This window comes from Catenulispora pinistramenti (assembly GCF_018274385.1).
GTDB classification, from domain to species: Bacteria; Actinomycetota; Actinomycetes; order Streptomycetales; family Catenulisporaceae; genus Catenulispora; species Catenulispora pinistramenti.
In genome coordinates, this window is the sequence record NZ_JAAFYZ010000026.1 from 1 (window position 1) to 57671 (window position 57671).

Annotated in this window: 41 protein-coding genes, 1 tRNA gene and 1 pseudogene (1 of these 43 running past the window's edge); 17 read left to right on the forward strand and 26 right to left on the reverse strand. The window is 69.1% G+C overall.

The features are described from left to right. The first annotated feature begins 102 nt into the window (after window positions 1-102). Window positions 103-175: transfer RNA gene (locus KGQ19_RS10495), tRNA-Arg, on the forward strand. A gap of 138 nt (window positions 176-313) precedes the next feature. Here KGQ19_RS10495 and KGQ19_RS10500 read toward each other — a convergent pair. Further along, the gene (locus KGQ19_RS10500; protein WP_212008903.1) at window positions 314-520 is read right to left on the reverse strand and encodes a hypothetical protein; all 207 of its coding nucleotides are present in this window, start codon (window positions 518-520) and stop codon (window positions 314-316) included. 420 nt (window positions 521-940) lie between these two features. On the opposite strand from KGQ19_RS10500, the gene KGQ19_RS10505 reads away from it, so the two are divergent. From KGQ19_RS10505 to purU, 5 genes are all read left to right on the forward strand, one after another. Further along, complete coding sequence (locus KGQ19_RS10505) at window positions 941-1636, forward strand: GntR family transcriptional regulator (RefSeq protein WP_212008904.1); 696 nt, start codon at window positions 941-943, stop codon at window positions 1634-1636. Between the two features lie 98 nt (window positions 1637-1734). After that, window positions 1735-2790, forward strand: coding sequence for an AraC family transcriptional regulator (locus tag KGQ19_RS10510; protein WP_212008905.1), 1056 nt, complete (start codon window positions 1735-1737; stop codon window positions 2788-2790). Between the two features lie 137 nt (window positions 2791-2927). Then, window positions 2928-4286: an aminomethyltransferase family protein gene (locus tag KGQ19_RS10515; protein WP_212008906.1), complete on the forward strand. Its 1359-nt coding sequence runs from the start codon at window positions 2928-2930 to the stop codon at window positions 4284-4286. A 52-nt stretch (window positions 4287-4338) separates the two neighbouring features. Then, a complete protein-coding gene (locus KGQ19_RS10520; protein WP_212008907.1) occupies window positions 4339-5208 on the forward strand; it encodes a methylenetetrahydrofolate reductase in 870 nt (289 codons plus the stop codon). A gap of 16 nt (window positions 5209-5224) precedes the next feature. Continuing rightward, a complete protein-coding gene (purU, locus tag KGQ19_RS10525; RefSeq protein ID WP_212008908.1) occupies window positions 5225-6079 on the forward strand; it encodes a formyltetrahydrofolate deformylase in 855 nt (284 codons plus the stop codon). Window positions 6080-6151: 72 nt separating this feature from the next. Here purU and KGQ19_RS10530 read toward each other — a convergent pair whose 3' ends face one another. The 14 genes from KGQ19_RS10530 to KGQ19_RS10595 all read right to left on the reverse strand — a co-directional run bounded on the left by KGQ19_RS10530 (window position 6152) and on the right by KGQ19_RS10595 (window position 20942). Further along, on the reverse strand, window positions 6152-7138 hold the full coding sequence (locus KGQ19_RS10530) for a fumarylacetoacetate hydrolase family protein (RefSeq protein ID WP_230418468.1): 987 nt from the start codon (window positions 7136-7138) through the stop codon (window positions 6152-6154). A 130-nt stretch (window positions 7139-7268) separates the two neighbouring features. Continuing rightward, the gene (locus KGQ19_RS10535) at window positions 7269-8000 is read right to left on the reverse strand and encodes an SDR family oxidoreductase (protein ID WP_212008910.1); all 732 of its coding nucleotides are present in this window, start codon (window positions 7998-8000) and stop codon (window positions 7269-7271) included. 15 nt (window positions 8001-8015) lie between these two features. After that, window positions 8016-9521, reverse strand: coding sequence for a bifunctional 3-(3-hydroxy-phenyl)propionate/3-hydroxycinnamic acid hydroxylase (locus KGQ19_RS10540; protein ID WP_212008911.1), 1506 nt, complete (start codon window positions 9519-9521; stop codon window positions 8016-8018). A 10-nt stretch (window positions 9522-9531) separates the two neighbouring features. Beyond that, window positions 9532-9954 (reverse strand): YciI family protein, encoded by a 423-nt coding sequence (locus KGQ19_RS10545; RefSeq protein WP_212008912.1) that lies wholly within the window; start codon window positions 9952-9954, stop codon window positions 9532-9534. A gap of 12 nt (window positions 9955-9966) precedes the next feature. Further along, the gene (locus tag KGQ19_RS10550) at window positions 9967-10779 is read right to left on the reverse strand and encodes an SMP-30/gluconolactonase/LRE family protein (protein ID WP_212008913.1); all 813 of its coding nucleotides are present in this window, start codon (window positions 10777-10779) and stop codon (window positions 9967-9969) included. Between the two features lie 25 nt (window positions 10780-10804). After that, window positions 10805-11734, reverse strand: a complete 930-nt coding sequence (locus tag KGQ19_RS10555; protein WP_212008914.1) for a VOC family protein — start codon at window positions 11732-11734, stop codon at window positions 10805-10807. Window positions 11735-11749: 15 nt separating this feature from the next. Continuing rightward, entirely contained in the window at window positions 11750-12634 is an 885-nt protein-coding gene (locus KGQ19_RS10560; protein ID WP_212008915.1) for a fumarylacetoacetate hydrolase family protein, read from the reverse strand. 39 nt (window positions 12635-12673) lie between these two features. Continuing rightward, a complete protein-coding gene (locus KGQ19_RS10565) occupies window positions 12674-13603 on the reverse strand; it encodes a glycine/sarcosine/betaine reductase selenoprotein B family protein (RefSeq protein ID WP_212008916.1) in 930 nt (309 codons plus the stop codon). 635 nt (window positions 13604-14238) lie between these two features. Further along, complete coding sequence (locus tag KGQ19_RS10570) at window positions 14239-14790, reverse strand: RICIN domain-containing protein (protein ID WP_212008917.1); 552 nt, start codon at window positions 14788-14790, stop codon at window positions 14239-14241. Between the two features lie 192 nt (window positions 14791-14982). After that, on the reverse strand, window positions 14983-15864 hold the full coding sequence (locus KGQ19_RS10575) for an integrase core domain-containing protein (RefSeq protein ID WP_212008918.1): 882 nt from the start codon (window positions 15862-15864) through the stop codon (window positions 14983-14985). A gap of 160 nt (window positions 15865-16024) precedes the next feature. Further along, window positions 16025-17044 carry a hypothetical protein gene (locus KGQ19_RS10580; RefSeq protein WP_212008919.1) on the reverse strand — a complete coding sequence of 340 codons (1020 nt, stop codon included), beginning with the start codon at window positions 17042-17044 and terminating at the stop codon, window positions 16025-16027. After that, entirely contained in the window at window positions 17041-17577 is a 537-nt protein-coding gene (locus KGQ19_RS10585) for a SigE family RNA polymerase sigma factor (protein ID WP_212008920.1), read from the reverse strand. Before KGQ19_RS10585 ends, KGQ19_RS10580 begins: the two co-directional genes overlap by 4 nt. Before the next feature lie 917 nt (window positions 17578-18494). After that, window positions 18495-20264: a WD40 repeat domain-containing serine/threonine protein kinase gene (locus KGQ19_RS10590; protein WP_212008921.1), complete on the reverse strand. Its 1770-nt coding sequence runs from the start codon at window positions 20262-20264 to the stop codon at window positions 18495-18497. A gap of 195 nt (window positions 20265-20459) precedes the next feature. Further along, window positions 20460-20942: a hypothetical protein gene (locus KGQ19_RS10595; protein ID WP_212008922.1), complete on the reverse strand. Its 483-nt coding sequence runs from the start codon at window positions 20940-20942 to the stop codon at window positions 20460-20462. A gap of 140 nt (window positions 20943-21082) precedes the next feature. Between KGQ19_RS10595 and KGQ19_RS10600 the strand changes: the two genes are divergently transcribed. The 3 genes from KGQ19_RS10600 (at window position 21083) to otsB (ending at window position 25951) form a co-directional block, all read left to right on the forward strand. Continuing rightward, window positions 21083-21682 (forward strand): hypothetical protein, encoded by a 600-nt coding sequence (locus tag KGQ19_RS10600; protein WP_212008923.1) that lies wholly within the window; start codon window positions 21083-21085, stop codon window positions 21680-21682. A gap of 330 nt (window positions 21683-22012) precedes the next feature. Next, a complete protein-coding gene (locus KGQ19_RS10605; protein ID WP_212008924.1) occupies window positions 22013-22804 on the forward strand; it encodes a sirohydrochlorin chelatase in 792 nt (263 codons plus the stop codon). Window positions 22805-23407: 603 nt separating this feature from the next. Then, window positions 23408-25951: a trehalose-phosphatase gene (gene otsB, locus KGQ19_RS10610; RefSeq protein WP_212008925.1), complete on the forward strand. Its 2544-nt coding sequence runs from the start codon at window positions 23408-23410 to the stop codon at window positions 25949-25951. A gap of 184 nt (window positions 25952-26135) precedes the next feature. On the opposite strand, the gene KGQ19_RS10615 is transcribed toward otsB, so the two are convergent. Together KGQ19_RS10615 and recD2 are read right to left on the reverse strand one after the other, a co-directional pair. After that, window positions 26136-28199, reverse strand: coding sequence for a S53 family peptidase (locus KGQ19_RS10615; RefSeq protein ID WP_212008926.1), 2064 nt, complete (start codon window positions 28197-28199; stop codon window positions 26136-26138). A 161-nt stretch (window positions 28200-28360) separates the two neighbouring features. Further along, complete coding sequence (recD2, locus tag KGQ19_RS10620) at window positions 28361-30676, reverse strand: SF1B family DNA helicase RecD2 (RefSeq protein WP_212008927.1); 2316 nt, start codon at window positions 30674-30676, stop codon at window positions 28361-28363. A 163-nt stretch (window positions 30677-30839) separates the two neighbouring features. On the opposite strand from recD2, the gene KGQ19_RS10625 reads away from it, so the two are divergent. From KGQ19_RS10625 to KGQ19_RS10640, 4 genes and pseudogenes are all read left to right on the forward strand, one after another. Next, the gene (locus tag KGQ19_RS10625) at window positions 30840-33746 is read left to right on the forward strand and encodes an SCO1167/SCO6262 family helicase (protein WP_212008928.1); all 2907 of its coding nucleotides are present in this window, start codon (window positions 30840-30842) and stop codon (window positions 33744-33746) included. A 119-nt stretch (window positions 33747-33865) separates the two neighbouring features. Continuing rightward, window positions 33866-35173: an SWIM zinc finger family protein gene (locus tag KGQ19_RS10630; RefSeq protein WP_212008929.1), complete on the forward strand. Its 1308-nt coding sequence runs from the start codon at window positions 33866-33868 to the stop codon at window positions 35171-35173. 216 nt (window positions 35174-35389) lie between these two features. Further along, window positions 35390-37705, forward strand: a pseudogene (locus KGQ19_RS10635) (family 78 glycoside hydrolase catalytic domain); the annotation flags it as partial. Window positions 37706-37884: 179 nt separating this feature from the next. Beyond that, window positions 37885-38199 (forward strand): hypothetical protein, encoded by a 315-nt coding sequence (locus KGQ19_RS10640; RefSeq protein ID WP_212008931.1) that lies wholly within the window; start codon window positions 37885-37887, stop codon window positions 38197-38199. Between the two features lie 75 nt (window positions 38200-38274). Here KGQ19_RS10640 and KGQ19_RS10645 read toward each other — a convergent pair whose 3' ends face one another. Further along, window positions 38275-40743: a glycoside hydrolase family 172 protein gene (locus tag KGQ19_RS10645; RefSeq protein WP_212008932.1), complete on the reverse strand. Its 2469-nt coding sequence runs from the start codon at window positions 40741-40743 to the stop codon at window positions 38275-38277. A gap of 328 nt (window positions 40744-41071) precedes the next feature. Here KGQ19_RS10645 and KGQ19_RS10650 point away from each other — a divergent pair, with 328 nt between their 5' ends. Together KGQ19_RS10650 and KGQ19_RS10655 are read left to right on the forward strand one after the other, a co-directional pair. Then, complete coding sequence (locus tag KGQ19_RS10650) at window positions 41072-41620, forward strand: SigE family RNA polymerase sigma factor (RefSeq protein ID WP_212008933.1); 549 nt, start codon at window positions 41072-41074, stop codon at window positions 41618-41620. After that, entirely contained in the window at window positions 41617-43161 is a 1545-nt protein-coding gene (locus KGQ19_RS10655) for a hypothetical protein (protein ID WP_212008934.1), read from the forward strand. Before KGQ19_RS10650 ends, KGQ19_RS10655 begins: the two co-directional genes overlap by 4 nt. A 92-nt stretch (window positions 43162-43253) precedes the next feature. Here the strand turns inward: KGQ19_RS10655 and KGQ19_RS10660 are convergent, their stop codons facing one another. Further along, on the reverse strand, window positions 43254-45275 hold the full coding sequence (locus KGQ19_RS10660; protein ID WP_212008935.1) for a cell wall-binding repeat-containing protein: 2022 nt from the start codon (window positions 45273-45275) through the stop codon (window positions 43254-43256). A gap of 616 nt (window positions 45276-45891) precedes the next feature. Between KGQ19_RS10660 and KGQ19_RS10665 the strand changes: the two genes are divergently transcribed. Continuing rightward, entirely contained in the window at window positions 45892-46176 is a 285-nt protein-coding gene (locus KGQ19_RS10665) for a hypothetical protein (protein WP_212008936.1), read from the forward strand. A 106-nt stretch (window positions 46177-46282) separates the two neighbouring features. Here the strand turns inward: KGQ19_RS10665 and KGQ19_RS10670 are convergent, their stop codons facing one another. The 4 genes from KGQ19_RS10670 to KGQ19_RS10685 form a co-directional block, all read right to left on the reverse strand. Further along, entirely contained in the window at window positions 46283-47716 is a 1434-nt protein-coding gene (locus KGQ19_RS10670) for a S8/S53 family peptidase (RefSeq protein WP_212008937.1), read from the reverse strand. Between the two features lie 235 nt (window positions 47717-47951). Further along, the gene (locus KGQ19_RS10675) at window positions 47952-49124 is read right to left on the reverse strand and encodes a glycosyltransferase family 9 protein (protein WP_212008938.1); all 1173 of its coding nucleotides are present in this window, start codon (window positions 49122-49124) and stop codon (window positions 47952-47954) included. Window positions 49125-49324: 200 nt separating this feature from the next. Beyond that, on the reverse strand, window positions 49325-51700 hold the full coding sequence (locus KGQ19_RS10680; protein ID WP_212008939.1) for a tetratricopeptide repeat protein: 2376 nt from the start codon (window positions 51698-51700) through the stop codon (window positions 49325-49327). A 46-nt stretch (window positions 51701-51746) separates the two neighbouring features. Then, on the reverse strand, window positions 51747-52751 hold the full coding sequence (locus KGQ19_RS10685; protein ID WP_212008940.1) for a hypothetical protein: 1005 nt from the start codon (window positions 52749-52751) through the stop codon (window positions 51747-51749). A gap of 521 nt (window positions 52752-53272) precedes the next feature. Here KGQ19_RS10685 and KGQ19_RS10690 point away from each other — a divergent pair. Continuing rightward, window positions 53273-54358, forward strand: a complete 1086-nt coding sequence (locus tag KGQ19_RS10690; RefSeq protein WP_212008941.1) for a sugar ABC transporter substrate-binding protein — start codon at window positions 53273-53275, stop codon at window positions 54356-54358. A gap of 77 nt (window positions 54359-54435) precedes the next feature. Here KGQ19_RS10690 and KGQ19_RS10695 read toward each other — a convergent pair whose 3' ends face one another. The 3 genes from KGQ19_RS10695 to KGQ19_RS10705 form a co-directional block, all read right to left on the reverse strand. Further along, window positions 54436-54660, reverse strand: a complete 225-nt coding sequence (locus tag KGQ19_RS10695; protein WP_212008942.1) for a hypothetical protein — start codon at window positions 54658-54660, stop codon at window positions 54436-54438. Window positions 54661-54692: 32 nt separating this feature from the next. Next, window positions 54693-56945 (reverse strand): hypothetical protein, encoded by a 2253-nt coding sequence (locus tag KGQ19_RS10700; RefSeq protein WP_212008943.1) that lies wholly within the window; start codon window positions 56943-56945, stop codon window positions 54693-54695. A gap of 206 nt (window positions 56946-57151) precedes the next feature. Next, window positions 57152-57671, reverse strand: partial view of a ricin-type beta-trefoil lectin domain protein gene (locus KGQ19_RS10705; RefSeq protein WP_212008944.1) — the 3' portion only. 1235 nt of this gene lie beyond the right edge of the window; only the last 520 of its 1755 coding nucleotides appear in the window; its start codon lies off the right edge, out of view; the stop codon is at window positions 57152-57154.

Here is a 57671-nt window from a genome sequence, read left to right on the forward strand (position 1 = left end):
CCTCACCCCAGTCACCTCACCCCACCCACCAGCCAAAACACCCCCCACCGATATCGATTTTCGACACACGCCATCGGGCGTGTACTATCGACAACGTCGCAAGCGCGCGTAGCTCAACGGATAGAGCATCTGACTACGGATCAGAAGGTTAGGGGTTCGAATCCCTTCGTGCGCACTCATGTTAGGCACATGAACCGCAGGTCAAAGCCCCTCCACCATCGCAAGTGGAGGGGCTTTTGCGTGCCCTCTCCCGATTCGCCGGGAGAAAAATGGGAGAAACGGATTGGATCCTGGTCCGCGTGGGTGGTGCCGACTATTTCATCCACGCAGGTCCGGCGGCACGCTCGTACTCGTGCAGGATGCCGCCGAGTCGGTCGCCTCTTCGCACGTTCAGGTCGATAATGTCGGCGCTGCCGGTGATCGGTTCGGGCGCGGGTCGCAGTGGTGCGCTCTGGTCCAGCGCGCGGTGTGGCCGGTGAAGGTTGTCGTGGGTCTCGAATTCGCGCAGCGCGTACAGCAAGTGGGCCTGGTTCCAGATCAGCGTCCGGTCCAGCAGCTCACGCCGACAGGTGCCCAGCCAACGTTCCGTGCCCAGGATCCGGATCCGACGGCGGCAAACTGCCGCTGCTAGATCCGAACCGGATGGCGCAACGTCAAAATCTCCGCATCTTCCTCCCGACCGCTCATCGGAAGCAGACGCAACACAGCAAACGTATTCGACACCGCCATATACGCGAACCGGAACAGCGCAACCAGCCATCATCGCCGGCCTACGCCGACGACGCGCTGGAAACCGCCCAACCACGCCACTGTGAGGTGACTGACCAAACCCTCCCCCACCTGCACGGACGATGTTCTCGGCACCTACAGGCCTGAAGTGCGTCATCGATCATCTCGCCGAATATCGATTATCCTCGCCCATCATAGGTACACTGCCCTCATGGGCCAGGTGAACACCAGGCGTGGCTCGACCCGCTCGCTGGAGGTCTACGAGGAGATCCGCTCGGACATCATGGCCACGCGGATCCCGCCGGGCGCCCGGCTCAAGGCCGGTCCGCTGTGCGAGCGGTTCGGCGTCAGCTTGTCCGTCGTGCGGGAGGCGCTGACGCGCCTGTCCGAGCAGCGCCTGGTCCGCTCCGAACCTCAGCTCGGTTTCTCCGTCCTGCCGCTGGACCGGGCCGGCCTCGAGGACCTGACCGGAGTCCGGGTCGAGATCGAGACCCTCGCCCTGCGGTGGGCCATCGGGCGCGCCGACCTGTCCTGGGAGACCTCGGTCGTGGCCGCCCTTCACCGGCTCGGCCGGACGCCGGTGAGCGAGCCCGGCGACCAGAACGGGATCTCCGAGGCCTGGTCGGATGCCCACTGCGCGTTCCACACCGCACTCGCGTCCGGCTGCGGAAGCCCCCTGCTGATGGAACTGCGCCGCGGGCCCTACGACTCCGCCGAGATCTACCGGCGGTGGGCCCGGCCGGGGGCGGTGCGGGAAGAACGCGACGTGCACAAGGAGCACACCGACATCGCGGACGCGGCGATCGCCCGCGATGCCGGGCTCGCGACCAGCCTGCTGGAAGCCCACATCCGGCAGACCACGAAGACCTTGCTGACGAGCGATTTGATGAACTCCACACCGGACTAGCCGGCGAGCGTCGCGGGCGCACGGAGCAAGGCATGTGCCGGCGTGCATGGTGGATGGCAGCCTGTGCCTGCCAGCGGGAGATCGGGAGGAGAGCGGAAATGCTCGATCACGACAGCGCCGTCGCCCCATGGGAGACACCGGAAAGCTACTACGACGGGCCATTGCGCGCCTACGAGCGCTATCGCACCAAGGACCCCGTCCAGGCATCGAGCCTGTCGGCAGCCCTACTGTCCGCGAGTCGGCTGGTCGTGCGCGACCACGACCACCGGTTCGAGGCCACCTGCCGCGCCGTCCAGGCCCGTTCCGCCTCACTGGTGTACCTCACCTACGGCACCGACGTCATCGTGGACCGGGTCCGTCCCGCCCACCACGACTATCTGGCGATCCTGCTCCCCCTGCACGGCGGGCTCCACCTCCGCCACCAAGGCCGCGAATTCGACGTCCGGGCCGGCGAAACGGCAGGCGTCACCTGCTCGCGCGACACCATGCACGCGGAGTTCGGCGCTCAGGCGTCGGTCCTCACGCTGCGCGTCGACGTGCACGCGACTGAGCTCGCGCTCGGGAACCTGCTCCTGGAACCGCCGCCCACAGACCTCCGCATCCAGGCGGGCCCGGTCACCGGCCCGGCTCGCAGGTCGCTGACGGGGACAGCCGAACTGCTGGCGGCCAGCTATGACGGGAAGGATCCGGGGTCCCCGCTCCCGCCCGTGGTCATGCGCCGCATAGAGGAGCAGATCCTTTTCACCGTGCTGCTCTCCGTCAACCACAACTACCGGGCTGCGCTGCTAGGAGAGGCGGCACGGCCGAATCGGCGCACCGTCCGCGAGGCGATCGACCTGGTCTGGGCCGAAGAGGAAGCCACCTGGACGATCCCCGAGCTCGCCGGTGCGGTGGGCGTTTCGGTCCGGGCGCTCGAGTTGGGCTTTCGAAAGGAACTGGGCAAGACCCCGCGGGAGTTCGTCCGGGAGCAGCGGCTGTTGCGCGCCCACGAGGAGTTGCTGCACGCCCATTCCGGCGACGGAACCACCGTCACCGGGGTCGCGGGCCGCTGGGGGTTCTGGCACGCCGGCCGGTTCGCGACACGGTACGTCGAGCGGTTCGGTGTCCGTCCCGCCATGACCCTGCGATCCGGGGCCTCCACCGCGGTTCGCTGACGGCACCTCGCCTTCGGCCGGTCGCCGCGGTTCGCCAACTGGCACTCTTGCCTTCGGCCAGCGACTCGGCCGGACATGAAGCGGCTCGTAACGTCTTTTCCCAGGCACGGGCACACGCGGCGTGGAAGGGACGAGACATGGCTGTCGAAAGCCTCGAGGACAAGATCAACCAGGCCGGCGGGGCGCTCCGGATGCTGCGCAGCGCGCACGCCGGCGCCCACCCGTTCCCCATCCCACCGCAGTTCACGACGTGGCAGGACGAGCAGAAGTCCTGGCACGAGACCGCTGTGGTGTTCGAGATGCGCCACATGACCGACGTCTACTTCGAAGGCCCCGACGTGCGCCGGCTGCTCAGCGACGTGGCAGTCAACAGCTTCGCCGCCTTCGGCCCGATGAAGGCCAAGCAGCTCGTCGTGGCCAACGACGCAGGCCAGTACGTCGGCGACGCGATCCTGTTCGGGCTCGGCGAGGAGAAGGTCACCCTCGTGGGCGGCCCCGCCGCCGCGAACTGGGTCTGCTTCCAGGCCGAGCGGGGCGGCTACGACGTCGCGATCACCCGTGACGAAAACGCTCTGGTCACCAAGGGGGAACGCCTCGTCTTCCGCTACCAGGTACAGGGCCCGCGCGCCCTCGACATCGTCACGGCCGCACACGGTGCTCCGCTTCCACGGATCAAGTTCTTCAACATCGGCGCCTTCGACATCGCCGGAACCCCGGTCCACGCGCTCAACCACACCATGGTCGGCATCCCCGGGCAGGAGACGACCGGGCTGGAGATCTTCGGGCCCGTGGAGTCCGGGCCTCGGGTCCTGGAAGCGCTGCTGGCGGCCGGGGAGCAGTACGGGCTGCGGCAAGGCGGGGCGATCGCGTACTCCACCACGGCGCTGGAGTCAGGATGGCTCGGCCTCGTGGTGCCCGGCATCTACGCCGGCGGCGCCACCAAGGCATACCGCGAGTGGCTGCCCGCGAAGGGATTCGAGGCCGGCGTCTCCCTCGGCGGAAGCTTCGCCTCCGACGACATCGACGACTACGTTCCCACGCCCTACGACCTGGGCTACGCGAACATCGTCAAGTTCGACCACGACTTCATCGGCGCGGACGCGCTGCGCCGGATCAAGGCCGAACCCCATCGTCGCAAGGTCTGGCTGCGGTGGAACCGCGAAGACGTCACCCGGCTCCTCGGGGACACCTTGTACGCGCCCGAACAAGCGCGGCCCAGGTACCTGGAAATCCCGTACGCCGTCTACGCCACCTACCAATACGACGCGATCATGTACGCCGGCCGGGTGGTCGGCATCTCCAACCGCACCGGCTACACCGTCAACGTCGGCGCCTGGTCCTCCCTGTGCATGATCGACGAGGAACTGGCCGTCGACGGCACCGAGGTGACCGTGGTCTGGGGCGACCCCCAGGGCGCCCGCCTGCGTCCCGCCGTCGAATCGCCCCATGCCCTCAGGGAGATCCGGGCCGTCGTGAGCACCCGGCCACTCGTCTAGTCGCTGCCCAGCCGCTGGGCGCTCGCCCGACGATCCGTGAAGGACCACGACCATGTCCCTGACATCATCACAGAACCCGCTCACCGCCGACCGCCTCCTGGCGGACGCGACCATCGAGGTCATCCCGCTCAAAGGCGCCGGGGACCAGATCCAGGCCACGCCCGCCGACGCCACGGTGGCCATCACCTGCTCGCCGAAGTTCGGCTTGGACCGCACTGTCCAGTTCTGTGCCGTCGCCGCCGGCTCCGGCCGACGGGTGGTGCCGCACCTCGCCGCCCGCATGGTGCCCAGCCGCCGCGCGCTCACCGATTTCGTCAGCCAGATCCAGGACATCGGCATCACCGACTTGTACGTGATCGGCGGCGATGGCGAGCGGCCAGCCGGCCCTTATAGCGAGGCCGGCCAGGTCCTGCAGGACCTGCACGAGCACGGCCACACGCTGACGAGGCTGGGCGTCGGCTGCTACCCCGAGGGGCATCCGCTCATCGACGACGACCGGCTGTGGGCGGCCCTGGAACGCAAGCAACAGCTGGCCACCTACATGGTCAGCCAAATGTGCTTCGACGCCGTGGTCGTCCGTGACTGGCTCGCCCAAGCCCGACAGCGCGGCATCTCGCTCCCGCTGCGGGCAGGCGTCGCCGGGCCGGTGAAGATCGCCAAGCTGGCCGAGCTGTCGCTCAGGATCGGGGTCGGCCAGTCACTCCGCTACCTGCGCAAGCAGCACGGCATGGTCGGCAACGTCCTGCGCGGCCGCGCGTACGACCCGAGCCCGTTCGTCTCCGCGATCGCCGGGACGGCCGGAATCGAAGGGCTCCACGTCTTCAGCTTCAACCAGGTTCCCGAGTACGTCGCCTGGCGGGACGCCCGCCGAGACAGTGGCGACGGCCGCGCCGCGGTAGGTGCCACGCAGGTGCCGCAGTAGGTAAGGAGACCAGCTCTTGAGCGACGTCATCATCACCCTGTCGTGCCCGGACCAGCCCGGGATCGTCCGCGCCGTCTCCGGATTCGTGGCCGATCAGGGCTGCACCATCACCGAGAGCCATCAGTTCATCGACGGTGAGTCTTCGCGCCTGTACATGCGCCTGGCGTTCCAGGCCGTCCACGGCGCCACTCCCGGTATCGACCCGCTGAGCAGCGACTTCGCCGAGGTGGCGCAAGAGTTCCTGATGACCTGGAAGATCACCGACGCCACCCGGCGCGCCCGCCTGATCATCATGGTGAGCAAGTTCGGCCACTGTCTCAACGACCTGCTCTACCGGGTCAAGGTCGGCCAGCTCAACGCCGAGATCGCAGCCGTGGTGTCCAATCATCGCGACCTTGAGCAGCTGGCGACGGCCGCGGGCGTGCCGTTCGTGCACGTGCCGGTCACCGCGGCCACCAAGCCCGAAGCCGAGGCGGAACTGCTCCGGCTCGTGGACGCCCTCGATGTCGACCTGGTCGTCCTGGCCCGCTACATGCAGATCCTCTCGGCCGGCCTGTGCGCCAAGCTCGAGGGACGGGCCATCAACATCCACCACTCGATGCTGCCCAGCTTCAAGGGCGCCAAGCCGTACCGGCAGGCCTATCAGCGGGGAGTGAAGCTGGTGGGCGCCACCGCCCACTACGTCACCTCCGACCTCGACGAGGGGCCCATCATCGAGCAGGAGGTACAACGCGTCGACCACGCTATGGACGCCGCCGGTGTGACCGCGCTGGGCCGCGACACCGAATCGCTGGCCCTGGCCCGCGCCGTCCAGTGGCACCTGGAGAACCGGGTCATGCTCGACGGGCGCCGGACGGTCGTTTTCCGATGAGGCCGGGGCCGGCTGTGAATCCGCGGCTGACCGCGTCGGGCGGCGTGTCCCAGACCAGCTCGCAGAACTCGGTCACGACGCGCCACCGGTGCCCGTCCACGGGCGCGGCCGCCGATGCTGCCCCACCCGGGCCTTCGGCACAGCCACCGGCTCAGCGCCGGCGACGATCCGGTTCGACACCGCGCCGATCCCCTCGGCGACCAGCGTCACGACGTCACCCGGCCGCAACGGCGCGGGGATCTGCCTGCCGGTGTGGGCCCAGTGTTCGAGCAGACAGCCGGCGCCGCAGGTCCCTGAGGCGAGGACATCGCCGGGCAGCAGCTGGACGCCGCGCGAGGCGAACGCGACCAGTTCCTCGAACGACCACGCCATGTTGGCCGACGTGTCCCCGCCGCCCGGCAGCGGGACGCCGTTGAGCTCCGCGTGCATCTCCAGTGCCAGCCGGCCGTCGCGACGGTACGGCGCCAGCTCGTCGGCGGTGACGATCCACGGCCCGAGGGTGTTGGCGAAGTCCTTGCCCTTCACCGGCCCCAGGCCGACCGGCATCACCGGCGCCATCAGGTCGCGTGCCGACCAGTCGTTGAACAGCGTGTATCCGGCGATGTGCCCGGCCGCTTGCTCGGGACTCAGGTCCCGGCCGGGCTTGCCGATGACGGCGGCGAGTTCGAGTTCGAAGTCCAGCATCCGGCACCCCGGCGGCACCGCGACCGGTTCGTCCGGGCCGACCACCGCGTTGGTGTTGGAGAAGTAAAACAGCGGCTGGTCGTACCAGGCAGGGCTCGGCGCTTGCGCGCCGAGGAGCTTCAGGCTGCCTTCGAGGTGTTCTTCGAAGGTGAGGAAGTCCCGCAGCGTCCCGGGTTGTACCGGCGCGAGCAGCCGCACCTGAGACAGCGGGCGCGGCTCGCCCTCGCGGGCCTGTTCGACGAGCTCCGCGCGCCGCGCCGGCGCGGCGGCCAGCACCTCGAACTGAGAGGTACCCGCGACCAGCGGCTGAATCCGGCCACCCGTGACGACTCCCAGTCTGACCCCATCGGCGATCTCGATTCGCGCCAGCTTCATGCGCTCTTCCCCTTCGCTGTACTCGACGTCGATCCAGTACCGGAATTCGGAGGCGGCGATGCCGCCGAGCTGCTCCAGCCGGTGTGCGCGCACCGCGTCCAGTCCGACAGGCCCGCCGCCGGCCGGCGTGCTAGAGCAAGTGCGCTCCGGCGTCCACGACGAGGTTCTCGCCGGTGACGCCTGGACAGGTCAGCAGGAACAGCACCGCCGCGACTATGTCGCCGGGAGCGGGCAGCCGTTTGGCCGGCGTCCGCTGGCGCTGCGTTTCGAAGAACTCGGCCATGACCGGGTCGGCGTTGTCGATCGCCTCCGTCCCCGCGACCGAGCCGGGCGTGATGGCGTTCACCCGCACCGGAGCGAGCTCGACCGCGAGCGAGTTGACCAGGCCGATGACTGCGGAGTTGGCCATCGACATCGTCGTGGACCCCGGTGAGGGCCGCCACATGGACAGGCCGCTGAACAGCACGACGGAGCCGTCCGGGTCGAGCTTGGGCAGTGCGTGCGCGACGGCGTTCGCGTAGCCGACCGTCTTGATGAGCATCATGCGTGCGGCGGCATCCGCACGGAAGTCGGCCACGGTGTTCTTGTCGCGTTCGATCGCGGTGATCACCAGATGGTCGACCACGTCGATGCCGGTGAACAAGCGGCGAAGGGCGGCGTCGTCCGACAGGTCGCAGGCCAGCCCGCGAGCCCGCGGGCCGAGTTCGGCGGCGCGGGCCTCGGCGGCGTGCGCGTCCCGCCCGGTGACCGTCACTCGCGCGCCTTGTCCTGCCGCGGCGCGGGCCAGTTCGAACCCCAGGCCGCGCGCTCCGCCGATGACGAGGAGGTGTGCGTCTTTCCTGAGCATCGCGTTCATCTTCATGCCAGTCCTCTCCTTCTATGACGCCGGCACAGCGGACGGCTGCAACGTGGTCTCAAGCGCGGCGACCAGGACGTCCAGTTCGGCTGAGTCGCCGACGGCCCCGAAGAGGTAGCGATCGGGCCTGATGATCACGGCCGCTGCTCCCAGACTCCTCACCCAGTCGCGTACTTCCCCGGAGAACTCCTGGAGGACCTGCGCGTCGAGCGACTCCAGCATCGCCTTCGTCCGGTCGGAGGTGCCGGACAGAACCACGGGATCCCCCACCACGGCGAAGCGGTAACCCACGACGTCGTCGAGGAGTCGGCCGCTCGCGGTTCTCGGCTGGGCGCTCAGCGTCCCGGCGAGTTCGTTCGTGTCGTCCCGGACGCCGGGGCCCAGACGCGGGCGCAACGCCTCCGCCCGCACCACGGGTGGCTCGTCCGCCGACGCCACCAGCGCCTCGATCTTGTTCGCCCACTCCGCGGCCAGCGTCGTGTACGCGCCCACATGCGGTCTGCGCTCGGTCTCGTAGGTGTCCAACAGCTCGATCGGCGAGTCGCCCCGAATCACGCGGCCGAGCTTCCAGGCCAGATTGGTGGCGTCCCGGATGCCGGAACACATCCCCTGGCCCAGGTGGGGCGGCATGGTGTGGGCGGAGTCCCCGGCCAGGAGGAGCCGGCCGGCGCGCCACGGGGTGGCCGTGAGCGACCGCCACTCGTAGACGTCGCAGCGCAGCATCCGGTACTCGTCCGGGCTGAACCACGGCGACAGTACTTCGTAGGCCTTCTCGGTGCGCTCGAAGGCCGCCGAATCGTCGTCAGGGCGAAGCATCAGCTCGAACCGCAGCCGCGGCGCGGCGATCGGCGCGAACGTCAACGGGTTGCGGATCGCGCCCTGGATGAAGGCATCGCGGCCGGCGAGCTCGTCCTTGGCGACGAAGGGAATGATGTCGATGATCAGCGAGCGGTGGGTGGCGTTGTGATCGATCTGCGTACTGCCCATGAGCTCGCGCACGCTGGAGTTGGCGCCGTCACACCCCACCACGAACGACGCCCTGATCTGGCGGTCCTGGGCGGTGGCGATCTCGCGGACGTTCACCAGCACGCTGTCGCCCGCGTCCTTCAGCGTCGTGACCTCCCAGCCGAAGTACGTGCCGGCGTTGGCGTAGTTGTGGGCGTAGCCGCGCAACACGGCCTCGAAGTCGGGCTGGTGGAACATGTAGTCCGACTGCCACCCCTGCTCGGTGCGGCCCCGGTGCCAGTCGAATTCCATCACCGTGCGCCACTGGGAGTCGTAGTGGCGGTACATGCCCACCAGCGAGAAATCCTTCTCGAGGTGCTGAAGGCCGAGTGTCTGGAACGCCCTCATCGTCTCGTCGTCGACGTGTGTCGCGCGCGGACGGGCCATCGGCATGCGGCCGCGGTCGATGACGGCGACTCGCAGACCTTCCAGCTCAAGGAGGCGCCCGAGCGCCAGACCTGTTGTCCCGCAACCGATCACGGCTACATCGACATCGACATCGCCGTTGACCCTGCTGTCCATATCAAGCTCCTCAATCAAGGCTGATCGTGTCGGCGAACAGGCTGAAGGAGAGTCGGATGGTTCCTTCGTTCAGCTGCCACCCGTGCACGGTGTTCGCGCGCAGGCCCGCGCGGTGGAAAGGTTCTGTATCGGAGATGGCCGTCGCGGCTTCCAGGGACGATGCCCTGATGATGGCGGTGCCGCTGCCGTCCCAGTCTTCGCCGGCGGCATTGGCGCCGGACAGGAACAAGACGCCGTTCTCCTCCTGCTCCTTGAGCCAGAGAATGTGTTCCCTGAGATGGGATGCCAGGTACTCCATCGGCGAGTCCACGGGATGCACCATGTCCATGCGCATCATGTACAGCTGCACCTGACGCAGTCTTCGCAGGTGGTCTTCCAGGCTGAACGAATCCGCTGCGGGATCCGGCAGGTTCTCGTCTCCGGCGGTCGTCATTTCCGATGCTCCTCAGGGGTTTGCGGCCGGTTCGTATATTTCGACATGGGATTTCAGAGTCTTGTTGGCGACGGCCTCCAGGACCGAGCCGCCGCCGGTCTCGGCCACGGTCACGAACAGCCGTCCGTCAGGGCCCAGACAGCACGCGACCGGTTGGCCCTCTCCTGTGCTGATCTGGCGCAGCGGACCGGATCGGGCGATGAGGACGACCGCATGGGCGGTGAGCGTGCAGACCCAGACGCCGTCCGCCGCGGCGCAGATCCCGTCGGGTCGCGCTTCGGGATGCACGACCGCGGCGAGGTCGGCGAACAGCCTCCGGTCGGTGAGCTGTCCGTCCGCGGCGATGGTGAATGCGGTCAGGCGCTGGGCCCAGGTTTCCGCGACGACGAGGGTGGCGCCGTCGTCGATGATGGCCAGCCCGTTCGGGAACTCGAGGTCTTCGGCCGCCACCGTCGCCCGTCCGTCGGGCGTGACATGGATCAGTCGGCCTGGCCGCGGCTGTTCACCGAGGTGGGCGGCGTACCCGACATCGTCCACGTAGAGAGCGCCGTGGTGATCACCGACCATGTCTCCCAACGGTCCCGCGGCGACCGCGGACAAGTCCGCATACGCCCCGAAGCCGGTTCCGTCCCAGAGCCCGACTCGCCTTTCGCGCATGATCGCGCCGACCAAGCGGCCGTCGGGAAGGAACCACAAGCCATTCGACTGCGCGGCCAGCGGCGTGAACGCCCAGGCGCCGCCGCTGTCGGTCCAGATCCCGCCCTTCTGCGGATCCGAGACCCACAGCGCTCCCTCACTCCATCGCGGGCCTTCGCCCAACGTCATCCCATCGCTGTGTGGCCTCATGGCGTCAGCCGGTCGCGCTGTGGGCGCCGGTCATGTGCGCGGCGAGGTCCTCCGGGTTGACGAAGGACGGTGGAGGCGGCGGCCCCCAGCTCAACAGGGCCTTGTCGTCCTCCCAGACCCCGGGCGACCACAGCGAGTCGTCGATGATGCAGTCGAGGTCGGAGTAGTACTCGGAGAATGTTCCGGCCGGATCCCGGAGATACCAGAAGAAGTTGGAGCCGATGAAGTGGCGTCCCAGCCCCCAGGCGTGGCGTTCGGGATGGTCCTGGAGCATCGCCATCGCGCCACGCCCGATCTCGTCGACGTCCTCGACCTGCCAGGAGGTGTGGTGCAGGTAGTTGACCGGCGCCCGCGTGACCAACACGTTGTGGTGGTCGGTCGAGCATCGCAGGAACGCCGCCGCGTCACGGACCTCGTCGGACACCTTCAGGCCGAAGCCGTCGGTGAAGAAGTGCCGGGAGGCGGCCTGGTCGGTGGACCCGATCACGACGTGGCCGAGCCTGCGGGGCCGCACCGCGCCTTCACGCAGGATCCCGGGCGCGCGGGCTTCCGGTCGCCTGACCAGTCCCGGCTGGTTGTAGCCTGCCTCCAGGGCCGGCCGCTGGATCAGCCGCCGGGTCACCTTGGCGGTGACCTGCACGCCGGTGACCGGCTCGACGGCCGTCACGACTTCGTCGGTCATCTGGGAGACAGCGAAGTCAAAGCGCCGCAGTCGGCCGGCGATCCGCCCGATGTCGTCGAAGTCGTCGACCCCTATCTCGATCCGCAGCAGCTGCCGGTGCGGCGCCGGCACCAGGCGGAGCTGCCGGCCGCCGTCGGTCGTCGACAGCCAGCCGTCGTCCTCGCCGGTCAGCCCGAAGTCCTCATAGTAGCCGCGGACAGCCTCGACCTCCGGTACGCCGACCGTCAGCGAGTTCAGGTTGTGAAGACCCATGTGCCGCCTCCTCATTCAGGGCTTTGAGATGGTCCGCGAGACGTGCGGCGGACCTTCGGCGAACGTGTTGCGAAGGCGGCCGACACCGGAGATCCAGGTCTCCAGGACATCCCCCGGTGCGAGATAGCGCTGCGGCGACCGGGCGTGGCCGACACCGGAAGGCGTGCCGGTGAACACGATGTCGCCTGGAGTCAGCGGAAGAATCGCCGACAGTCGTTCGATGAGCACGGCGACGGAGAAGATGAGCTGGCTCGTGCGGGCCCGCTGCACGACCTCGCCGTTGACACTGCAGCCGATCTCCAGGTCCTCGCGGTCGGCCAGCTCATCGGGCGTGACGATCTCCGGCCCGATCGGGGCGAACCCGGGAAAGGACTTGCCGATGCTGAACTGTGGCGGGGTGCCGACCAGCTGACGGGTCCGCTCGGACAGGTCCTGCCCGACCGTGACGCCCGCGACATGGTCCCAGGCCCGAACCGCCTGGACGGCGACGGCCCGCCGGCCGATGACGACGACCAACTCCGCCTCCCAGTCCACGGTCGCCGTCGGCAGCTTCACCTCGTCGCCGGGGCCGGCGAGGCAGGTCGGGAATTTGGTGAACACGGCCGGTTCCGGCGGTGGCGGCAGGCGGCTCTCGCCGACGTGGTCGGCGTAGTTCAACCCGATCGCGAACACCTGCGAGGGACGCGGCACCGGCGCTTTGAGCCGGCTCGGATCGAAGGGCTCGACCAGTGACCGGGCCTGCGCCGCCCGCAAGCGGTCGGCCCAGACCACGAACTCGTCCCAGCGGGCGAACACGGCCTGCGGATCCGCGGCGAACCGGCCATCGCTGGCCTTCTCCACGTCGATGACGCCGTCGGGGTACTTGAGCACAAGCCGGCCATCAAGATTTGCGATACGCATGCGGCGCACTTCCTCTTCTGTTCGACACGGTGCCGACGCTCAGCAGGCACACCGGACGGCGAACTCCCGCTCATTCCCGCCGCCCAGAACCTGCGTGTGGGCCGCCGCATTCGCCAGGACCGAACCGCGGATCGCGTTGTCGAGGCGGTAGACGTCCGCGACCAGGTCTTCCCAGTCCCGGCTGCCGTCCGCGTCCCACTGGAACGGCAGCCGCTTCAGCTCCCAGTCCGACTCGGCCTGCTCGGCAAATTCCAGCGCGGCCTTGACGATCTCCCGCTGCTGCGTCTTCGCCCGCGGCCGACCGGCCGGACACCCCAGCGGGAAGTCCAGGAACGAGGCACGAGGCGGCTTCAGATAGGTGGCCTGCTTGTACAAGGTGGTGATGCTGGTGGTCGGGATCCCCCGATTCTCGATCGCCCGGGCCAGAACCCCGAAGGCCACATGGCACTGCGGACAGAACGGCACCACCAGTACCAAGTCGACCCCCATGGCCTGGAACTCCTCGACCACCCGGGGAGCCACCTCGGTCGCCAGCTCGTCGAACTGGCTGATCGAGCCGACCATCGACACCGCGTTCGCCGCGTACCGCCCGATGACGCCGTCCCGCTCCAGATCGAGCATCGTGTCCCTCGGGTAGGCCACGTTGGGGTCGGCTAGCGCGAAGGCCCGGATCGGCGTCATGTGCCCGAACAGCACGTCGTCCAGGTCGCGCTCCCTGGGCAGCAGCCGGTAGGAAAGGTCGCTGTGCTGCCGGAGCCGCGGCTGGTCCGGAAAGTAGGCACCGCAGGACACCAGCAGCCCGACCGTGGCCTCCCGCAACGGGACCCGCATCGGCGTCAGCGCGGGCGGATCGAAGTCGGGCAGCGGTTCGGGCTCGATGCCCAGCACGTTCCTGAGCAGCTTGTCCGGATCGAACACCGGGAAACCGGGATCCACCGGCGCGGAAGTCGTCTGAATGAGGTCGGTCACGGTCATCACCTCAGAAGGAAGCGGCTGAGTACGTTCCGGGAGGGCAGGAGGTGCCCGGGAAACAGACGCTACGAGCCGCTTCGCGTCCCACCGAGTCACTGGCCGAAGACGGGGGTGCCAGTTAGCGAACCGCAGGCCCTGACCTGTGTCTCGCCCTGCCCTCGGGGGAGGACGAGTGGGCGGGACCGGCAGTCGCTCCGGGCTCAGGCGGCGGTTGGCCAGGGGCCGTACTCGCAGTGCTCAACGCGGCCGGCCGGCCCCGGAACACGGAACCGGCCATCGGGCTCTACAAGACCGAGCAACAACCGCCGCTGCGCGGTGGGATCGGCCACGATCACCTTCTCGCGTCGCTCGGCACCTTCCCCGCCCGGGAATGATCGAGCGGTGGCTGAAGGCCGGCGTGGTCGAACAGCACATCACCAGGCGCAGCCAGGCAGTCGTAGAAGTCTGTGCGGAGCCCGGACAACACGCCCAGGGCCTCGACGCGGGCGGCAGGAACCTCGAAAACGGTGACGGCGGTCTCCTTGTGGGCGTGTGTTCTTGGTCGAACACACAGCATCACCTGGAGACCGCTTCCTCATCAGGGCAGTGAGAAACCCCGACACGGGGCGATCATGCCGGGTTGACCGAAAAGCTTAAGTCTGGCGCCACTGCTGGTCATTGTTGCCGTTGCAGTCCCACTGGATCGCGGGCGTGCCTTCGGCGGGATTGTCGCCATCTATTCCGAGGCACTTTTGGTAGTTGGCGTTGTAGTTTTGAATATTGCCGCCATTCGGAAAATGAATCCATCTCCAATTCTGGTCGGGACCGTTCCAGCAGTCCCACTGGATTATGGCCGCGCCGTTCGCGGTGCTCTCGTTGAGGACTCCAAGGCACTTGTTGGAGTTCTGGTTGACGAACTCGCAACCACCACTGTTCGGTTGGCAGAACATCTGCCAGGCTTGGTCGGGTTGGCCGTCGCACGGCCACTGGACCGCCTCCGCGCCGTTGGCCTTGCTCTCGTTGAGGATTCCGAGGCACTCGTTCCAGCCGTTCCTGATCTCATACCCGTAAGGGTTACCGCCGAACGCGGCCAGGTGAGGACTGGACTTGGTCGTCGCGGAGGCTGGGGAGGTCGTCATAGTCCCAATGCCGAGGGCGAACAGCACGGCCGCGAGGGCGGCCACCAGTCGGTTTGTCTTCTTCAAGGAAAGCCTCTTCATGGTCGTTTCGAAGCGCCGTCAGGTTTGTTCTCGCGCTTAGCCAGGTCAGGGCTGTTACTCACCCACAGCGCTATACCGGAGCAGTGTGCTGATTGTTGGCATACGCGCGTGCGCAGTGACTGGCGTCGGCGCTGGCGAGCCTAGCCGGGCTCAACGGTGCTCCAGAGAGCCTGCGACTTACCGTTGAGCTTGACGAGCGAACCTGCCTGGTAGGTCAACGGTCCGTGCTGAAAGCGGCATTGAGACTGGTGTCGGCGTATTCGTTGCAGTGCAGAGCGAAGTACGGCTGAACGTGCAAAGTGAGGGCCGCATCGCACTGGTGCGCTGACTGCATGAGCTTCGGCTCGAAGACACCAGCATTCGAGCACGGCCAACGATCTCCCGGCATGAAATGACACGATGCGGCAGAGTCCGGGAACGGTCCGGGAGCAAGTGGGGGCCTTCTGCCTGCCCACTCCCGGTTCGCTGGGAGAAAAACGGGAGAAACGGATTGGATCCTGGTCCGGCTTCGCCCAAGGGCACCCTGTCCTGGTCGTCAATGCTGCCACTGGCCCTGGTCTGGGCTTTCATGCTGCGGGTTGGTACTCGTTGATGGGACCGGCCGGCGTTGTAGTCGTTGAGGGACTCGGTCAGAACCCGACGTAGGTGGCGTTTTCCAAGGATGCGGATCCGGTCGCAGCACTCACGACGGATGGAACCGATCGGACGCTCCGCATAGGCGTTCATGCGCGGCGCCTGCGGTGCGGTGAGCAAGATCTCGACGCCGATCGAGGCGAACGCCGCGTCGAAGGACTCGGCGAACTTCGCGTCCCGGTCGCGGATCAGCCGGTTGAAGCGGTGGCTGGCCTGCTCCAGATCGAAGGTCAGTTCTCGGGCGAGTTGCCTGGCCCGGGCACCGGCCGGATGATCGGTGACACCCCACAGACAGGCCCGGCGACTGCCGATCTCGATGACGACTGCCGCGTACAGCCGTTTCAACATGACGGTGTCGGCATGCAGGAAGTCGATCGCCAGGATCGTCTCGGCCCTGGGAGCGCAGGAACGTACGCCAGCTGTCATCGCGCCGGGACCGCGGCGGGATCGGACGTGCGGGCAGGATCTTACGGCTGGTGGAGGCGGCCACACGATGCCCAAGCCGGCGCAACTCGCCTTGGACGAGAGGTGATGCATGCTTTCTACGTGGGCTTTCTCAGAGGGCGAACCCTGATAACGGAGGAGTTCAGCTCACGACGTTGGTCGTCCAGTTCGCCGGGTCTGTCCCGAGCGAGGTGATCCGGTCCAGCAGTCCCTTCGCCCCGCCGATCGAGGCCAGGGGATCCGAGCCGTGCTGGTCGTCCTGGACGCAGATGTGCAGGCCGTCAGAGTCCTCGCAGGTGCCGCCCTTCGGCTCGGCGCTGACGATGTGCGGGTTCGTCGCGGTCACCGACTTGCCCCCCGAGGCCGTGATGCTGAAGGAGGGGCTGGGATCGCCGGGCTTGTGGTAAGCCAGCACCACGTTGAACCCGTCCACCCCGATCGCCGCCGGGTCGTCCAGTTCGGCCGTCTCAAGGGTGAAGCCCTTGGGCAGGCCCTCGATGTGGATCGGCAGCGGCACCGCGGTGCCGTCGGCGGCCGCCGAGTCGGCGACCTTCAGCAGCGTCGCCTCCTGGTCGCCGGCGATAGTGCCGCTGAGCCTGAGCCAGGACCCGGACGCGGTCTGCCAGTCCACAGACAGCGCGGCCGGAACGACGTACGGGTTCGTCACCAGATAAGCCCGCTGGCTTCCGGCCACGGTCACCGGCTTCCTCGTCGTGCCGGCCGGCTCATACGGTTCCGTCGCCGAGGAGGTCAGCACCAGCGCTGGCGCAGTGGTCGAGGTGTTCGAATACGACTGGCTTGTCTGCGCGGTGACGCCGTTGCCGTAGTCCCCGCTGTCGTGGGCCGTTGCCTGGAAGCCGGCCGGCAGCCAGCCGAACCGGGCTCCCTTGGTGAGCGGATCGGTGCCGGTGAAGCCGTGCCCGGCCGCCGCGCTCGCGGCCGCGGTGCCCGCCCCGGCCGGCGACGTGCCGCCGAGCCCGTTCACCACCAGCGCACAGGCCGCCACCACCGCGACGCCGCCGCCGATCGGCGCCAACCGTGAGGCCAGCACGCGGCGCCGGCCGTCCTCGCGGGCCCGGCCGAGGTCGAAGGTGCTCACGGGGGCATCGGCGTACTCGGCCGCCACGTGGTCTTCCAGCACGGTCTTCAAGTCATGGGTCATCGGGTTACCTCCATATCAGGGATCAGATTCGGATCGAGAAGGTTGCGCAGGTTGGCCAGGGCACGCACAGACTGACTCTTCACGGTGCCCGCCGAGCAGCCCATCGCCTCGGCGGTCTGCTCGACCGACAGGTCGCAGTAGAAGCGCAGCACCACGGTCACGCGCTGCCGCAGCGACAACTGGGCCAGCGCCGTCTTCACCACCAGCCCCAGCTCCAGGTCGACGGTCGCGGCCGGATCCGGCTCCGGATCGGCGGCGCTCCCGCCCCCGAATCGGTACAGCATCGTCCACTTCGCCCACCCGGACCGTTGTTCGGCCAGGAAGGTGTTGACCAATATCCGGCGAGCGTAGCCGTCGACATTGTCGAACCGGCGGGCCCGGTGCCACTGCGTGTAGAGCTTGGTGACCGCGCTCTGCATCAGGTCGTCAGCGCGGTGCCAGTCTCCACACAGCAGGAAGGCGACCCGCCGCAGCCAGCCTTGGCGCGCGCTGACATATTCGGTGAACTCGGCGTCGCGGTCGTGCTTCGCCATAGGCTTCCCCTCTTGGTCGGTGTCCGGACTCCCACCTAATGCATCCGGACCCCCATTGGGTTGTCGGTAGCTCAGCATCTCTCCGGGCAGTTTCGTCGGTCCTGACTGGACCAGTGAGTCGTCGGTGTATGAAATGCAGCGATGCCCAGCGGCCAGGGCCGCAGGCTGGCTTCATCACCGGCCCGGATCCAGGCTCGGAGTTCGTCCATGCCATGACCTGCTCGGACTGGCGCCGACCACAACTCGCCGCGTCGACGATCTCGACGAGTTGGCCGAGGCCACCAGTACCGTCGCACGGACCTATCGCGCACAGTCCGCCGCCGCCCAGGAGATCCGTCAGCTCGTCGGCGGCGCACGTGAGCTCGACCTACTCGCGGTGCGCGGGCTCGGGTTGCTCGGGCTCAAGGACTCCCTGCTACGTGCAGGAGTCTGAGCCCGCTCGGCGCCACTTGCGATACGGGTTCTCATCATCGATGCCGACAGCGGCGCCGCCGCACGCCGGGCCGCTGAAGTCGGCGAGAACGCCGCTGGGTTCGCGGTCAGCGTCCGCCTGGCTGAACACAAGCTCGCAGAGCTCGCGGCGATGCCTGGCCTCGTCCTCACCGCATACCGCTACTCGGCCCTGCCGACCTGACGCGTCATCGCCCTCGACGAAACCATGTTCGTGAGCACCTCTGATGAGGAGCGGGAAGGGCACGCCTCACCGATTTACCACGTAGACGTGGCGACCGGCGGTGTTCTGTATCGAGGTTTCCGACGCATGTTTAATTTGAGGATCTCTGCTTCCCGCGCGCGGGGATGGTCCCTTCCACGTGGGCATGGAGGTGGTGGTCGCGAAGCACTCCCCGCACATGCGCAGGGTCCCACACAGCTGGCGCTGCTTACGAGCCGACACGACGCCGATCACGCGCGGACGATCATTGAGGCTGTGCGTAAATCCAGAGTCTTTTGCCACCGCTGATCGCCAGCAGGGCATTGCCACGGCTCAGTACGGCATCGAGTGCCGGCCCGGGATGCTTGGCATCGCGGTGTGCGTCGAGTTTCGCCACCAAGTGGCGGTTCGCTACCTGCCACAGGTGCACCGTGCCTGAACCGGCGCTGGTGACAATTGTCTGGCGGTCAGGACTCAGCCGCGCTGAACATAGATCCTTGATCTGGGCAGTGAGCGGCTCGGGTCGACCTCCGGTACGTATCGCGGCGAGGTACTGGCGACCGCTGTGCCGACGGGCGAAGACCACCTCTCCGCCCGGACCGTAGGCGAAGCATGACAGGTCAGCATCCTCAAAGCGGACGTTCCGTAGCCGGTTGCCGGTGACTGGATCCCAGGTGAACAGGCTCTTCCCTCCGGTCGCGCCCAGTACGGTGCCATCCGGCGAGAAGGACACCGCCTGCACCTCACCTGAATGCTCGGTCAGGACCCTGACCAGGGCTCCGGTCTGGGTGTTCCACAGCGCCACCCTGCCATCCAACCCGCCGCTGGCCAGGAGTCTTCCGTCAGGACTGAATGCAAGCGCCGTGACAGCGAGAGCGTGGCCGTTCAGCTCGCGGTGCCTGGAGTTCGCCGGATTCCACAGCCGGACTGTCGCGTCCTCGCCTCCCGTGGCGAGGCGAGAACCGTCCCACTTGTACGCTACGCAGCGAACCTCACCTCGGTGTCCCGGCAGCGTTCGGACGAGAATTCCCTTCGCCGGATCCCACAATCGGACCATGCCGTCGGTGCCCGCTGCGGCAAGGAACCTGGCACTGGGCGAGAACGCCAGCGCGAGCACGCTTCCCTTGTACCCCTTGATCGTCCGGAGCAGCCGTGTCGGCATTGAGGCAGGTGCGATCACCGCCGGTGCATCGAATACCTTCTTCGGTCGCGCCGGCGGTTGTTGCGGGGCCGCGAGTATCGAGATGGCCTGCGCCGCGGAGGGGCGCTCAGCCGGGTCCTTCACCAGCAGCGCCATGATCAGCTCAGCCAACGTGCCAGGAGGCTCCGGCGGCGACGGTTCGTCGACAAGCACCGCGGACATCGAGGCGGCCGGATTGTCCCGCCGGAACGGTGAACGGCCGGTGACCATGTGGTAGAGCGTGACACCGAGCGAGAACAGGTCACTCGAAGGTTCTTCCTGCGTGCCGCGCATCCGCTCGGGAGCCATGTACTCAAGCGAGCCGATGAACTTTCCGGTGCTGGTCATCGCTGTGTCACCGGAGCGCCGGGCGATCCCGAAGTCTGTCAGTAGCACCCTGCCGTCCTCGGTCAGCAGGACATTTCCCGGCTTCACATCACGATGCACGATCCCGACCTTGTGCGCCGCATTCAGCGCGTCGAGCAGTGCCCGCGCCACTCGCGTGGTCGCCTCGGCAGATACCGAGCCGTGCTGAGCCAGCAGGTCCGCGACAGACATGCCGTGGATCAGCCGCATGACGATCCAGGGCCGAGCGTCCTCGATCAGCACGTCGTAGACCGCCACGACATTCGGATGGTCGCGCAACTGCGCCGCGTTCCGCGCCTCACGTTGCGCCCTTGCCAGCAGCTCATCGCGCTCAGCGGCCGGAATACCGGTATCCAGTTGGACTTCCTTGATCGCCACGTGCACGTCCAACGCCTTATCACGCGCCCGCCAAACGCGCCCCATACCGCCAGAACCCAGCATGCTCAGCAGTTGGTAACGCCCAGCGATGACCTGTCCCGCTTCGGACATGCGACCCGCCACCCCCTCCTGAATCAGGATATCGAGAAGGCGATCCGCAGCGGCCAGCGGGAAAGCGTGATCACTGCGTCCTCAACCGGTCCGATACCTGCCCTCGGGCAACGCTCGGGTTCTAGGGCGGCCTTACGCTACCGGGCCGACCACCCGGCATGACAAACCTAGCCAGATCGCAACCGCCGATCGGGCCTAATCGGTTGAGACACGCCTAATCGGTTGAGACACACTGACAAGCCGAAGCTCGCCGCAGCGATCGCAGGGTGCCCGCTTGTCTTCGACGGCCTGCCGCAGGCCGACGCGCTGGGCCTCGTCCATGGCGTCGTCGGGGACATCGGCGGGCCGCTGACGCAGCTCTGGGGCCCGCTCGGCGGTGTAGTCGCGGACGGCGGCGGCGTCCAGCCACAGGGCGAGCCGCGCCGGGACCGGCGGGGGATCCGGCAGGTCGACCCGAGTCAGGGTGAGCCAGGACCCGATGTCGGCGGCCGCGGTACTGCCGCCGGCGAAGGTGCGCAGCCCCGGGAAATCGCCGGGCAAATCGTCGAACCACAGGATCCGGCGCGCGGCGTCAAGGGTCCGCATAGGCCTGGTGCGCAGCTCGCTCGACTCGGCGAGGAACGCGAACAGGCGCTGGGCGTGCTTCGCTGTCGCGGCGTCTGAGTGTCCGTAGTCCACTGGTCAATTAAGCCAGGCGCGGGGCGCTGATGTCGCCGGGCCTCTCAATCGGACTGGCGTTCTAACACGCGATCACCTCACCCGCATCCCGTGGCGCTGTCCCAGGACCGGTCCTCGGACCGTTCTGCTCTACTGCGGCCATGGCAAAACTCGCGTGGGCATGGAAGCCCGCCACAGCGGCCCTCCTCGCCGCGGCCGCACTCAGCACCGTGGCCGGCTGCTCCAGCGGCTCGGAAGCCAGCGTCCCGGCTGGGGACACCAAGCCTGGCACCGCGCTGCCGTTCGGCACCATGGCCACGGTCCGTATCAGTCAGGACAAGGGTGCCGCCGCCGAGGGGATCACCGTCCTGGACGTCAGCAAAGCGAACATGTCGGACTTCCAGCAGCTGCAGCATCCGGAGGAGGTGGCCGGCAAGACCGCCTACTACGTGCACTATCGGATTACCAAGACCGATGCCACCGCCACCACCGGCATCCAAGCTCAGGACCTGATTCTGGGCAGTGATCCGGACCACCTGCTCGGCGGGATGAACGTGCTCAACTTCAATCCTTTCGACGACACGCCGAACTTCCCCTGCGAGCCTGCGCTGACCGAGCATCTGAACAACCAGCCGGCCGGGTCGACACTGGACGGCTGCGCGATCTTCCTGCAGGATGCCGGCGACACCTCGGCGGTTAAGGCAATGTGGGTAGGCCAGTCCGTGCAGAACTACGAGAAGAAGCCGATTGTCTGGCAATAGGCCGTGGACAACGTTGCTCCCAGTTTCCCTGTTGTTCGCCAGGCGCTTGTGCCAGCCACCTCGTGCCGCGATACGAGCATCTCCGTCTACTGCGAACCTGTGGGTCGACTAGGCTGTTCGGTGCGCCGACCTGGTGCGGTCCCGCGTCGGCGTTTACTACGTGCTGTGGCGGACATTAGCGGCCGGGCACAGCGCCATCCGAATGCGAGGAAGCATGAACATGTCCCCCCGCGAAGCCGACGAGTTCCGCGTGTGCGTTGTCGCCGGTTCTGTCGCCGGGCGCCGGGTCCGCGGCATGGGCCAGACTGCCCACGCGGCAGCCGGGGTCTGATGGCGGTCGGCGTGGAGGCGGATGCGGCGCGGGCCGCCGTGATAGTCGTCGGCGGCCATGAGGCCGGCGCCGGCGTGGCTGTGGATCCGTTGGCCGAGCACGGGCCGCTGCTGCGCGCGTCGTCGGCGCGGAGGGCGCTGGACGCGACCGTACGTCAGGCTCTTGACAGCACCGATCTACCGGTGTGTGTGGTGCCGATGACGCTGGGGCGCGATCCCCTGCTGGTCGCCGACACCGCTCGCACGCTCACGTCGCTGACCGGCGGCGCGGCGGCCGGCCGGGTGGTGCTGGCCGAGCCGTTCGGCAACGCGCCCCTGCTGGCCGGATGGCTCCGGGTGGCGGTGGCCGGCGCCGCGAGAGAGCACGGCGGGACGGACCTGGCGGTGCTGTTGACCGCGAACGCCGCCAACCGCTACGACGACGCCGAGCTGTTCCGGATCGCCCATCTGGTCAAGGTCCAAGAGGACGTTCCTTGGGTGGAAGTCGCTTTCCGCGGCGGCGATCCCGACCCCGCCGAGGGTGTCAAGCGCTGCGGGCAGCTGGGCGCACGCCGGGTCGCGGTGATCCCTGCGGGCTTCGGACCCGCGACCGACGGCCCGATGCCTGGAGTCATCGACGGCGAACCGTTGCTGGCGCCCTCGGCGATCTCCGGCGTGCTCGCGACGCGTATCGCCGGGGCGATGCTCAAGCTCAGCCAGGGCGACGACGGGATCGCCGCCGGATTGGATGCCGACCACGGTCACGGGCACGGCGGTAAACGCTGGCAGGGTCCGGACTCCAGCGCCGGCTGAGCGGCGTTCAGACAGCTCCCGCGCGAGCCTTTTTCGCCGGTTCGCCGGTCCGGCCGGTTCGGCAGTCCGGCCGGTTCGGCAGTCCGGCCGGTTCGGCAGTCCGGCCAGTCCGGCAGTCCGGCCAGTCCGGCCAGTCCGCCAGCCCGGCCAGTCCGCCAAGCCGCCCGCAGTCAGCGCCGGTCCCCGGTCGTCAGCGCCAGCGCCAGTCGCCGGATCGCCTGTCGTTGCCGAAGGCAAGGTTGCGGCCATCTGCGCAGTTTCCATTCCCCGGAGGGTGCGGCGTGCTGCCGGGGGATGCGGATTCGGCGGGTGGCGCGCTCGATGACGGCAACACGTACGCCTTCGTGTCGTCCAAGAGGTCAGCGGTGAAAAATTCGCATGCCATGATGCCTCCAGCACGATCTGGACGGCGTGAAGGACGCACCCGTGGAAGCAGTTACGCTCGATACCGCGCAGGGCCGTCGTCGCGTGCGCGCCGTGCGGCGTCAGGTCCTGTGACCCATGACATCGACCGGTGAGCGCACCCGTTCCTGCGGGCGCTGGGTGCGGCGCCGGGAGAACCGAGCGCCGTACACCCGTGATCGAACTCTTTGAGGAGGAGTGTTGACTGCTGAGGCCCTGCCGGCGGAGCTGCGGCGGGCGATCGTCCAGATCGCCCGGACCCCGCGGCTCCTGGTCGCCTGCGACTATGACGGCACGCTGGCCCCGATCACGCTGAACCCGGACGAAGCCAGGCCGCTGCCGGAGTCGGTGGGTGCGCTCAGGTCGCTCGCGGCCCTGCACGAGACGACCACGGTGGTCATCTCGGGCCGGGCGCTGCGCGACCTCGCCACGCTGTCCCGGCTGCCCGCCGAGGTGAACCTCGTCGGCAGCCACGGCTCCGAGTTCGACATCGGCTTCGTCCACGAGCTCGCCCCGGAGGCCCGGGCGCTGCACCGGCAGCTCGGCGCCGAGCTGGAGCGGCTGGTCATCGACGTGCCGGGGGTGAATCTGGAGGTCAAGCCGGCGAGCATCGCGGTGCACGTCCGCCAGGCCGACTACGAGGCCGGCCGCAAGGTGCTCGCCAGCGTGCACGCCGGGCCGGCCACCTGGCCGGGCGTCTCGACGACCGTCGGCAAGGAGGTCATCGAGCTCTCGGTGGTCGAGACCGACAAGGGCCACGCGCTGGACGTGCTGCGCCACCAGGTCGGCGCCACCGCGGCGATCTTCCTCGGCGACGACGTCACCGACGAGAAGGCGTTCGCCCGGCTGTCCGGTCCGGACGTCGGCGTGAAGGTGGGCCCCGGGGACACACTCGCGGCCTACCGCCTATCGGAGACAGCGGACGTCCCGGTGGTGCTCGCGTTCCTGCTGGAGGAGCGCCGGAACTGGCTCTACGGCCAGTCCTCCCACCCGATCGAGCGGCACTCCCTGCTGGCCAACGAGCGCTCGGTCGCCCTGGTGACACCGGACGCCAAGCTGACCTGGATGTGCCACCCCGGCGCGGACGCCCCCGCGGTGTTCGCCGACCTGCTCGGCGGGGCCGGCGCCGGCCACTTCGCCATCGGCCCCCGGCACAACGGCCTGCCGCTGGGCCAGCGCTACCTGCCCAGGACCATGACGGTGGAGACCCGTTGGTCGCGGCTGCTGGTCACGGACTACCTCGAGCTCGACACCCCGCCGCACCGCACGGACCTGGTCCGGGTGGTGGCCGGCGACACCGAGGCCTCGGTGACCTTCGCGCCGCGTCCGGAGTTCGGCGGTGTCCCGGTGCGCTTGGCGGTGGAGGCCGACGGCCTCCAGGTGCACGGGACCTCCGAGCCGTTCGTGCTGCGCGCGCCGGGCGTCCAGTGGACCATCACCTCCGACGGGCTGCACGAGACGGCGTCCGCGGTGATCCGGCCGTCGGCGGGGAACCCGATCGTGTTCGAGCTGCGCTGCGGGACGGCCGAACTGGACGAGCACGAGACGCCCGAGGCGGAACGACGGGCGCGCGCGGGCCGGTACTGGAGCGAGTGGGCGGCGACGCTGAAGCTGCCCGGCGTGCTGCCCGAGCTGGTGCTCCGGTCGGCGCTGACGCTGCGCGGGCTGGTCAACACCGACACCGGCGGCGTGCTGGCGGCGGCGACGACGTCGCTGCCGGAGGAAATCGGCGGGGTCCGCAACTGGGACTACCGCTACTGCTGGATCCGCGACGCGGCGATGACGGTGCGGGAGCTGGTGCACCTGGGCTCGGTCGAGGAGGCGGAGGGCTACCTCACCTGGCTGCACGGCGTGCTCGGCACGCTCGCCGGGCCGGAGTGGCTGCACCCGCTGTACACCTTGTCGGGCAGCGTGATCGGCGCCGAGGCCACGATCGAGTCGCTGCCCGGCTACGCCGGTTCGCGGCCGGTCCGGGTCGGCAACCTGGCCAACCACCAGGTCCAGCTGGATGTCTTCGGCCCGGTGGTGGAGCTGGTCAGCACGCTGGCCGAGGTGCGCGGCGAGCTGCGCGACGAGGACTGGCGGATGGTGCAGGCGATGGCCGAGGCGGTCTCGCAGCGCTGGGACGAGGCCGACCACGGGATCTGGGAGGAGCGGCACGTGCCGCGCCACCGGGTCTACTCGCGGGTGATGTGCTGGGTAACCATGGACCGGGGCGTCAAGCTCGGCGAGCGGTTCGGCCGCGAGATGCCGCCGCAGTGGTCGGTCCTGCGCGACACGATCCGCGCGGACGTCCTCGACCACGGCTGGAACGACGAGGTCCAGGCGTTCACCACCGCCTACGACGGCACGGACCTGGACGCGGCGTCGCTGTTCGTGGGCCTGTCCGGCCTGATCGACCCGGCCGACGAGCGCTTCCAGCAGACGGTGACGGCGATAGAGGCGGAGCTCCGCAGCGGGTCCACGGTGTACCGGTACCGGCGCGACGACGGCCTGCCCGGCGGCGAGGGCGGCTTCCACATCTGCGCGGCGTGGCTGATCGAGGCTTATCTGCTGGCCGGGCGGCGAGACGAGGCGGAGGAGTTGTTCGCGCAGATCGTCGACGCGACGGGCCCGACCGGCCTCCTGCCGGAGCAGTACGACCCGGTCGCCGAGCGCTCGCTGGGCAACTATCCGCAGGCCTACTCGCACATCGGGCTGATCCGGTGCGCGAATCTGCTGGCCGAGTATCAGGGAGCTGTCTGAGGTTGCCGGTACCGGCAAGCTGTCTGAGCTTGCCGGTGCCGGCACCGTGCCGAAATCGGCGAATGTTCACTCTGACCGGCTGATTCGGCGATCGGGTCAGCCGGCTCGGTGGTACTCGTGAAGGGCGGATCCGCCGGTCTTGTCGGCGGCGGATCCGCCCTTCGATCGCCGATGATCTCGGCGCTTACTCGAACGACTCCAGGTACCGGCCGTTCGGGCTCCCGACACCGGTCGCGTTGTCGTACCCCTTCGTCGCGTGCAGGTCGACGCCTTCGCCGAACAGCCGCAGCGACGGGTCCGCGGCGGTGCCGCGCACCACCGCCAGCGGCGAGTTCGTGCGCGGGTGGTCGGTCACGTCGGTGAACAGGCCGAAGGCCGCGCGCAGGTAGATCTCCGGGTTCGCGAAACCGATCGGCGCGCGCTGGGCCTGCTGCGCGTCGGCCTGGATGCCGACGAACGTCGGGGCCGCCAGGCTGGTGCCGCCGATGCGGGACTCGGCGTAGCCGGTGGAGCCGTCCGGCAGCTGCTGGGTGTAGCCCTGCAGGAAGCCGGTGCTCGGGTCGCCGTAGGCCGCGACGTCCGGGACCACGCGCTTGGGCGAGGTCGGTGTGCCGTTCAGCAGCGTGCTGGACAGTGAGGCCGGGACCGTCCAGCTCTGGTACCACGGCTGCGCGAACACGTCGCTGGTACCGCCGCCACCGCCGTAGAGGTACGACGCGGGCGTCCAGGCCGAACCGCCGGTCGCCAGCGACGAGGCCGAGGACTGCCACGAGGTCTGGAACTGCATCCGCTGGTCCGCACCGATCGCGATGCTGGTCCCGCCGACCGAGGTCACCCACGAGGAGGAGGTCGGGTACTCGGCCTGCGCCCGGGAGGATCCGGCGCCGGAGCCGCAGCTGCTGGCCGGGTTGTCATCGCTGCAGTCGCCGGCCGAGAAGTAGAAGCCGATGCCCTCCGCGGCGCCCTTCTGGAAGGTCTGCTCGTAGACGTTGATCAGCGACGGGTCCATGTCGACCGGGTTGCCCGACGGGTCCAGGAAGTGCATGAGCTCGCCCCACGAGTTGGACACCATGTCCGCCAGGTGGTGGTCGACGACCAGCTGCAGCGAGTCCAGCAGGCCGCCGTTGGCCGCGACACCCCCGCCGGCCGTGTCGAAGCAGGAGTTCGCGCCGATGTAGAGCACCTTCGCGTCCGGCGCCATGCCGTGCACCGACTCGACGTCCAGCGCCTCCTCGCCGGCCCAGCCGTCGGGGCCGCCGCACGCGGCGGTGTCGGTCCACTGGCCCGGCGTGACGATCTCCGAGTACTGCCCCGCCCGGAACGGCTTGTCGCCGTGCCGTGCCGCGTACTCGTCGGCGTCGGCCTTCATGCTCGGCAGGCCGTAGGCGTCCAGGACCGCGACGGTGACGCCCTTACCGGTCAGACCGCTGCTGGTGACGCCGTAGGCGCCGCGCACCTGGTTCGGCGTGTAGCCGCAGACCGCCCATGGCACGGACTGTCCGTTCAACGACGGCAGGTTCGTCGCGAGCTTCTGCCCCTGGTAGTCCGAGCAGGGCAGGGTACCCAAGTAGGGGACCCCGCCGGGGGACACCGAAACGGTCTTCTTGTCGCTCGCGTCGGTGCCGTCGGAGTTGTTCGGCTTGTCGGCCGTCCGGTCCTGCGACAGCCCGATGATGCCGATGATCGCGGACCGCACATCGGCCGGGACGCTGACGTCGCGCGAGGGGGCGCGCAGCGTGCCGTCGGACGTGGCGTACTCGTGGAACGAGGTGTTCAGGGCAGCCGCGACAGCCGCGGTGCTGCCCTGCACGGCTATGTAGTCCTCGGTCTGCCCGGTGACGGTCAGCCCGGCCCCGCTCAGCCACGTCTTGACCGCCGCGACCTGCTCGGCACTGGCGCCGAACCGCGCCTGGATCTGCTCCGGCGTCAGGAAGTGCCGGTACGCCGCGCTCTTGGGATCGGCGACCGACCGCGCGTAAGCGGCCAGAGCCTGCGGATCCCGCCCGGCCAGGTACACCCGCACCGCCAGCGGCGCCGCGGCCGGCGCCGAGCCGCGGTCGGCGCCGGCCGATGCCCACGTCGGCTTCGAACCGGCCAGCACATCGGAGGTGGCGGCGTGCGCGGCCCCGGCGCCCATCAGGAACATCGAGCCGGCCGCCAGCGTGCCGGCCACCGAGACGACGGCGGCGACACGCCCGCCCTTGTGCGGTCCCTTGAGCCCAGAGGACGCGTTTGTGGGGTTTGCCACGTTGAGCTTCCTTCGTCGAAGCGGCACCCGCGGGTGCCGACGGTGGCGGCGCCCACGGTGTGCACAGCGGTGGATCATCCCGCTGCGTCGCTGATTCTGACGATGAACAGTGCATTGCGACAGAGCTCGGAGATCACGGAATGGCAAACAACGGCAGGGCGCTACCGAAAGCTTGTCTCCGAAGCTTCCAACGCGGTCTCCAGCCGTAGCGCCAGAGCTGTGTCGCGGGCTCGTCCGGCATTGTGGACGGCGATCTCCAAAGCGCGGCGTTGCCCGACCACGACGATGGTCTTCTTCGCGCGGGTGACCATGGTGTACAGCAGGTTCCGGTGCAGCATGAGGGCGCCCGCCTCGGTGACCAGCGGGGCGACGACGTACGGGTACTCGCTGCCCTGGGATCGGTGGATGCTGATGGCGTAGGAGTGCAGCAGCTGGTCGAGCTCGTCGAAGTCGTACACGGCGATGTCGCCGTCGTCGGTGTGCAGGGTCACCAGGCGGCCCTGCGGGTCGATGCCGCGGATCACGGCGACCGTGCCGTTGAAGACACCGGCGCTGCCCTTGTCAGGGTTGTTCCTGATCGGCATCACGCGGTCGCCGACGCGGAACACCGACGTCCCGGACCAGTACTCGGCCTTGTCCTCGGCCGCCGGGTTGAGCCGCTCCTGGATGGCCCGGCCCAGCGCCACGGTCCCGCAGTATCCGCGCCTGGTCGGCGCCAGCACCTGGACGTCGGCCGCGGGGACGCCCTGTTTGGCGGGGATCTTGGCGCAGGCCAGCTCCACCACCTGTGCGGCGACCTCGGCCGGGTCGTCGCAGTCCACGAACCAGAAGTCGTGGCTGTGCAGGTCCCGGTCCTCGGGCATCCGGCCGCGCCGGATCTGGTGGGCGTTGGCGGTGATGGTCGAGCCGGTCTCCTGGCGGAAGACGTGGGTCAGCTCGGTGCGGGCCACGCCGGGTACGGCCAGGATGTCCCGCAACACCGCGCCCGGGCCGACCGACGGGAGCTGGTCGACGTCGCCGACCAGCAGCAGATGCGTGCCGGGCACAGTGAGCTTGACCAGCCTGCGGGCCAGGAACACATCCAGCATCGAGGCCTCGTCCACGACGATCAGGTCGGCCATCATCGGCCCGTCGTCGAACAGTGCGTCGGGATCGGCCTCGGGCAGGTCGGCGACCAGGCGGTGCACGGTCATCGCGCGCATCCCGGTCAGCTCCGCCAGCCGCCGCGCGGCTTTGCCGGTCGGCGCGGCGAGCGTCACCCTGCCGCCGCCGGAGCGCACGGCGGCGGCGATGGCCTTCACGGTGTGGCTCTTGCCGCAGCCCGGCCCGCCGGTGAGCACCGAGACCGTGGACGTCAGCGCCATCGCCACCGCGGCGCGCTGGTCGGCGTGCAGGTCGTCGGCGCGCTGGTCTGCGTGCGAGTCGGCGTGCGGGTCGGCGGCGTGCAGGTTGGCGGCGTGCGGGTCAGCGCCGCCCGATGCTTCGGCCCGCTTGCGTACCGCCGGGGGCAGGTCGGAGTCGGCCGCGAGGAGTCGGGCGAGGAAGGACGCCAGCGAGCGTTCGGTGGAATGCAGCGTCCGGGAGAAGACCACAGGCTCGTCGGAGTCCGGCTCGCGCGGATCAGGTTCGATGACGACGGCTCTGGCGGCGACCAATGTCTCCAACGCGGAGGCGAGCAGGTCGTGCTCCTGCCCGACCAGGCGACGGGCCGCGAGCAGAAGCCGGGCCCGCAGGACATAACAGTGGCCCTCACCGCGGGCGGCCTCCAACCGGTCCAGCAGCGCGGCCCGCAAACGCTGTGGGCTCTCCGCCGGGATCCCGGACGCGAGCGCGATCTTGTCGGCCGCGGCGAAGCCGATCCCGCGGACCTTCTCGATCAGCCGATACGGGTCGGTCCGGACGACGGCGAGCGACTCGGCCCCGAACTCGATGTAGACCTTCGTGGCCAACAGCGGCGAGATCCCGAATCCCTGCAGGACGACCATGAGGTCGCGGACCACCTTCTGCCCGATCCACGAGGCGGCGATCTTGTCGCGGCGGCCCGCGCCGATCCCGTGCACCTCCAGCAGCCGGTTCGGATCGGCGTCGATGACCTTCAACGTCTCCTCGCCGAACTGCTCGACGATCGCGGCGGCCAGCTTCGGCCCGATCCCCCGGATCAGTCCGGAGCCCAGGTACATGCGGATGCCCCGCACGTGCGAGGGCAACACACACTCGCAGGACGCCGCCACGAACTGGTCGCCGTAGCGATGGTGCCGGACCCAGCGACCGGACAGCTGGACCACCGAACCGGGCTGCACCCCGGCCAAGGCGGCACCCGCCGCTGTGAACTCGCCGACCTCCTCGGAGACGACCCGGGCGACGGTGTACTCGTCGGGGCGCACGTGGATCAGATGCTCGACCGCGCACTCGAACTGGATCAGCTGCTCGGTCGGAGTCAGCTGTGTAGTCAGAGTCTCCTGCTCGGTCGGTTCCATCCGTCTGCCGCCCTCTCGGCCTGCCTCGACAGGCCATGCGCGAGGTCGGCACAACCTGATTGCGGAGTGTAGCCGGGTAAGGGCCGGTACCGAATCCAGGCCAAGAGATAATGCTGACTGGCGTCGGAACAGCCGGATCGAGAGTCGTGCGGCGAGAGGAATAATGGTGGCCAGGCGTGTGGTGATCGTCGACGACGATGCCGAGCCGGCGGCGGCGCAGCGGCACGTCTCCGTCGATGCGGCGCGGGCTCTGGCATCCCGTCCTGCCGTGTTTCTTCCCGCCGACCCGCCGCGGGACAGCCGGGTGGCCTTCGTCGGCGAGGACGGCGGCGGCGAGGTGACGGTCGCGGAGTTCGTGACGACGACGAAGTCCGGTGCCCCGCGCAAGCGTCCCAAGGTCGTGCTGCGCTCGTCGCCGGCGCTGGTGCTGCCGGTCCAGACCGCGGTCCCGGTCCTGGCCCAGGCGCGCAAGCTGGCGTTGGACGATCCGTCGGCGGCGGCCGATCCGGCGTCCGTGTTCTGGGGCACCGCCGCGGTGCTCGCGTTGGGGCTGGTCGCCCGTGGCCGTCTGCTGCCGGGGGTCTCGCCGTCGGGGTACGACGCCTGGCGGATCGGGCCGTTCGACGGTGAGGACGTCCAACGGGTCCGGGACCTGGCCGCGCTCATGCCGCCGGCGGCTCGGGCCGTCCCGGTTCCCGGAGCCGTCGAGGGCACGGTCTTGCTGCCTGAGAGCGAGCCGTTGCTTCGGACGTTCCTGGACGCCGTCGCCGATGTGCTGCCGCGGACGCCGGGTGCGGCGCGGATGGTGGGCGGTGGCGGCGCCTTCGCGGCCGCCGGCGCCGAGTCGGTGCCGCAGCTGCGGAGCTGGGCGGGCGAGGTCGCAGCGGGGATCGACGCCGGTGCCCGGGTGTCGCTGCGCCTTGAGATGCCCCACGATTCCGAAGGCGGGTTCCTGGCGGTCACGCAGCTGCACAGCCTGGCCGATCCCACGGCGGTGCGGGACGTGGAGGCGGCGTGGCCCTCGCTGCTCACCGGCCCGGACCGGCAGGCCGGGGCCCGAACGCAGATCGAGGTGCTGCTGACGTTGCGCCGGGCGGCGCGGGTGTGGCCCCCGTTGGCGCGGCTGCTGGCCACCGCGGTGCCGGCGGTCCTGGAGCTTTCCGACGACGAGGTCTTCGACCTGCTCGGGGATGCCGCGCCGCGGTTGTCGGCGGCCGGCGTCGACGTCCACCTGCCCAAGGAACTGGCCAGGAGCCTGACGGCGCGGGCGGTGCTGGACACGCCGAAGCGGCCCGGGTCGGATCTGCGCTCGTACTTCGACGCCGGTTCGCTGCTGGCCTTCCGCTGGGAGCTCGCCCTGGGCGGGCAAGCGCTGACCGCCGCGGAGATGGACCGGATCGCCGAGGCGGCCCGGCCGTTGGTGCGGCTGCGCGATCAGTGGGTGGTGGTCGATGAGGCGTTGACCCGCAAGGCCCGGCAGCGTGAGCTGGCGCCGGTCGGCGCGATCGACGCGCTCGGGATCGCGCTGACCGGGACGGCCGAAGCGGACGGCCAGACCGTGCCGGTCCAGCTGAACGGCTGGCTGGCCGACCTCAAGGCCCGGATCGCCGAACCCGACCGCGGGCACGGTGAGATCGGGCAGCCGGCGGCGTTGCGGGCGACCCTGCGCGACTACCAACTGCGCGGCCTGGACTGGCTGGACCGGATGACCACGCTCGGCCTGGGCGGTTGCCTGGCCGACGACATGGGCCTGGGCAAGACGATCACCTTGATCGCGCTGCACCTGCGGCGACAGCAGGATCCTGCGACCGCGCGGCCGACCCTGGTGGTCTGCCCGACGTCGTTGTTGGGCAACTGGGAGCGGGAGATCGAGCGTTTCGCCCCGGGTACCCCGGTTCGCCGCTTCCACGGCGCAGACCGCGACGTCGAAGCGGTGCGGGACGGGGAATTCGTCCTGACCACCTACGGCACCGCGCGGATCGACGCCGAACGGCTCGACGGCGTGGGCTGGGGCCTGCTCGCCGCCGACGAGGCGCAGCATGTGAAGAACCCTTATTCGCACACGGCCAAAGCCTTGCGCACCATCGGTTCCCAGGCTCGGATCGCCCTGACCGGCACCCCGGTGGAGAACAATTTGTCGGAGCTGTGGGCCCTGCTGGACTGGACCACCCCGGGCCTGCTCGGCCCGTTGCGGACGTTCCGCTCCCGCTACGCCAAGGCGGTCGAGGCCGACCACGACCCGCAGACCACCGCGCGCCTGGCCACGCTGGTGAAGCCGTTTCTGCTGCGCCGGCGCAAGTCCGATCCGGGTATCGCCCCGGAGCTGCCGCCCAAGACCGAAACCGACCACCCGGTGGCGCTGACCCGCGAGCAGACGGTGCTCTATGAGGCGTTCGTGCGCGAGATGATGGACCAGATCGCGGGCAGTTCCGGCATCGACCGGCGAGGCCTGATCCTCAAGCTGTTGACGGCACTCAAACAGATCTGCAACCACCCGGCGCAGTATTTGAAGGAAGCCCCGGGCAAGACGGCGTTGCCGGGCCGCTCCGGCAAGCTGGAGCTGTTGGACGAGCTGGTCGAGACGATCGTCGCCGAAGACGGTGCGGTGCTGGTGTTCTCGCAGTATGTGGCGATGAACCGGCTGATCGAGCGGCACCTGAACGACCGTGGGATCGCCAATCAGTTCCTCCACGGCCAGACGCCCGTTCGCACCCGGGAGGATATGGTGCGCCGCTTCCAGGACGGCGAAGTCCCCGTCTTCCTGCTGTCGCTGAAGGCCGCCGGCGTCGGGCTCAACCTCACCCGAGCCGGACACGTGATCCATTACGACCGGTGGTGGAACCCCGCGGTGGAGGAACAGGCCACCGACCGCGCGTACCGCATCGGCCAGACCCAGCCGGTCCAGGTGCACCGCCTGATCGCCGAGGGCACCGTGGAGGACCGGATCGCCACGGCCCTGAAAGAGAAACGCGACCTGGCCGAAGCCGTGCTCACCGGTGGCGAGGCGGCGTTCACCGAACTGACCGACGCCGAACTCGCCGACCTGGTCACGCTCACGAGAGGGCGATAATGGCGCCGCGCAAGAAGGCAGCCGGCCCCGATGACGGGCGCACACGGTCTTTCCCGGCCTTCCCTCCGGCGGTCGGCTCTCGTTCCGCGTTCGCCGGTTCATGGTGGGGACAAGCCTGGGTGGACGCGCTGGAGACGACGTCCATGGACGCCGCACGCCTGACCCGCGGCCGCACCTACGCCCGGCGGGGCGCGGTCGAGGACATCACCGTCACCCCCGGCCTGGCCACGGCGAAAGTGCAGGGCAGCCGGCCACGTCCCTACACCTCGACGGTAGAGGTGAAACAGCTCAGCGACGCGGACTGGGATCGTCTCCTGACCGCTGTCGCCGCACGGGCCGCGCACATCGCCGCGCTGCTCGACAAGGACATGCCGCCGGAACTGCTCGACGACGCGAAGGCCGCCGGAGTCCGGCTGCTGCCCGCCGCCGGCGACCTCTCACCCGAGTGTTCGTGCCCTGACTGGGGCTGGCCGTGCAAGCACGCGTCCGCGCTGTGCTACCAGATCGCCCGGTTGCTGGACACCGATCCGTTCGTCCTGCTGCTGTTGCGCGGACGCGGCGAGCAGGAGCTGATGGAGGAGTTGCGGACCCGCAACGCCGCAGTCGCCGCAGTCACCGCAGCAGCAGCAACAACGGCTACCGCTACCGCCCACGACAGCGGCTCCGGCCGGCTCGGCACGGAAACCCCGAGCGCGGTGGGGGTCAGCGCCGTCGAGGCTTTCAGCGCGGCACCGAGCGGCACCGCCGCACTGCTCGCGAGCATCACCGCGTTCGAAATCCCCGCCGCCTCCGGCGTTCCCGGACAGCCTCCCGTGCTGGCCGCGGCGACCGGCGAAGCCGTCGGCACCATCGACGCCATCGCCCTGGAACGCCTCGTCGCCGACACGGCCGGCCGGGCCCACACCCTCCTTACCTTGTACAGCGGGCTCGACGAGCCCGCCGCGACACCGCTGATTCCCCAGCTGACCACCTGGCAAGACGCCGTGCGCATGGCAGCGGACGAGGACGAGGCAGTCTCCGAAGAGGTCTTCGAACGTGTCCTCTTCGCCTACGATCTCGGCGACGTCCAGATGGCCATGTCGATCCTCGCCTGGCGCCAAGGCGGTACCGCCGGGCTTTCCACCCTGGAGACCCCCTGGGCGCCGACCGCGGCCGACAAGGCCCGCGCCCGCCAATCACTTGATGACTGGACCGCCGACGGCGACCCGCCCACACTGCGCCTCTGGCGCAACCGCTGGACCGCCGAAGCCGAGGGGGTCCAGGTCCGCCTCGGGACCGACCATCGCTGGTATCCGTACCGCCGCGACCCCGAGGACGGTACTTGGTGGCCGCACGGCGTCCCCGAACACGACCCGGCATCCGCCCTGGCCACACTGCTCACCGACGCTGATAGAGCAACCGGACATCTAGGCCGAATTCGGCCTTGACGCGGCGTCAGGTGCTCCTTACCGTGTGCCCTGAGATACGGATCTGAATCGATTCAATCCCTTGCGTCCCGCGCGACGGCAACTCGTCACGGCACTGCTTTGCGTATCCAGTTCCGAGGATGGTGCATCCGCATGTTGAATCGTCGCCGGTCTCATGTGGCAGGCCGAGGGAGAGCGATTCTTTCCGGGCGCGTACGCCGCCTTCGGCGATCGGGTGTGCCGCTCACAGCCGTACTCGCACTGGCCCTCGCCCCCGCGGCCGGGCTACCGGCGGTCTCGGCAGCCTCGGCGACTGCGGCTGCTTCCGCGGCGGCCGAGATCTCGGCGGGCGGGCTGCGAGCTGACGACACGACGAACCCCCTTGGCGTGGACGACCCGCACCCGAGCCTGAGCTGGAAGCTGGCCTCGCAGGTCAACGGGGAGTATCAGAGCTCGTATCAGATCGTGGTCGCCGAAGGCGAGAGCGACGTGAGTGCGGGGGTCGGCACCGTATGGGACAGCGGCGAGGTCTCCTCGGGCGACTCCGTGGGCATCACGTACGACGGGCCGCCTCTGGAGACAGCGCAGACTTACTACTGGGCCGTGCGGGTTTGGGACGGACATGGCACGGCCTCGGGCTGGAGTGCGCCGGCTCAGTGGGAGATGGGGCTGCTCAACTCGGGCGATTGGCAGGGCGCGCAATGGATCAGCCCGAACTCCACCGCTGCCGCCTCGCCGTTGCTGCGCAAGGATTTCACGGTGACGAAGCCGGTCGCCAGGGCCCGTGCCTACGTCTTCGGCCTCGGCTTCTACGAACTGCACCTCAACGGCGCCAAGGTAGGCAACCGAGTGCTGACGCCGGCGAGCACTCCCTACGTGCAGCGTGATCTCTACGCCACCTACGACCTCACCACCGACCTCCAGCAGGGCGGTAACACGGTGGGACTGTGGCTCGGCAACGGCTATGACGCGGACTTCAGCCAGTACGGCTTCCGGTGGCTCGGGCCGAAGCAGGCGATCATGCTCCTCGACGTCACCTTCGCCGACGGCACGCACCAGAGCGTGACGACCGACGACAGCTGGACGTGGTCGCCGAGCCCGATCACCGCCGACGACATCTACAACGGAGAGTCCTACGACGCACGGCTCGCCCAGCCCGGATGGGACGCGGCCGGATTCAACGCCGGGGCATGGCAGCCGGTCCAGACCGTCGCGGCCCCGGCCGGTTCGCTGCAGGCCGACGCGATGCCGCCGATCACGGTCGCGCAGACCCTGAACGCGGTCAGGCTCACCGAGCCGGAACCCGGTGTATACGTGTACGACTTCGGCCAGGACATCGCGGGCTGGGAAGTGTTGGAGACCCAAGGCCCGGCAGGCTCGACAGTGAAGATGCAGACCGCGGAGGACTTGCTCGGCAACGGAACGATCGACACGACCACCAACCGGAACGCACAGTCCACGGACACTTACACACTCGCGGGTACGGGGTCGGTGCAGACCTACGAGCCGCGCTTCACCTATCACGGCTTCCGCTACCTGGAAGTCACCGGCGATCCGCAAACCCCGACGCTGAACAGCGTCCAGGCCCGCGTCGTCCACGCGGACCTGTCCGCCACGGGCACGTTCAGCTCGTCCGACCCGATGCTGAACCAGATCTGGCAGAACAACCAGTGGACCATGCTGAACAACCAGATGAGCACCCCCACCGACAATCCGGTCCGCGACGAGCGCACACCCCCGGGCATGGACGTCCAGGCTTACCACGACGCGTCGGCCTCCGAGTTCGACATGGACACCTTCTACGCCAACTACCTGCGGGACATGCCGCCGGGCACGGCACTGCCGTCCGACTCCGGCAACGCTCAGCAGCCTGATATGGGCGGGGACCAGGTGACCCTGGCCTGGACCCTCTACCAACAGTACGGCGACCTGGCCGCCCTCGTCGCGACGTACCCGCTGATGAAACAGTTCGTCGACACGAACGCCGCCAACGTCCCGGGCCACATCTGGTCCACCGGCTTCGGCGACTGGTGCCCGCCGGACCACAGCTCGAACGCCAACGGCGGCATGGGGAACCCGAGTGCCGGCGCCTGCACGAGCGAAGTGCCGATCGTCAACACGGCGCTGTCCTATCTGCAGGCGGCGGATGTCGCCAAGGCCGCGGCAGCGCTGGGCCAGACCGGCGACGCGGCGCACTACAGCCAACTGGCCGACGACATCGAGAACGCCTTCAACTCGGCGTTCCTCAGCCCCGACCACGCCAGCTACGGCGACGGCCGCGAGACGACCAGCATCCTGCCGCTCGCCTTCGGCATGGTGCCGGCCGCCGACGTCCCAGCGGTCGGCGCGGGGCTCGTCGACACGATCGTCACCGGCAATGCCGGCCACCTGGACACCGGGATCTTCGGCACCCGCTATCTCATGGACGCGCTGGCGGACATCGGCCGTACCGACCTCGCGATGACGGTGCTGGATCAGACCACGTATCCCGGCTATGGCTTCGAGATCCGTCAGGGCGCGACGACAGACTGGGAGGAGTGGACGTACGCCTCAGCCCGGCTACCGGAGCAGTGCTGGAATCCGCCACCGGTACAGAGACCACGTACACGGTCGGCTCCGGCACCTGGCGGTTCACCGGCTCGCTCACCCCCGCTTCCAGCACGTCGCTGCCCGGTACCTGGAGCCAGTGCGCAACTGAGACGGGCACGTGTTCGTTCGCGGGTGCCGGCACGGTGGCGTTCGGCGCACAGGGCAAGGACAACTATGCGACCGTGACCGGCGGCACGGCCTGCTCCAACACAGTGTTCGGAGACCCGGACGAGGGCGTATCCAAGGCCTGCTACGCCGAGGCGCCACCGCCTGTGGCCACGACTTGGACTCCGTGCTCTGTTGAAACGGTCAGTTGCGTCGTCAACGGCACCCGTGAGGTCGCGTTCGGGGCCGACGGCCGATACGCGTACGGCACGGTGACCGGCACCACCGCGTGCGACGACGCGGTGTTCTCAGACCCGGATCCCGGGCAGGTCAAGGCCTGCTACGTCCAATGACGACGATAGGTGACTGGTGATGCGGTTCTGGCAGGACCTTCGCCGATCCTGCCAGAACCGAAGGGGCCGCTACGGTCAGCAGCTACTCAGCACCGTGTACGAGGCAGCGGTCCATGGCCTGACCGGGGTGAGTACCACGGTGATCGTCGTGTGTCCGGCTGTGACCGACGCCGGCAGTAGGTAGGTGTCGTCCAGCCATCGGTGGTACGGGTTGGCCAGAGGTTCCAGCCAGTCCGGCAGCGGTTGGCCGTCCACGGTGACGTGGGCCTGTTGGTAGCCGTTCAGTTGGTCGCTGGTGCGGATGATGGTCGCGCCGCGGTTGGCTGGGTTCAGGGTCAGGTGCAGGGTTTGGGGTGTGGTTGACGTCAGTACGTCGGCGGTGACGGGGGTCTGGGGGCCGTCGGTGCCTTCGTAGGTGTCGGTGAGGGGGGTGCCGCCGGTGGTCGCTATCTGGTCGGTCTGGTGGTTCTGCGGCTGGGCTGTTCCGTACCAGTAGGCGGTTGAGGAGTAGTCGGCGGCCACGTCGTTGGCGGGGCCGTGCTGGATTCCGAAGGTGAGGGCGGAGCCGGAGGGGACCGCGTCGTCGAGCATCAGGCGGTAGGCGCCGGTGCAGTCGGTCGAGGCCGCGCAGCCGGTGGCCGCGATCAGGTGCGCCGGGTCTCCGGTGAAGGGGTTGGTGTCGGGGCCGCGGTTGAAGTACCAGCCGCTTTGGAAGAAGTCCTCGGTGCCGGTGCCGATCATCTGGGGCGTGTGGGCGCCGTCGACGTAGACGCGCTCGTTGCCTTCGAGGTAGGAGCGGTTGATCGGGCCCTGCATGGAGACGGTGACGCCGACGAACTTGCTGGTGCCGGACGCTTGCAGATACGTCCAGTCCTGGTTCGCGGTGGTCGGACCGGAGTGGGATTGGGTACGGAAGTAGCCGATGGTCCCGGTCGCGAGGGCGGCGCCGACCGCGGCCGATTGTCCGGCGGTGACGGTGCCGCTGCCGGTCACGGTCAGTCCGGAGCCGTTGTAGAGCTCGACTGTGGCGTTGGCCAGGTACGGCATGGGCCACCACGAGGTGAACGTGGAGGTCTGGGGGTTGATTCCGCTCATCAGGGAGTTGACCGGTGCGACGGCGAGTCCGGAACCGAAGAACTCACCGATCGGGGAGTCCACGGTGCGCGTGCCGTCGAAGGTGATGCGCACCCGCAATCCCTGGAGGATTTGCTGTGCCCGCGTCAGCGCCTCCTGCTGTGTGGCATCGAGCGGGTCGCTGTAGGTACTGGTCCCTTGCCAGGTCTGGCCGACGATCCCGTAGTGGTGGGCGGACTCGCTGGCGGCGTTGCCGACGTCGACGGTGTCGGTGCGGGACAAGCTGCCTGCGACGTGGCTGTCTACCCAATAGGTGTACTCGTTGTAGTCCTCGGAGGAGGACACGAAGGTGTTCTTCACGGTGATGGACGACTTGCCGGCCGTGGCGCTTGCCGGCAGTTCCACCGATTCTTCAGCCCACCCGCCGAACGAAGCGGGCGTCGAGGGTCCCCACTGCGCGACTTGTTGCCCGTCCACCGACACCGTTGCGGCCTGGTCGGGCGGAACCGGATCGTAGCGCCGGGTCAGCCGGACCCCGTTGTTGTCCGGGTCGATGGCGACCGTGAAAGTGCTCGACCCGTTCGGGCCGAACGCGCGCCCGTCGTCGGTCACCGATGTCGGCGTCACCATCTTCGCCTGTGGCAGCACCAGGCTCAGCGCGGTCAGCTGGCCGGGGCCGTACGTGTCCGATATGGCGGTGGAGGCGCCCGGGGCGAGGTCCAGCGTCTGGCTCTGCGTGCTGGTATCGGCCATCGGCGGCTTGGGGTCGGCGGTGCCGGCGGCCTTCAGCTTGGCGATGACGTCGTTGGCCGGATCGGCCGGGTTGAACGTCGCGACCCCGTCGGCGTCCGCGAACGTCCGGTAGGTGACGTGCTCATACTGCGGGTTGTTCTGGGTCGTCACGGTCATCGACTGCCGGAACGGCATCGGCACCTCGATGTAGACGCCGCCGGAGCTCTGATCCGCGTTGGCCACCAGCGGGTAGACGAACGGGGCGCCGAGCTTGCCGTCGACGACGTCCTGCAGGGGCGCGTCGAGAACCGTTTGACCGTCGAGAGTGATGGTGATGTTCCCGGTGCCGGTGACATCGCCTTCAGCGCTGGTGAACCACATGGCGTCGATCTCACCGGGTCCGGAGTGCTCGGCGATGACGCACGCCCCGCTGCTGGTGGTGCGAAGGCAGGGGTATTTCCAGTCGCTGTTCTGCTGTTGCCGGTCGAAACTGGAGAACTGTTTGGTCTGCACGCCCACCGGGAGGGTGTCCATCGCGTCGAGGTGGCGCAAAGTGTCCCAGCCGACCGGCCCCTTCGCGGTGAAGGCGGTGGAAGCGGTGGAAGCGGTGTCGGCGTGCGCCGGCGCGGTCGGCTGGGCCGCGAGGATTCCAGTGGCGGCCAGGGCGATCGCGATGAGGGCCTTGATGGTTCTGCTTATTCGGGCTTCGGGATGGTGCGGAATCGGTGTGCGCATCATGCTCTCCAGAGAAGAGGACCGAGAGCGGTCTGGTTCTGAGAAACACTGAGAAACAGGCGCGTGAAATCGATTTCACGAAAGATCGGTGGCGACTGTAGGACTGGGCCTTTCAGGCTGTCAACGCGCCACTTGCACACTCCGATCACGGCGAGCGCCGTGTCGCAGAACTCGATGAACGTGGCACCCCGGCCACGGAGCGGCCAAGTGAGGCGGTGGCCGACCGGAGGGGCGGAACACGTGTCACCGAATTCTCGTCGGGGGTGACAACCTCTGCGGGCGTCGCCCACGTATAGCGAGTCGATACTGATGAGCCGGGGGAGGGAGATCGATGCGCAGACCTGACGACAGCGAGTTCACCGCGCTGGTCGCGGCGAGATCGCTGGCGCTGCGGCGGATGGCGTATCTGATGTGCGGGGACTGGGATCAGGCGGAGGACCTGGTACAGGTCGCCTTCATCAAGCTGCACTCCGCCTGGGGACGGGTCCGGAGCGACCAAGGCGTCGACGCGTACCTGCGCACCACGTTGCTGCGTGCGTGCATCGACGAACGGCGGCGCGCGCACTGGCGTCGGGAGCGACCGTCGTCCGATGCCATGCCCGACATCGCCGCGCTCCACGACAGCGGGGAGACCAGGGTGTCCGAGCGTGAAGTCGTGGTGGCGGCGCTGCATCGGCTGGCGCCCGGGCAGCGTGCCGTCCTGATTCTGCGGTTCTTCGACGACCAGGACGTCGAGGCCACGGCCAGGCTGCTCGGCATCTCCACGGGCACCGTCAAGAGCCAGACCGCGCGCGGGCTGGCGGCGATGCGCTCGATCCTGCCCGACCCCGCTCGCGCCGGGGGCGAGGAACTCCTCACGACGAAGAAGGAGCGGTCATGACTGAAGACAGCCAGTGGATGCGTGACGTGTTCGACACGACGCGGGCCGAGCAGGAGCCGATCTGGCTCGCCGACGCGCAGGCGATGATCGCCGGTGGCGACCGCCGGCGCCGGCTGCGGACCGTCGGGGCCGGGAGCGGATCGCTCGCGGTGGTCGCGGTGGCGGCGACGATCGCGGTGAGCGCCGCGGCACCGGGCGGCGGCGGGCGGACGACCACCGCGCCACCGACCGCATCGCCGACCCGGTCGGGCACATCGATCCTCGACCGGGTCGACTTCATGCCGGTGGAGTACAAAGACCTCAGTCGTGCCAGCGGCGGCGTGCCGAAGTACATCGCCGTGCCCGAACCGGCGGTGTCGGACATGGCGGCCTTGCTGTCCGGACTGGATCCGACGTCCTCCCACATCGTCCCGACCCCCAACCAGGGCGTCCCGGCCAAGCCGGTGCCGTTCGGCGACCCGGGCGGCGACAATATCGCCGATCTCCAGGTCAACTCCGTCTGGACCCCGAACGGCAAGCCCGCGGCGCAGAGCGACTTGAAGCTCCCGGACTCGCCGAACGGCAAGCCCGTGACGCAGGGCGATCTGAAGTTCCCGGACTCGCCGAACGGCAACCTGCTCACGCGGTTCCTGGCCGGCGACGACCCGAAGTTCCAGCCGGCGATGCCCGGCTGCGGCGCCGCGGGCGATCTGGGCGAGTCCTGGTCGACGCTCGACCCGGACACCTCCAGCCCCGACGCCGCGGACCAGGTGGCATGGAGCGCGTGCGACCACCGCCAACTCGCGGACGGATCGGTCCTGGCCAGCTCGACGAAGTCGTTCGGCCGGCTCACCGCGGTCTTCGTGAGCCGGCAGTTCCCCGGCGGCACCGGAGCGGTCGAGACACTGTGGCTGAACTACTCGATCGCGCAGGTCCCGAAAGGCATAGCGCCGAACCCGGACACCGTGCTCTCGCCGTCGCCGCTCACCCTGCAGAAGCTGACGGCCGTGCTGTCCGGGAGCGGGATCGCCCCCGGCCTGAAGGCGGCGGCAACCGTCACGGTGCCGCCGACGTTCCTGCAGGCGGCGGACTTCGGCGCGGGATGGAAGGTCGCCTCGACGGGCGCGCCCAGCCGGCCCTCCAACTCGGTGACCGACGCCTGCGCGACCGAACAGTCGGATCTGATCGGCCCGACCGTGCCGGATTACACGTTCTCCGGCCCGACGCCCAGCGGGTTGAACGCACGCGCGGACGTCCTGCGGCTGACAGTGAAGTCCGGAGACGGCGCCCAGAAGCTCTCCAGCCTGCGCAGCCAGGCCGAGACCGGGTGCGCGGGCGCGACCGTGACACCGCTGCCGAGCGGGATCGGGGACGGCGGCTTCGTCGAGAACCTCCCCGGGCTGCCTTCCCAGCCCTGGAACGTGTTCGTGAGGTTCGGCGACGTCCTCATCCAGGTCACCGTCAACAGCCCGGAGAACTCGCCCGCCTTCACGTCCGCCGACCAGGAATGGCTCACCGGCCTGGCCGCGAAGGCCGCGACGCGGTTCGCCGCGAAGGGCTGAGTGGGCGAGCACCAAGGCGATCCGCGGCGAAGAGCCCGGCTTACTCCCCCGGGAGTAAGCCGGGCTCCGTCATTTCAGTCCTCTGTGATGACTCAGCCCTTTGCGACGTTCGGCGTCGCCAGGTGCTGGGCCGCGGAGTTGCCGGCGCCCACCGAAGAACCGGCGGAGGTGGCGATGTCCGCCGCCAGCTGCTGGTCCACGCGCAGCGGGAGGGCGTTGGTGCCGCCGTAGATGAAGCCCCAGTTCGAGGCGCCGCGGTTGGCGTCGATCAGGGCGTTGTCAGCGGCGCTGAGGCCGGTCGCCGGGTTCACCAGCAGCAGCGGACCCTGGCGGAAGCCCATCATGGCGCCGCCGGACAGGGAGTCCGGCCAGTTGGCGCCGGTGGCGATGCCGATCTGGCCGAAGGCGCCGAAGATCTCGTGCGCCACCAGGTACGACGTCTGGTACCGGTCGGAACCGACCAGGGCGTCGTAGCCGTGCCACTTGGCCGCCTTCAGGGCCGTGTTCGCCGCGCCGCCGACGGCGGCGACGTAGTGCAGCTGGCCGCTGTTCGCCTTGGCCTGCAGGTAGGCGTCGGTCGAGGCCGGCATGGCGTTGCCGTTGGTCAGGACCACGACCATGCCGGAGTAGGAACCGGCCGCCGCGCCCGCGGACAGCGCGTCCGGGTAGTTGGCGCCGGTGGCGACCAGGACGTCCGAGGCGTTGGGGTCGACCGCGTTGGCGATCTTGACCGCGGTGTCGTAGCGGTCCTGGCCCGCGATCCGGTCGACGGTGTAGCCCAGCTTGGCCAGCGCGCTCTGGACGGCCGGCGAGACCGCCGCGGTGCCGCCGAGGATGTAGACCGTGCCGGAGGTCGGCAGGACGCGCCGGATCTCGCCCAGCGTCTCGGCGTTCAGCGTCTTGCTGTCGGTGAGCAGCAGCGGGCCGCTCTTGTGGGCGGCCAGCGCGGCGCCGCCGAGGGCGTCGGCGAACACGTCCGAACGGCTCAGCACGACCGACTTCGCCTGCGCGCGCTGGTCGCTCTGGGCCGCGCCGTTGGTGCGCCAGGACTGCCGCGAGGCCAGGACCGCGGTGTCGACGCGGTCGGAGCCGGCGATCCGGTAGACGCGCCCCGGGTTGTCGGTGCGCACGGCCAGGCCGCCGCTCAGCGCGGAGACGCTCTTCTCCAGCTGCGGCGCGGGCGCCGCGGCGGCCAGGGCCTGCGAGACGTCCACCTGGTAGGTGCCGTTGGCGCTGGAACCGGCCGGGACCGCCCGGTTGGCGAACTCGAAGGCGACGGTCTGGTCGGCGGTGCTCTGGTTGTCGGCCTCGAAGATCGGCGTGGCGTGGTCGCCGGTCATCCAGGTGATCTGCTTCGGCGCGGACCAGGCGTTGTTCTGCAGGGACGTCGCGAACAGCTGGGCGTCGCCGTTGGCGTCGGTCCGGACGAAGACCACTGTCTTGCCGTCCGCCGAGATCGTCGGCTGCGAACCGCCCTTGGCGGCGACGTCCGGGGCGACGACCGTGGTGAAGGTCGGCTCGCCGTTCGTGCCGTAGGACACCAGGCCGATGCCGGAGGTCGCCGCGCCGCCGGCCTGGCCGTTGGTCTGCACCACGACGCTGCCGGCCTGGTCGCTGGCCACGTCCGGGTTGCTCAAGCCCAGCCCGGCCGGCGCGACCGGCGCCGAGACCAGGTCGAAGGTCGGACGCTGGGAGCCGAGCGAGCCGCCGTTGGCCAGCGCGCCGACCACCTTGGCGGTGGCGCCGGTGCCCTCGGTCCAGTACACGGCCTCGCTGCTGACGTCCCAGACGGTGTGCGAGGGCGCGACGCCCTGCGCGACCTTGATGATGTGGGTGCCGTCGTAGTCGGCGGTGTAGATCGCGTTGTCGCCGCCGATGTACGCGAACCGGCCGCCCTGGCCGGCCCAGGACACGTCGTGGGCGCCGGCCGGAAGAGCGACCGTCCCCCCGCCCACGACGTTGATCGTCCCGCCGGCGGTGATCGTCACCGGGTTCGTCCCGGCGCCACCGAAGGTGGTCGCGTGCGCCGCGCCACCGGCGACGAGGACGGAACCGATGGAGGAAGCGAAGAGCGCGGCGACCGCGACAGGCTTCCTACTGAACTTGCTGGACAAATGACCCTCCCGGAAATGGATGTCGACACTGCGTTCGACACCAGAGAGCCGCAGAATACAACCACGGCGGGCGCGCTCCGCACCCGGTTTCACCGCACGTACACACTTCCCTTTCCAGCCGGTCGGCGACGGATACGCGGCAGGCGCTCCGATGCGAGGCAGGCTGCCTATATCGGGGTGGAAGGACCTGGTCAGATGATGTGGGCCAGAATGCCTTGGCTTACAACAGGGTCACAAAGCCTTAATATCGGCGGCCCTCGGGTCAGAAAGCTCGGCTTCTGAATCCCTTCACGCTGGATTTGTTGCGCACGCTTCCGCCATGTACTGCTACTGTCGCGTACCGTCACGCAGATGGGGGTGCGGTGTGCAACGTACCGGGTTGCTCCGACGGCGGTGCGAACACGGCCGCTGGCGACTGGAACCGACGACGGGTATCGGTTTCCAGGAAGCCGTCGAAGATATGCGCAGCCGACGTAAATCCCGCGCAACAGGATCCGCCGGTCGAGTCCGCCCCAACGGCGCAGTGGTCTTATACGTGCCTAGCCGGTATCAGAGCGCCACATTCCACGGCCGCCTCCAGCACAGGGCTGACGGAGGACTGGAATTCACCGGCGTCATGAAGGAAACCCTCTCAGCCGTGCTGATGCCGCTGATATACGGCTTCGTGACGCTGCTGATGCTCGCGCTGATCGTGCTCGGGGCGCTGACCGATGTGTGGCCGCCGTTGGTGATCGGGGTCGTCGCGGCACCGATTATGGGGACATTGACCGTCAAGTTTCACCGTAACCGGGGCCGGGACTACGCCATGCACTCCCGCCGGTTGTATGGGAATCTGGCCGGGCTGCTGGCGCCGCTGAATCCGCAACCGCTCGGCTCCGCTACCCCGGAGCTTGGCCGATAGACCGTGACCGATGGACCGTGACCGACAGACCACCCGAGCAGCGAGCTACCGGCACGGCGCGTCTGCGACGCCGTGCCGGTAGCGGTTGCCCGACCCTCGTGGTCTGTCAGAAAGCGCCCAGACCGTCGGGCACGCCGACCCCGGTCGGGCCGTTCCAGCCCGGACCGGCCACGCACAGCACGGTCGGCAGGTTCGCCTTCGTGCAGTCGGCGGCGCCGTTGGGCATGTTCGTGCCCGTAGTCACGTTCTCGATCGAGCCGTTGCCGGCCGCGGAGGCGGCGTAGAGCGTGTTCGGACCGTCGACGCCGGCGGTGCCGGCGCGGACGTAGAGGCCGGCCAGGTACGGGGAGGCCGCGCTGGTGCCCATGGCGACACCCCAGCCGCCGGCGCCGCCGGTGGCCGGCTGGTAGGTGTCGTAGATGGAGACGTTGGTGGCGACCGCCGACGCGTCGGTGCTGGCGCGGTGGCCACCGCAGTACGCTGCGACGCTGGCGGGCTGGCCGACAGCCGGGGGGATGTAGTCGGAGCAGCTGCTGGCGGCCGACCAGTACAGGTTGCCTTCGCCGTTGCCGTCGTCCCACACCGACTTGTTGAAGGTGTTGCCGCCGTCGGTCGAGGTGATCTGGACGCCGCCGGCCGAGGTCACCCACGGCACTTCCTGCGGCCAGACCTGGTTCATGGTGCCCTGCTGCACCCCGTGGTCGCCGGCCGCGGCGACGATGGCCACGCCCGGGTGGTGCAGCCGCTGCGCCTGAGTGCCCGTGGCGATGCCCGGCTGGATGCCGTTGGCGATGTCGTAGCTGATCGACACGGCGTTCGCGCCCAGCCCGATCGCGGTGTCCACGCCGTCGTCCATGGCGTCGGCGGTCACCGCCGGAAGGTAGGCGTACTGCGGGATGACCAGCAGCGGCGACAGCTCCACGACCCGGATCTGGCACTCCGGGCAGGACGCCGAGACCATCTCGACGTCCAGCGCCGACTCCATGGCCAGGAACTCGTCGGCCTGGTTGAGGATGGGCAGCCCCAGCGGTGCCGGCGGCGCGCCGCCGTCCTTGCCGACGATCTTCAGGCAGCCGCTGGCCTCGGTGCAGGCCGGCAGGCCGTACTGGCTGCGGTAGGTGGCGAGGTCGGAGGCCAGCGTCGGGGTCGCGCCGAACGCGAGGATCCCGACCGTGCCGGCCTTCCCCGGGGTGTCCGGGAGGTGGAACGCCCGGGCGAAGTCCGCCGGCCCCAGCCCGACCGGCCCGGACACCGCCAGCGGCTTGGTCGCGTCCGACGCGGACGCGACCAGCGACATGTCGCAGTCGGCCGGAAGGTACTTGCCGGCGGCGTTCCCGCTGCCGCCCGCACACAGGCTGATCGCGTGGTGCGTCTTCGCCAGGCTCCCGTCAAGCGCCGCCTGGTGGACCACCGCCGGGTTGTCCAGACCGGGCACCGACGGCGCTGCCTGGGCGACGCCCACGGGCAACACCTCGACAGCCGCGGCCAGCGTCGTCGCCGCGACCGCCACCCCCAGCATCGCTCTCGCAATACTTCTCATAAGCCCCTCATCGCTCCCTTGGATTGAATCCGGCCGAAAGCCAGGCGTGTCGGCGAGCCTAGAGAGCGGCGCTCGGGAACGGTCCTGGAAGCTTCCAGGGGTTGCGTCGATATCAGAGGTCTACTGAAAGATCCGCGCAGGTATGAACACGAATATCAGTGGGCCCGAGGCAACGCCCACGATCTGCGCTGTGGGCAGGCGGATCTGTTACGACGAGATCATGTGAACTGGCGTGTCACGCCTCGATGAACCGCTCGTGGACCCGTTCCCAGGAGGTCATCGCCGATTTGTCGCCGCCGAGTGCCGAAAGCAGGCGGGGGAAGTAGGCCGCGAGGCATTCCTCGTAGTTCCGGCGGCCTTCGATGAGGTCATCGGCTGCTTCCAACAGCTCGGGGATGGTCTCCTCGATCCGCTTCCGGGTCATCGATGCCTCGCGCACGCCGCTGCCGTCGCTGTCCTCCGTCCGATGGGGGGCGCCGCCGAAGGACGGGAAGCGCGCGGTATCCGGCAGAAGCGAGTGGAAGGGCACCCCGTTGTGGAAGTACTCGAACCACGCCCCGCCGGAGAGCGCCAGCCAGGGCGTGCCGACCGCGAGCGCGGCGAAGGAGAATCCCGAGTGCGGTGAGAACAGCAGCGCGGCGCGTTGGATCAGCGCCAACTGCACCAGCAACGGGAGGTCGTAGCCGTCGACCGCATCGACCTCGGCCATCAATCCGGCTGCGTCCCCGTGCGGCATCGCGCTGGAGCGGCGCCCGTGTGCCCCGGCGGTTTTGCCGATCAGGACGAAAGTGGCGTCCGGCCATGCCGCGCGCAGCTCACGGAGCATCAGGAGCCAGGATCCGGTGGACGGGTAGCCGGCTCGTTCCCCACCCCCGCTGGGCAGCACGGCAAGCACCGGACCGGAGCCCAAGTGCGGCGCGAGGATGCGCTCGGCCTCCTGCCGTGCCTGTGCCGGAAGAGCCAGCCGCAGGTGCTGCTCAGTTCGGAGGGGAAGACCGGGGGCGTTGCCGGGCACCGTGAAGTGCGCGGCCGCGGCGTCGGACAATCGGGCCAGGCGGGGGAACTTGGCGCGCTCGGCCGGGTCATCGCGCCGGTAGCAGCGAAACGTCCACTCGAAATCGCGTGGCACCTTCGCGTAGGGGTCGTCCGGGAACCCCGCCTCGATCGGGTCGAACCGCACTGGGTACACGGCGTCAAGGAAGTCGCAGCACTCAGCCAGCTCCAGCGGGGAGCGATAGGGCAGGGCGAGGGAGACGGCAAGGCCCGGATTGGTGGCGGCGTAGGCGCCGGCAATCTGCAAGCCCTCGATCACATGGCCGACAGGCGGGTAGGTCGACCAGTCCACCAGAAGCCGTCCGGAGGCGGTGGAGGCGGTGGAGGCGCGCGAAGTCGTGACAGGGTAAGGCATCGGGATCTCTCCAGGAAGAAGCGCCCGCGTCAGCGCAACGAGGCGCGGCGGTTCGGCTCGATATCAGGGCTTGTTCTGATACGTCGGGCAGCAGCCGGTGAGGGGCCGCATCCATGGGAGGTCACTTCACAGCGGGGACGCTACCAACAGGCGCGCCTCCCCCGCCTCGTATTTTCCGCGGGCCTGGGCAGCGCAGCGTCTCAGTCCACGTACCACAGCCCCGACGTCTCGAGTCGGCCGAGGTAGCGCGCGGCCTCCTCCTTGGGCAGGTCGTCGAAGACCGCCAGCGCCTCACGATGCCTGGCCCGGGCCTGCTCTGTCAGGCCACTGATCTTCAGGCTCAGGGCCAGGCCGTTGAGGCAGTCGGCCCAGACGTACCGGTCACCGACCTCGGCGGCGACGGCGATGGCCTCCTCGAAGGATTCGATGGCGTCCTGCGTCCGCCTGGTCCGCAGGTACCTGTCGCCGACGTTGCGCAGCCCGAGGGCCAGGGCCCGCAGATCGTCCGTCTTGCGGGCCCGCTCCACGAAGAGCAGCAAGTACTCCTGGGCCTCGTCGTGCCGGCCCAGACGTCCCAGACAGATCGAGGCGATGGTGAGGATGCTGCTCGGGACCCGCTCGCCGGCTTCCTCGATCGTCCGGATCGCTTCCCGCGCCAGTTCGATCCCGGTGCCGGGATCGCCGGTATTGGCGTGGGCGTTGGCCAGCGAGCCCAGGATGCGACCAGTGCGGAGCGCGTCCCCGGCGGCGCGGCGGGCCTCCAGTACGCGGTTCATTGGACCGATGGCCTCGGTGACGCGGCCCTGGGCGCTGAGCGCGAAGGCCAGCCAGCGGACGACGTCCGTCTCGCCGTCGGGGTCGTCGTCTTCGCGGGCGTACGGGAGCGCCGTGGACATGAGGCGTTCCAGCTCGCGGTAGTTCTGTGCGAGCTCTTCGAAGTAGCCCATCGCGATGGGCAGCCGCCACGCCAGCGACGGGAAACCCGCCTCCCCGGCCACCGCCACGGCCCGCATGAGGTTCGCACGCTCCCGGCCGTACCAGGCCACCGCCTCGGCGGTGGTGTCGGCCTGCGGAGCGGATCTGCCGACCAGCGCGGGGTCGATCGGCGGCATGCTGCGGTCCGGGCTGATGGCCAACGCGGTCAGCGTCACGACCGCGACGTGCCAGCTGAGCGCGGTCCGAACGGCGGCCCGGCGCTCGTCTTCGGTCATCTCCGCTTCGGCGCGTTCGGCCGCGTAGGCGCGGATCAGGTCGTGCATCTCGTACCGGCCCGCGATCCGTTCCTGGACCAGGTTCTCGTCCAGCAGCAGTTCCAGGACCCGCTCGGCCTCGGCCGGGGTCAGCCCGGCCGGCGCCGCGACCGAGGCGGCCGTGACGTCCAGCCCCGGATGGATGCCGAGCAGCCGGAAGACATGTTTGGCCCGGTCTGGGAGATCCCGATAGGAGAGGTCGAAGGCTGCGCCGCCAATGTCGGAACTGGTGGCCTCGTCTCGCTCCAGACGCTCCGCGAGGTCGGCCAGCCGCCAGACCGGCCGGGACCGGAGCCTGGTCGCGGCGATCGAGACGGCCAGCGGCAGCAGCCCGCACCGGCGCACGATCCGCCGCGCCGCCTCGGGTTCGGCGCCGACCCGTTGCGGACCGGCGATCTTGGCCAGCAGGGCCAGCGCCTCATCCTCGCTGAAGACGCCGAGCCGGTGCCAGACCGCGTCGTCGAGCCCGGCCAGGCCGCGCCGGCTGGTGATCAGCACCAGGCAGGACGACGAGGCCGGAATCAGGCTGCGGACTTGGTCCTCGCCCGCGGCGTTGTCCAGGAGCACCAGGGCGTCCTTGCCGCGGATCCGGTCCCGGAACAGGGCGGAGCGCTCCTCGACGTCGTCGGGGATCTGCTCGGCCGGCACCCGCAACTGCCGCAGGAACGAGTCCAGGACGGCCGCGGGCTCGGCCGGCGGCCGGTCCGGATCGAAGCCGCGCAGGTTCGCGTACATCTGCACGTCGCCGAACCAGCCGGCCCGGACCAGCCGGTGCGCGGCGTGCACGGCCAACTGAGTCTTGCCCACCCCGGCCATTCCCTCGATGGCGGTCACCACGACCGTGGCCGCCCGGCCCTCCCCGGCCCGCCGGGTCGCGGCCGTCACCAGCTGCCGGAGCTCGGACTCCCGGCCGGTGAACGTCGCCAGATCGGCGGGCAGCTGTCGGAACACACCCGGCGGGCCGCCGAGCCTGGCCTCCCGCTGGATCCGTACGTAGGCCGCACGCCAGCGGTCGGCCACCGACTCACTCTTGATCAGGATCCTGACGATCGCGACTACCAGGTCGAGGTCCAGGCGGCGCCGATGGGGCTGGAACAGGTCACCGACCGTGGTGTGCGGGACCACTCGCGGCGGACGCAGCAACGGTCCGACGCTGCGGGCCAGGGTTCGGTAGGACAGGTCGCCGGACTGCCGGCGCAGCCGGTCCAGGAGTCGGATGTATTCGGGGAGGTCGCCGGCGACGGCCGGATCCGGGATGTCCCTGCCCTGGATGTCGTCGCCATTGATGTCGTCGCCCTCGATGTCCCTGCCCTCGATGTCGTTCACTGGTCTCCCCACGAGTAGCCAAGAACGTGGCCGCGGCCATCGCCGGTCAGCTCTGAGCGTAAGCCCCGGATACGACAGCCGCGGCGACGCCGGCCCAGAAGGCCGGGTCGATGCGCTCCACGGTCGGATCGATCCTGTTGACCGACGCCATCAGCCGCTCAGCGGCGGCCGGCCCGGCGTCCACGGTGCTGCCGGCGACGACGCGGTCGAACGCTTCCAGCAGGTCGGCGAAGGCGGATGGCATGCCGGAGACCCGCAGCGCGGCCGACGTGATCCCGTCCACGAAGTAGACCCAGCCGCTGTCGCAATCGATGCAGAAGCGGCCCGTCCGGTCCCGCGGGCCGCCGGTGCCGATGGTCAGCAGGCGGTGGCCGTCGACGATCCGCGGGCCGTCCTGGTCCGGCTCGGCGCCGTCGAAGAGCAGGGTGTGCGCGGGCATGCCCTTCGTGGCCAGCGCGTCGCGGTACATCATGACGCGCACCGGCGCCACGTACCCGTTCGCGTAGACGTGACGGCGCGGGGCCGCTTCGGCGGCGGCGGCGATCGTCCGGAGCTCCGCCAGGATCAGGGTATTGATGTCGAGGTCGAGCGGGTCTGCCTCGGGCACCCCGAGCCTGGTGTGGTCGAGCTGGTAGGCGAAGGCGTAGCACTCGCTCAACGTGGCGAAAGCCCAATGCCGACGCCGGTCGGGCTCAGCCCAGGAACGCAACGCGAGATTCAGGATCGAGGCCGCGGTGAACAGCAGGCCCGGCACGATCTCGCCGGGCTCTTCCTCCTCCTCGCCCTCCGGCCCGAGCAACGCTTCGAGGCGTTCCCGCATCACGGCCACACCGGCCGAGTCGATCGCGGCCGCGGTGGCGCAGTCCGCGAGAAGGGCTGACGCGTCCGAGACGAGCAGCGCGTAGCCCGGTGCGTAGTCGTCGAAATACGCGTCGGCTCCCGGCAGGTCGGCGACCACCGCGACCCGCCGCGCCGCCTGGGTCGCGACCGCTGCGCACTGGTGCGGGGAGAGTGCGGAGAGCAACGCGGTGACGCGGTCGTCGTCGAACATGGCCATGCCCTTCATATGGATACGTCGGACCATTTAACAGCGCCGGAGAGGCGGGGATAGCCGCGCATCAATACTCGAAGATAAATGCTCGAATATATCTCGGGATGATCGCTTACGCCGCCTCACTGTTGCGATGGACAACATAAGCACTACCAAGATCGACCAATATCGCACACAGACGGACCCGGGCGAGCGCCGCTCCCGGCGCCGGCACCCCGCCCGAGCCGAAACCCGGCGTTCATGAACGACTCGGCCCACCGCAAGACCTGGAGAATCACCACCGAGGTCAGGTTGGTCGCGGTGACGCGGCCAGCACACTCGGTGGACCGCCGTAACCCGCGTGTCCCAATCGTTACCGCCTATCCCGGGATTTCCACTGGCGCTCACCGTCCCGTGGGAAATAGTTTTTCATTCCTCCAAAAGAGCCGCTTGCCGCCTGGATCGCCGCGCCAGCCCCGCAGATCCGAGACCGCACCTACGCCCGACGGTGTGCGCATTCGGCACCATGAAGGAATCCAACGATGAAAAAACTGATCATGCGCGCCATGGCGGCCGGCACAGTGGCGGCCCTCACCCTGGGGGCGTGCAGCTCCAACTCGTCCGACGGTTCGGCGAAGGGGCGCAAGCCCTATGTCGGCGTGATACTCCCCGACACCACGTCCTCCGCACGCTGGCAGACCCAGGACCAGCCCGCGCTCGCGGCGGCCTTCCAGGCCAAGGGCGTGAAGTATGACATCCAGAATGCTTTGGGCGATAAGGCCAAATTCCAGGCGATCGCCGACCAGATGCTCAAAGAGGGCGTCAACGTGCTGGTCATCGTCGACCTGGACGCGGCCTCGGGCTCCGCGGTCCTGGCCCAGGCCCGGCAGCAGGGAGTGGCGACCATCGACTACGACCGGCTCACACTGGGCGGCGGGGCCGACTACTACGTCAGCTTCGACAACGTGGACGTCGGCGAGCTCCAGGGGCAGGGCCTGGTGCAGTGTCTGCAAGGAGTGCAGAAGCCGGTGATCGCCGAGGTGAACGGCGCGCCGACGGACAACAACGCGACGCTGTTCGCGCAGGGCTACAACTCGGTGCTCAGCCAGCGCTACACCGACGGCACCTTCATCAAGGGCCCGAACCAGTCCGTCCCCGGGTGGGACAACGCCACCGCCGGCAAGGACTTCGAGCAGATGCTCGCCGCGGCGCCGAACATCGGCGGGGTGCTGGCTGCCAACGACGGCATGGCCCAGTCGGTCATCGCGGTCCTGAAGCAGCACCGCCTCAACGGCAAGGTCCCGGTCACCGGCCAGGACGCGACCATCGCCGGGCTGCAGTCGATCCTGGTCGGCGACCAGTGCATGACCGTGTTCAAGGACTCCGTGAAGGAGGCACAGGCCGGCGCCGAGCTGGCCATCGACCTGGCCACCGGCGCGCCGCCGACCTCGGCCGTGGCGATGGTCGCCGACACCGTCACCGGCAAGCTGGTCAAGTCCGTGCTGCTGACCCCGGAGGCCATCGTCAAGGCGAACGTGGGCGACGTCATCGCCGCCGGCGGAGCCACCAAGGCCCAGGTGTGCACCCCGCAGTACGCCGCGGCCTGCGCGGCGGACGGGATCAAGTGAGGCGGCCATAGTGCCGGACCGGCCGCGACGCGCAGCTGTCTGGCCGCGCACCGCGGCCGGCACCGCGTGCATCCGAATCAGGGTACGGATTCAAACCTCAGAACGCCGCCAACCCGTTCGCCCGTCCCCAACCCGGTCGGCCCGTCATACCCGGCCACCGCGTTGCACTGGTAGTCGCCGCCGCAGTCCATGCCGCCGGTGGCGTCGTTGTAGCCGGGCGCCGCGACCGCCGGAGCGGCCAGGCCGAGGACCGCGGTCGCACCCGCGGCCAACGCTGTCAGGATTCTTATTCGGGCTTTCATCGTTCTCTGTGGTCCCCTTGTGCCCTCGCCGGTCAGCCGACCGTGTACGGATTGGCGACGGTCTGGGTGATCGTGCCGCCGATCGCGTCGGTGGCGGTGACGCGCACCGTGACCGACGTGCCGGGAGCCGGGTTGCGCCACAGCGCGGCGTAGTGGCCGTCGGCGCCGAGCGTCGGCACGTCCTGCCAGGTGGTGCCGCCGTCGAAGGACACTGACGCCTGCGCCGAGGTGATCGGGGCGTGCGAGCCGTACCCGCCGAAGGAGTGGTGGCCGATGTCCAGCACCAGCGACTGCACGGGGCTCAGCGCGACGTTGGTCTGCGACAGCGCGCCGTACTGGTAGCCGATGGTCAGGATCGGCATGATCTGGCACGGCGCCGACTGCTGCCCGGCCGCGATGGCCGCCGGGCAGTAGTTCCCATCCGGGAGTGCGGTGAAAGGATCGGTCTGCCCGGTGTACTGGAACGTCACGTCGGTGTGGGTGTTCGTGGACTGCTTCTCCCCCGCCGGGTGGTCGGTGTCCAGGACCGCGCGCACCGTCGCCGGGCCGGTGCCGATGTTCGACACGATGACAGTCGGCGACCCGACAATCGGCGGCGGCGGCAGTTTTTGGCCGTTCCAGTAGACGGCCGCGGTGTCGGCGCCGTCGTAGTCGGCGCCGACCGTGTCGGGGTTGCTGTCACCGGCGTCATCGAACTCCAGGTCCATGTTCCCGGCGCCGACGCAGGCCTGGCAGTCCATCCAGGCCGCGGCCTCGGGATATCGGCCGAAGGCGGGAGCCGAGGGTGCCTGGCCCCAGGTGCGCTCCGAGGTCTGACCGGCGTGGAAGATCCTTGCGCCGACCGTCAGGCTCGGTCCCTGCGGCTTACCGGGCCCACTCGGCCACGGACCCCAGACCGTCGTGCTCCAGGGCCCGGGGGTGAAGTACGACGTCGACTTCGACGGCATCAGCTCGCCGGCCCGGAACCTGACCCCGATGCCCGTGACTATCGGCGTGGCGCCGACCGAACGCGCGAGGCCTGCCAGAGCCGGATCGGAGTCGACGTCCTCGGTCTCGGCCGCCAGGTCGCCGCTGGCCAGGTGGTGGGTCTGGTTCGCTTCGATGCGGTCCGATTCGAAATCGGTGAAGTACTGGTACTGATACGTGCCCTCGCTCGCGGTGGTCGGACCCGACAAGCTCTGGAACATGTCCGTCAGGAACTCGCCGACCTTCGCCGCCGGCGCCGGGGACATCGTGATCGGCACCGCACCTTCGATGCCGAACATCCCGGCGGCGACCGCAGGGCCCGCGATCGGCGTCCGGACCATCTGCTGCACCGACTCCTGCAGGGTCGCGGGCCGCGGCGTGGTCACCGAGACCGGCGCGGTCGCGGTCCGCGCGTCCAGCGTCAGCGCCGGGACGTCGCCGGCGGCCGGCACCGCGAAGTCGTTGACCGCGACCATCGCACCCGCGCTGGGCATGCCCTGGGAGTCGAAGGAGTAGTCGTTCAGGTAGGCTGCGTAGTTCCCGGCCGGGAGCGCGACCCGGGCGACGCCGTTGTCGATCGGCTCGAACAGTGTCATCTTCCGCGAGTCGTCGGTGTTGACCAGGTTGAAGAAACCGTCGAGCGGTGCACCGTCCATGCCGATCGCGTTGATCTGCAGGATCCGCATCGGGTAGTCCGGCGTGACCGGCGTCCCGGCGCCGACCACTCGCATCGAGGACAGGCCCTCCAGCCCGCCGCTGCCGACAGTCCGGCCCGCGGCCTTGTCCGCGGCGATCCGCTGCCGCAACGCGGCGGCGAACGCGGCCCCGGAGGCCGGGGTCAGGTAACCGGTGGCGGTCTGCCCGGAGACGGCGGTCAGGGTGACTCCGGCCGGCGCGCTCGGCGTGGCCCCGGCGCCGAACGTGAGCGATACCGGGATCCGGCCGTCCGCGGTGCTCTGCGCGGTCCGCGCGAGCTGTGTGACGTCGAACAGGGACATGTCCAGCGCCCGGCCGGCGAACGGCGCCGCCTCGGCCGGGATCAGGTAGCTGTCACCGCTGGTGTCACGGTAGGTGCTGAAGGCCGGGCTCGGCCCGCCCGGCAGCACCTGTTCCCCGGCCGCGGACAGGACGACGGTGTCGCCGGTGGGCAGAACGACACGGCTGTCGGCGCTCTCGGCGGCGCCAGCACTCGATGCCGGCGAGGTCCCCTTCGACAGAGCACTGACAGCGCTCGCGTCCGGAACGATGAAGGCCGCGACGGCTGCCGCCGCCGCGCACAGGGCCGCTGCGCGAGCGGCCCCGGTTCTGTGATTTCGCACCCTGTTTTCCCTCCGTGGCCGGTGTTCGGACGCACCCAATCAACCGAAGGAAGCCGCGGGCTGTCAGCACTTTGAGATGATGAGAAACCGCCAGGAACGTGGTGAAACCTCGGGACGGTCCAAGGCGTGCAGAAGAGGGTGTGCACTCCCGGATTCCGGGAGTGCACACCCTGCCGAACGCTGACGAGAAAGGATGCCCTGATGCCCTACTTCGTGTTCAACGCCGTGTCGTCGAGGACGAAGCTGGTGGTCCCGCCGTTCTTGTCGGTCTCGGTGCCGGTGAAGCGCAGCGTCACGCTCTGCCCCGCGTAGGCCGAGACATCGTCGCTGTGCTGCGTGTAGCCGCTTCCGTTGTCCAGGTTGCTGTAGCCGGCCAGCGTCGCGAGCACCGTGCCCGAGGCGTTGAGCAGCTGCACGGTGAACGTGTCCGGCTTGGCGGTCGACGTGTTCTCCGTCGAGTCGACGTGCAGCCAGTAGGACACGGTCGCGGTGCAGCCGGACGGGATGGTCACCGGCTGCGAGACGGTGTCGGTGTCGGCGCTGCCGTTACCGTTGAACCACGCCTCCCAGGAGCCGGAATGCGGGGGTTCGCCGCTGGTGCTGTTGGTGATCGGGTTGAATCCGAGGGTTGACTTACCGGTCCAACCGCTGCCGGTGCCGCTCTCGAAGCCCGGGTTGACCAGCAGTTGGGCCGCGGTACAGCCGCCGGTGGAAGTCGGGGTCACG

What these genes read in the sequence shown, in the direction of transcription:
- KGQ19_RS10675 (WP_212008938.1), bottom strand. Translation starts at nt 49,124, where the DNA reads ATGCCTTACCCTGTCACGACTTCGCGCGCCTCCACCGCCTCCACCGCC.
- KGQ19_RS10520 (WP_212008907.1), top strand. Translation starts at nt 4,339, where the DNA reads ATGTCCCTGACATCATCACAGAACCCGCTCACCGCCGACCGCCTCCTG.
- KGQ19_RS10650 (WP_212008933.1), top strand. Translation starts at nt 41,072, where the DNA reads ATGCGCAGACCTGACGACAGCGAGTTCACCGCGCTGGTCGCGGCGAGA.
- KGQ19_RS10605 (WP_212008924.1), top strand. Translation starts at nt 22,013, where the DNA reads ATGGCGGTCGGCGTGGAGGCGGATGCGGCGCGGGCCGCCGTGATAGTC.
- KGQ19_RS10550 (WP_212008913.1), bottom strand. Translation starts at nt 10,779, where the DNA reads ATGACGTTGGGCGAAGGCCCGCGATGGAGTGAGGGAGCGCTGTGGGTC.
- KGQ19_RS10685 (WP_212008940.1), bottom strand. Translation starts at nt 52,751, where the DNA reads ATGTTCGACGACGACCGCGTCACCGCGTTGCTCTCCGCACTCTCCCCG.
- KGQ19_RS10585 (WP_212008920.1), bottom strand. Translation starts at nt 17,577, where the DNA reads ATGGCGAAGCACGACCGCGACGCCGAGTTCACCGAATATGTCAGCGCG.
- KGQ19_RS10590 (WP_212008921.1), bottom strand. Translation starts at nt 20,264, where the DNA reads ATGTCCGAAGCGGGACAGGTCATCGCTGGGCGTTACCAACTGCTGAGC.
- KGQ19_RS10665 (WP_212008936.1), top strand. Translation starts at nt 45,892, where the DNA reads ATGAAGGAAACCCTCTCAGCCGTGCTGATGCCGCTGATATACGGCTTC.
- KGQ19_RS10535 (WP_212008910.1), bottom strand. Translation starts at nt 8,000, where the DNA reads ATGAAGATGAACGCGATGCTCAGGAAAGACGCACACCTCCTCGTCATC.
- KGQ19_RS10575 (WP_212008918.1), bottom strand. Translation starts at nt 15,864, where the DNA reads ATGACAGCTGGCGTACGTTCCTGCGCTCCCAGGGCCGAGACGATCCTG.
- KGQ19_RS10505 (WP_212008904.1), top strand. Translation starts at nt 941, where the DNA reads ATGGGCCAGGTGAACACCAGGCGTGGCTCGACCCGCTCGCTGGAGGTC.
- KGQ19_RS10515 (WP_212008906.1), top strand. Translation starts at nt 2,928, where the DNA reads ATGGCTGTCGAAAGCCTCGAGGACAAGATCAACCAGGCCGGCGGGGCG.
- KGQ19_RS10690 (WP_212008941.1), top strand. Translation starts at nt 53,273, where the DNA reads ATGAAAAAACTGATCATGCGCGCCATGGCGGCCGGCACAGTGGCGGCC.
- KGQ19_RS10655 (WP_212008934.1), top strand. Translation starts at nt 41,617, where the DNA reads ATGACTGAAGACAGCCAGTGGATGCGTGACGTGTTCGACACGACGCGG.
- KGQ19_RS10695 (WP_212008942.1), bottom strand. Translation starts at nt 54,660, where the DNA reads ATGAAAGCCCGAATAAGAATCCTGACAGCGTTGGCCGCGGGTGCGACC.
- KGQ19_RS10510 (WP_212008905.1), top strand. Translation starts at nt 1,735, where the DNA reads ATGCTCGATCACGACAGCGCCGTCGCCCCATGGGAGACACCGGAAAGC.
- recD2 (WP_212008927.1), bottom strand. Translation starts at nt 30,676, where the DNA reads ATGGAACCGACCGAGCAGGAGACTCTGACTACACAGCTGACTCCGACC.
- KGQ19_RS10545 (WP_212008912.1), bottom strand. Translation starts at nt 9,954, where the DNA reads ATGACGACCGCCGGAGACGAGAACCTGCCGGATCCCGCAGCGGATTCG.
- KGQ19_RS10540 (WP_212008911.1), bottom strand. Translation starts at nt 9,521, where the DNA reads ATGGACAGCAGGGTCAACGGCGATGTCGATGTCGATGTAGCCGTGATC.
- KGQ19_RS10580 (WP_212008919.1), bottom strand. Translation starts at nt 17,044, where the DNA reads ATGACCCATGACTTGAAGACCGTGCTGGAAGACCACGTGGCGGCCGAG.
- KGQ19_RS10530 (WP_230418468.1), bottom strand. Translation starts at nt 7,138, where the DNA reads ATGAAGCTGGCGCGAATCGAGATCGCCGATGGGGTCAGACTGGGAGTC.
- KGQ19_RS10670 (WP_212008937.1), bottom strand. Translation starts at nt 47,716, where the DNA reads ATGAGAAGTATTGCGAGAGCGATGCTGGGGGTGGCGGTCGCGGCGACG.
- KGQ19_RS10645 (WP_212008932.1), bottom strand. Translation starts at nt 40,743, where the DNA reads ATGATGCGCACACCGATTCCGCACCATCCCGAAGCCCGAATAAGCAGA.
- KGQ19_RS10625 (WP_212008928.1), top strand. Translation starts at nt 30,840, where the DNA reads ATGGTGGCCAGGCGTGTGGTGATCGTCGACGACGATGCCGAGCCGGCG.
- KGQ19_RS10600 (WP_212008923.1), top strand. Translation starts at nt 21,083, where the DNA reads ATGGCAAAACTCGCGTGGGCATGGAAGCCCGCCACAGCGGCCCTCCTC.
- KGQ19_RS10560 (WP_212008915.1), bottom strand. Translation starts at nt 12,634, where the DNA reads ATGCGTATCGCAAATCTTGATGGCCGGCTTGTGCTCAAGTACCCCGAC.
- KGQ19_RS10555 (WP_212008914.1), bottom strand. Translation starts at nt 11,734, where the DNA reads ATGGGTCTTCACAACCTGAACTCGCTGACGGTCGGCGTACCGGAGGTC.